Consider the following 57,671-nt stretch of genomic DNA (forward strand, 5'->3'; position numbering starts at 1 on the left):
TCACTATTATCAACATTTTTAGTCAAAAAAAGAACTTAGTCTGAGACTAAATTCTGTTGATGTTATGCAGTTTTCTCAAAGTAACTTCTGGAAGGACGGGAACTAGAACTTACTTTGAGAATTTACCAAATAATGCTTAATGAATAATCCACCTAAAAATATAACTGCAAAAAAAATGAGAACGACAACATCGCCTCTTGTAAGAGGTCGTTTGGATTCTTCGTACAAGTATTCCCAACCATTCATTTTTCCTCGTTGTTCCACCACAATTTCCTTCTCAGGTTCTTTTCCTAAAACCAGATAATCCAGACTGACACCAAAGATTTCTGCCAGCTGAACCAGTTTGTCAATATCTGGCGTTGCTTCGCCATTTTCCCACTTGGAAACAGCCTGACGGGAAATATAGAGCTTCTCTGCTAAGTCATCCTGAGACAAATTTTGACCAGTACGTAACTTTTTGATTTGTTGGGCCAACTGATTCATGATCATTTCCTCCTCTTTTTTCTAAGTCTATTATAGCTTAGAAAGGAACAGTTGACTAGCAATTTTTAGGAAAAAATCGCAACTAGCAGTTGCAAACTGTCAACTAGGCTTCACTTGGTAGAACTTGTTTCATTTTTCGTTCAAAATCATATCGGCTCATCATAACAACATGGTCACAGTTAGTACAGCGGATTTTAATATCCGCTCCTAGACGGATAACCTCCCACTTATTTGCCTTCTTGCCGGTCGATTTGATAACACAGGCGTGGGGCTTTTTCATTTCGACAAAGGTTCCTAATTGGTACATAGATACTCCTTTAGTTCTATTTCTTTCAGTATAACACAAAAACGGCCAAGCTAGCCGTTTATGTTGGAATTAGTTGGTCCGAACTGGGGTTACTAATTGAATTAAATCTTCCTCTTCGTTATTTGGTACTAGTGTAAATGGACGAACAGAGGAGATAAAGCTTATTTTAACCTGCTCACTATTGGTTGCCTTCAAAGCTTCAATCAAGTAAGTTGGGTTAAAACTAATCACCAAATCTTCACCAGTCACTTCTAATGTGTCCAATTCTTCGTTTACACGTCCAACTTCTGGTGAGTTTACATGAGCTGTGACAACATTATTTGCAATCTCAAGTTTTACTGTACCATTCTGAGTTGCATTTGACAGAAGACGAGCCCGTTCCATCGAATGGCGGAGTTTGTCAGTATCAAATACAGCAACTGTTTTAAATTCTGTTGGAATCAAGCGATCCGTATCTGGATAGGTTCCTTCAAGCAAACGTGTATAGAAACTAATATGTTCACTTCTGAAAAGGATTTGATTGTTGGAGAAGAACACTTCTACAGTTTCGATATCATCCGTAAAAACGACTGTAAATTCGCGAAGAGAACGACTTGGAATCACCACATTAAAATCATCGCCTGCTTTTTCAAGGACCAGTTTACGTTGACTCATCCGATGTGAGTCTGTGGCAACTGTTTTAAGATTTTTATGATCTGTTAAAACAAAATGAACACCTGTTAGTATTGGGCGACTTTCTTGCAAGGAAGCTGCAAAGGCTGTTTCATTGATAGTTTGTTTTAGTACTTTTGTTTCCAATACCAAAGGTTTTGACGTTGGAACTTCTTGTAATCGTGGATATTGCTCAGGCTCTTTTCCTTTTAAGGTAATTTCTGATTTACCACTTGTCAAAACAACTTGTTTTTGTTCGATTTCATTAAAATCAAGGACAATATCTGGCATACTTGAAACGACGTTTATAAAGAATCCTGCTTCCAATAAAATAGCTCCTGGTGAAGAAATCAAAAGACCAGCATTCTCATCTTGAATGGAAATAAAATATTCAATGGAAATCTGTCCATTTGAACCTGTTAAAGTAATTCCGTCACTCGTAACAGTAATTTTTAAAGTAGAGAGTATTGGAATAGCATTTTTAGTACTAATTGCTCGTTTAGTAGTATTGAGTGCTTGGAGGAACACATTTTTATTAATCGAAAATTGGATCATTGAGTCTCCTTTATTTATTGTCTATAAGGTTAATAGTAATAGTAGTTATTGTGTATTCTGTGGAAAAGTCACTAAAACTCGATAAAGCTAGGAAATAGACTTGTTCACAATATGTGGAAAACTATGGCTTTCTTTTGAAAGTTATACACAGGTTAGCGTAATTTATTTTTTATACTGGTTATTTCAATCTCTAAATTGTCATCATCCAGCAGTAAGCTCTTTATTTTGTTATAGGCATGCATGACCGTAGTATGATCACGATTTCCAAATTCCCTGCCGATTTTTGGTAAGGAATTATCTGTCATTTCACGAGCTAGGAACATAGCAACTTGACGTGCATGAACAATATGTTGAACACGTTTTGAACCCTTTAGTTCTTTTAAACTGACCCCATAAAATGTACTGACTTCTTCCTGTATTCGCTCAATAGGAATAATCATATTTTTGGGGTTGGTTTGTTTTCTAGAACGAATTGCCTCAGCAGCTACTTCAACAGTAATTTCTGAAAGATTTCGCATAGTAGCAATTAGGTTAATATCTTTCAAAGCTCCCTCTAAATCACGGACATTCGAATCAAATTGTCCAGCTAAGTAAGACAAGGTTTCGTTAGTAAATTTATAAGGAAAAGTCTCGCATTTATTGCGTAAAATAGCTATACGTGTCTCAAAATCAGGTGGTGTAATTTCAGTTGTTAGCCCCCATTTAAATCGTGTTACTAATCGATCTTCAATATTGTCTAAATAATCTTGGTTACGGTCACTTGTTAAGACAATCTGCTTATTATTGTCATATAGTGCATTGAAAGTATTAAAAAGTTCCTCTTGAGTAGACTTTTTATTTTTTAGAGATTGAATATCGTCAATGAGGAGCAAATCTAAATTGCGATATATTTTTTTGAACTTCTCCATTTTATTTAAACGTAGGTGTTCTAAAAATTCATTAATGAAGGTTTCTGCGGAAACATATCGTACCCTTGCTTGAGAATTATCGGCCAATACCTTGTTACCAATTGCATTTAGAATATGAGTTTTACCTAATCCAGGACCTCCGAAGATGAATAAGGGATTGTAGTAGCCTCCTAAATTATTTGAAACAGCAATAGCTGCGTTATTCGCCCACTGGTTATTATCACCTTGAACAAAGTTTTCAAATGTATATTGGGGTTTTATATCAGAGTGGACAGTTTCCACTACTTCAAGAGTTTCGCTATTTTCAACAACAGGCTGGACCTCAAATGTAGTGTAACTTTGTCTCGTTGGACTGGTCTCAGTTGTATCATCAGTGAATTGGTAATGAATACTGATAGGCTCTCCGAACAGTTCAAAACTAGCAGTAATTAATAATTCTTCAAAATTTGATTCCCAAAAACTTTTTTTATAGGAGCCATTTAAAAAAATTTTTGCTTCTTGATGTTCAATACGAATTAATTTTGCATCTGCGACAAAAAAGTTATATATATAGGGCTTGAATCCAGACTGTACTAACTCAACAAATCGTTGCCAAAAAATTTCTTCTTTTTCCATAAAATTCCTCCTTTCATAGACTATTTTATTCGCCAAACTAGTGTACCATAAAAAGCAAAAGTTTTCCACAGATAATTTTCGGAGTTTATATTGTCCACATTGTATATAAAAGTTTTCCACAGGTTGTGAATAAAAGCTAGAACCTGTGTAGATTCTAGCTTTGTAGTATTATTTTATTGTGGAAAAGGTTGTATATGAGTAAATTGAATTAACAAGCTTATTTTAAGTTGTTGATAATTCGTTCGAATTCTTCGAGGCTATTAAAGTTGATTCGAATTTCTCCCTTGCCATTTTTTTTCTGAAGAATTTTGGTTGAGGTACCGAGTAGTTTGGTTAAAAGTTCTTCTTGTTCTTTTAGAAATTGATTTTTTGGTTGTGTCTTTATTTTTTTCTTCTTGGATAGAATTTTTTCAAGAGCCCGCACACTTAGATCTTTTTCGATGATTTCCTGAATCCAGGCAGCTTGTTTTTCTTCTGAAAATGCAACTAACTGACGCGCGTGGCCTTGCGAAATTGTTCCTTCTTTTATTGCTTGTTGTGTTTCTTTAGATAGATTTAATAAACGAAGAAGATTGCTGATATAGGGTCTAGATTTTCCCATGATTTGTGCAATTTCATCGTGTGTTAATCCCTTATTAATTAGCTTTTGATAAGAAGAAGCTTCTTCGATAGGATTTAAATCTGAACGTTGTAGATTTTCAATGATTGACTGATAGAGCAAATCATCATCACTCAATTCTTTTACGATAGCGGGAATCGTTGTTAGTCCAGCTAATTGACTAGCTCTCCACCTTCTTTCACCTGCTAACAGTTCATAACCAACAATAGATGACCTTCTTACAATAATTGGTTGGATCAATCCATTTTCTTTTATAGATTGAGCCAATTCTTCTAGCTTATTTTGGTCAAAATGAATTCTAGGTTGATATGGATTTGGTTGGATATCTGAAATTTTTATAGTTCGTAATTCTTCCATATTGTTCATTTTAGCAAAAAAAAACAGACTTTACAATCATGTAAAGCCTAGTTTAAGTTGATTATTGAAGTTGGTCAGTAGAATGTGTCAATTTAATGTCAACTGTTTGTTTTTTATTATTTCTATAGTAGGTAATGATAATTGTATCGCCTACTTGATGCTTGTAAAGTGCACTTTGTAAATCACTCTTGTTTTCAATGGTTTCTCCGTCAATCTCTGTAATGACATCGTAAGTTTCGAATTTTCCATCTGCTGGAAGTCCGGCTTGTGTAGAAACAACGATAACACCAGATGTTAATTCAGTATTAGCTAGACCAGCTTTTTCAAGTTGACTGGTTGACAAATCTGTCAAGTTAACCATGTGAACTCCGAGGGCAGGTCGGCTAACTTTACCATCTGTTTCAAGTTGATTGATAATGGACACGGCATCGTTTGAAGGGATTGCAAATCCCATTCCTTCTACTGCAACTCCATAACTAGTCAAAGAACTTGAAGTAATTTTACTAGAAGTAATTCCGATAACTTGACCTTGGATATTAATGAGTGGTCCACCAGAGTTACCAGGGTTAATGGCTGTATCTGTTTGAATGGCATTTGTAGAGATTGTTTGACCATCTTCTGATTGAGAGGTAACAGTACGACTTAAGCTGGAGATAATCCCCTGTGTAACAGTATTAGCGTAAACACTTCCTAGTGGACTACCAATTGCGATAGCAGTTTCCCCAACTTTAATAGTGTCTGAGTCTGCAAATTCAGCTACTGCTGTCACCTTGTCTGCATCAATTTTGATAACAGCGATATCAGAGTAGGTATCAGAACCCACTAATTCTCCTGCTACTTTCTCTCCGGAAGCTAGAAGGATATCAATTTTTTCCGCATTATTGATTACATGGGTATTGGTTACAATATAGGCAGTATTTCCATCTTTTTTGTAGATTACTCCTGAACCTTCCCCAGCAACTGCTAGTTCATCAGATGATTCAATATTTCCAAAAATGGCGCTCAGGCTATTGCTTGCTGCAGATTGGTAGTTGATAACGGAAACAACAGCATCTTGGATTTTTTCTACTGCCTGAGTTGTTGAAGTCTCATTATCATATTGAACATTGCTAATACTTGTAATAGCAGAGTTTGCTTGCTGGACTTGTGGTTGAAAGATAGACGCAGTCAGTGCACCGGCTAAGCCACCAATAAAGCCAATAAAAAATAAAATAAGGAATTTCAAATATTTTTTCATATAGAGAACCCTTTCTTTTTCTTATAATTTTCTTAAGATTACTCCTACTTTCTTAATTATAGCTTAAAGTTTTCAAAAATCAATCCACAACCTGTGGATAACTATGTGAATAATGTGAACAAACTCGTAGATTTTGATGTTTTTTTGAAATAATAACTACTAGATGCCTGTGGATATGTTACAATATTTTTATGAAAATAAAATTGATAACCGTTGGAAAATTGAAAGAAAAATACCTTAAAGATGGTATTGCCGAATATAGTAAACGTTTAGGTCGTTTTACAAAGTTGGATCTGATTGAACTAGCTGACGAGAAGACGCCAGATAAGGCTAGTCTGGCAGAAAATGAGCAGATATTGAAAAAAGAAGCTGAGCGAATTATGGCTAAAATTGGTGAACGAGATTATGTCATCGCTCTAGCCATTGAAGGAAAACAATTTCCCTCTGAAGAATTTAGCAAGAAACTAGCTGACATTACAGTGAGTGGCTATTCTGATATTACTTTTATTATCGGTGGCAGTCTTGGTTTGGATCATCAAGTGAAAAAAAGAGCCAATTTACTGATGAGTTTTGGACAATTGACCCTCCCTCACCAACTAATGAAATTGGTGCTTATCGAGCAAATTTATCGCGCCTTTATGATCCAACAAGGCAGTCCCTATCATAAATAGTTTCACGTGAAACAAGGAGTTAGAATGCAGCAGAAAGATTATCGTGTTTTTGAAGGCTTGCGTGTAGCTTGTTGCTTGACCTTTATTAGTGGCTATCTCAATGCATTTACCTATGTGACCCAAGGTGGACGTTTTGCAGGAGTACAATCCGGAAATGTAATTTCTCTTGCCTTCTATATGGCAAAAGGAGAGTTTGACCAGGTAGTTAACTTTTGTATTCCCATTCTATTTTTTGTATTCGGTCAATTTTTTACTTACTTAGCTAGGAGGTATTTTGAAAAACAATCTTGGTCCTGGCACTTTGGTAGTAGCTTGATCATGCTGATTTGCATCCTTTTGACAATTTTTTTGTCTCCCATGATGCCTGCTTCTTTCACAATCGCTAGTTTGGCTTTTGTAGCCTCTATTCAGGTGGAAACCTTTAGAAGGTTGAGAGGTGCTCCATATGCCAATGTCATGATGACTGGAAATGTGAAGAATGCGGCTTATCTTTGGTTTAAAGGTATGATTGAACGGGATACAGAGCTGAAAAAGACAGGAAGAAATATTTTACTTACGATTATTGGATTTATGTTAGGTGTTGTTATTGCGACGCAACTGTCTTTTCAATTTAAAGAATATGCTTTAATTGGCATTCTCTTACCAGTCCTCTATATTAATTATAAATTATGGCAAGAAAAAAGGCCTATCTCACGATAGACCAAGATGATTCCAGCAGGATTCGAACCTGCGACCGTTCGCTTAGAAGGCGAATGCTCTATCCAGCTGAGCTATGGAACCCTAACTATTTAATTGTACATTAAACGGCTAACTCTGTCAATAGTGCAAAATTTTTTTAAAAAAACTATTGACAAAAAATTGGTGGTGTATTATACTAGTTATTGTTCTGAAAAATGGTCCGTTGGTCAAGGGGTTAAGACACCGCCTTTTCACGGCGGTAACACGGGTTCGAATCCCGTACGGACTATTCTTTCCGCCATAGCTCAGTTGGTAGAGCGCATGACTGTTAATCATGATGTCACAGGTTCGAGCCCTGTTGGCGGAGTATATAAACACTAAGAAACCTTGAGAAATCAAGGTTTTATTTTTTAAAAATTTATAGAAAATAAAAACTTCTCAGCAATCTATTTATACTGAGAGGTTTTTGTTATACTTATTTCGAAATATTTGGTAGCTGATAAAGAGGCCAAGGGCGGCGAATGAGATTATTAAACCTAAGTAAAAACCTTGAGGAATAAAGGTAAGAATTACTTGTGATTGCCCAGGACTGACATCGATTTTCATAAAGCCATTTTGAGCTCTCTGGATTTTTACTGGTTTACCCTCAATGGTAGCTTTCCAGCCTTTATCGTACGGTAGAGTCAACAGTAGTGAAGCTTCATTCTCGGTTTCAAAGTCGATAGTTAACTTGTTTCCGTTAGTTTTTGTAACAATATTTTTTTCTTTTAGTATAGTTACGGCATTTTGGAATGCAATTAGATCTAGACGGTAGAATTGCGGTTTATCAAAGGAAACTTGTGCATTTTCAGGGAAGTGAATATCAACTTGAACGACTTGTTCTTCTAAAAAATCTCCAACATTGAAGAATGAAAATGCATTATCAAGTGTAAATTCAGTTGACTGGTTGTTGACAGTTATGACAACCTTCTTATGATTCTCATTTGAGAATGTGATTTTTGGGAGATTTAGATATACTTGACTATTTGCTGGTACTGTAAAGGTATAGCTAACTTTAGCACTTGTTTCCTCAGCTACTTTATTTACAGTGATACGATTTCCTAATTCAGTCGCATATTGAGATGAAGTGATCGGAATACTATAGTAATATTTATGGTTTACACCAGCTAGCTGATTGAGGAAATTTGTTTGATTATCAAGTGTGAGGTTTGTAAACTTTACATCCTTGTAAACTTGGTTGGTGAGAATAGCAAGACCTTGATTAAAACTATTTTCATACAAGTTAATGGTTTCACTATTTTGATAGAGTGAAAAACCAAATTTATTAGGGTCAGTAGTTGCTAGATTGTATTTTATGCCAAATAGACTATCAGAAATGATGGTATTATTTTGATAACGGAGATTTAGATTGGTTCCATCTGAACGGAAACCTAGTTTGTCGAGGACTGAGCTAGAAGCTCTATTACGGATAGAAGAGAATTGAGAAATACCGTTGTAGTTGTACTTCATACTATCATTTCCTGTTTGTGGTAACAATCGTTCAGTCCGAAAGAAAGCAGTATTATCAGACTTGGCTGACTTGACAAGGTTGTCAATGTTTGTCAATTTTTCTTCATAGTTTGAACGACTAGGGAAATGCCATTCATTTGATAGTCCCTGTACCTGATACTGAGTATGAATCCCGATTTCAAATAAGCCAAAGAATAGGAAAACAGTGGCAATCCAGTTAGCATATAGTTTACGATGAAAGAGGAGCCAAAATAGAACAATGTAAAGAATTAGAAATTCAACTGTCAATAAAAAGTTTACATCTTGTAAAAATTCATAGTGTTGCTTAAATAGATAGGTCATTAGAAAACCTAGTAATATAACCGAAATGCTTACATAAAAGCTTCTAAGCGAAACTTGCTTCAATCGTATAATTGTTTCTGCAGATAAGTAGATAAGAATGGTAGATAGGACCCATGCATAGCGGTATAGAAACATATTCGGAGCATGCATTCCCTGCCAGAATAGGTTGAGGGGTTGGAGGTAGAAACTAGCAATGACAAAACTGATTAGTAGACCGTATGAACATTTTACTGTCCACCTTACCTCTTTTATGGTAAAGAATAGTATTGTGAAAATGAGTGGCAGCAATCCTACATAAATCATAGGAATAGAACCAAATTTTGTTGTGTCAAAACTACCGACTAAATTCTTTGCAAAGAAATCCAAATACCAGGAGTCTTCCGTTTTTAGATTGACAATCTTTGTAAAGGTTTCACCGTGCGTTTTCAAATCTAAATATGTTGGTAGGAGCATAAACATACTAGTTAGTGCTGATAGAATTGACACAACTGTAAAGTTTATGAATATTTTTATCCTGTTTTTTTCTAACCAAGATAAATGAACAAGTGCCCACAGTGCTAGAAAAATGGCAGCCATATAGCCAAAGTAGTAGTTTTGAACAAACAAGCAAGTTAAGGCTATATAGTAAATAGCTTGATTTTTTCCTTCTATCAATCGTTGTAAACCTAAAAGTATGATTGGAATAAGAATAAAGACATCTAGCCAGCTATTGATTTCTAATTGACTGGTAGAAAAACTCATCAATGAGTAGGAAGTGGAAAGAAGAATAGTCCAGGAAGGTTCAAGTTTTTTATGTATCCCTTTCAAGCTAATATAGGTTGACAATCCTATCAATCCAAACTTGACAACACTGACAAGATAGAGGGCATCTGGCATGGATTGTAAATCAAAGAAGAATACAAGTGGAGATAGGAAGGATCCTAGATAGTAGGAAGAAAGAGCGTAGAAGTTTAGACCTAGACCACTTGTAAAGGTGTAAAAAAGAGAGCCATCTCCGTGTAAAGCATTTCGTAAAGTTTGATTAAAGATGACATACTGATGAAATCCATCACTTGCTAATATAGTTGTGTCACTTCCCCACCAGATTCCTTGAAATGCTAAGACGATAGAAATAATAGTCAGAGGAATAAGGAAAGATAAGAGATAATAAATGGATGTTTTTGTAAATATTTTTTTCATAGATTTAAAAGAAAAGGCGAATAAATCGCCTTTTTATTATGCTTTCCAAAGTTCTTGTACTTTTGCTTGTACTTCAGCATTTTCCAAGAATTCATCATAAGTTTCGTCGATTCGGTCGATAACACCGTTTTTAGAAATGACGATGATATGGTTAGCCAGTGTTTGAATAAACTCGTGGTCATGGCTAGCAAAGATGATAGATTCTTTAAAGGCTTTGAGACCATCGTTCAGACTGGAAATTGACTCCAAGTCCAAGTGGTTGGTTGGATCATCTAAGACCAAGACATTTGATTTGAGAAGCATAAGTTTTGATAGCATCACGCGCACCTTTTCGCCACCTGACAAGACGTTGACAGGTTTGTTTACTTCATCGCCTGAGAAGAGCATACGACCCAAGAAACCACGCAAGAAGGTATTGTCATCTTCTTCCTTGCTAGCAAAGTTACGAAGCCAATCAAGTATGGATTCGTTGGTATCAAAATCACGAGTATTGTCTTTTGGTAGGTAAGATTGACTGGTAGTTACACCCCACTTGACAGTACCTTCGTATTCGATGTCTCCCATGAGTGCACGAATCAGAGCAGTTGTTTGGATGTCATTTTGACCAATGAGGGCTGTCTTATCTCCTGGACGTAAGATAAAGCTGATATTATCTAAAATTGTTTCACCATCGATAACAACTTTTAAGTTCTCAACAGTCAAGAGGTCGTTACCGATTTCACGTTCAGATTTGAAGTTGATAAATGGGTATTTACGGCTAGAAGGGATAATTTCTTCCAATTCGATTTTATCCAGCATCTTTTTACGTGAAGTAGCTTGCTTAGACTTAGAAGCATTAGCAGAGAAACGGGCAACGAATTCTTGCAATTCTTTGATTTTTTCTTCTGCTTTTGCGTTACGGTCTGCTTGCAGACGGGCAGCCAATTCACTGGATTGTTTCCAGAAGTCGTAGTTACCAACGAAAATCTTGATTTTTCCAAAGTCAAGGTCAGCCATGTGGGTACATACTTTATTGAGGAAGTGGCGGTCGTGGGATACGACGATAACCGTATTTTCAAAGTCAATCAGGAAATCTTCCAACCAGTTGATTGACTGAATGTCCAAACCGTTGGTTGGCTCGTCCAAAAGAAGAACATCTGGTTTACCAAAGAGGGCCTTAGCCAAGAGAACCTTAACCTTCTCACCGTTGGTCAATTCGCTCATATTTTGATAGTGAAGGTCTTCTGAAATGTTGAGGTTTTGAAGCAATTGAGAAGCTTCACTTTCTGCTTCCCAACCACCAAGTTCAGCAAACTCACCTTCTAACTCAGCAGCACGGACACCATCTTCATCAGAAAAATCTTCTTTCATGTAAATGGCATCTTTCTCTTTCATAATGCTGTAAAGTTGTTCATTCCCCATGATAACAACGTCAATCACGCGCTCATCTTCGTAGTCGAAATGGTTCTGACGTAGCACAGAAAGGCGTTCGTCTGGTCCAAGTGAAATATGACCTGTTGATGGCTCAATGTCACCTGCAAGAATTTTCAAGAAAGTTGATTTACCAGCACCATTGGCACCAATCAATCCGTAGGTATTTCCTGCTGTAAACTTGATGTTGACATCATCGAATAATTTGCGGTCGCTAAAGCGAAGCGACACATCTGATACTGTAAGCATATTTTCTCCTCTATATTCTGTCTATTAGTCTTATTGTACTAGAAAGAAATTGAATTTTCAATGAATTACATTGGAATTAAAATATCTTCGTCGTATTGTTGATGGTCTTTTTGTAAGCTAAAGCCACGACCACGAACTTGGCTGGCAGGCATGACCACCATAAAGGCGGTTGGATCAATGTTCAAAACTGCCGTTTCAATCTTTTGGTATTCATGGATGGAAATTGTAGTCATCAGCATGCGTTTTTCCTTGCCTGTAAACCCACCGACAACAGGGAGTTCGGTCACCCCACGATCTGCTGTTTCGGTAATGTATTTTTTAATTTTAGGAAATTTTTCTGAAATAATCATGACATTTCGAGAGGATTCTGTACCTGACATCATACGGTTGATAACATAGGTAATGGTCATCAGTGCCATAATCGAGTACATGACGGTGTCTGGATCAAAGGCAATAAAACCAAGTCCGACAACAATTCCATCGCTGATTGACATGGCGAGACTGAGCGGAAGAGGTGTGTATTTATGGAGTAATTGGATGACAATCCCTGTTCCTCCTGTGGAAGAATTCCCAAGGAAGACCAAACCGAGTCCAAATCCGATAATGATGCCTCCGAAAATAGCTGCGAGAAAGATATTGTCAGTCAAGGTTGGTAAACCAGCTGTCAACTTGATACAAAATGGATAAATCAAGGAACCGTAAACGGTTTTGATGAAAACAGATTTTCCTAAAAAGACCCAACAAAGTATTAGGAGGGGAATGTTGCAGTAAAGGACAAAATCAGAAGGATTCCAGCCCAAGAGTTTGTTGAGGGCAATAGCCAAACCTCCAACACCACCAGATACGATATTATTTCCTAAAAATAGACTATTGAACCCAATAGCCATGACAATGGAACCAGCTGTCACAAGTGCAAAGTCTTTTAGTTTTTGTTGCATAGGTCGCAATACCTCACCTTTTTTTCTTATAATCTCAATCTCTATTATCGCTGATTCAGACAGTCTCGTCAAGGCTTGGAAGTATTGACTTTCTAATTTTTAAGCGGTATAATGGTATTTAATCAGAAGAGTAGGTAATCCTCCATTTTTAGAGAGCTTGTGGTCGCTGCAAACAGGCAATGGTGATTGGTGAATGGACTGATTTTGTAATGAATTCGAACCAATAAGGATTCGGCTAGCAGGCCTTATGTGCAAAAAGATGTAAGCTTATTTAATGCTTATAAGTGAGGTGGCACCGTGTCCTTGACGCCCTCGCACAGTTTTCTGTGCGTGGGCTTTTATTATGTAAAAGGAGAACATTTTATGAGTAAACCGATTATCCTAACAGGAGACCGTCCAACAGGCAAATTACATATTGGACATTATGTTGGTTCGTTGAAAAATCGTGTTTTATTACAGGATGCAGGTCAACATGAACTTTTTGTCTTTTTAGCAGACCAACAAGCGTTGACAGATCATGCAAAGGAACCGCAAAAGATTGTTGAATCCGTTGGAAACGTAGCACTAGATTATCTAGCGGCAGGACTTGATCCAGCTAAGACAACGATTTTCATCCAGAGTCAAATTCCTGAATTGGCAGAGTTGACCATGTACTACATGAACTTGGTATCTGTTGCACGTCTAGAACGCAATCCGACTGTAAAAACCGAGATTGCTCAGAAGGGATTTGGCGAAGGAATTCCAGCTGGTTTCTTAGTCTATCCTGTGTCACAAGCGGCAGATATTACAGCCTTCAAGGCAAACTTTGTTCCAGTAGGAAATGACCAGAAACCTATGATTGAGCAGACTCGTGAAGTCGTTCGTAGCTTTAACCATGCTTACCAGACTGATATTTTGGTAGAGCCTGAGGGCATTTATCCTGAAAATGAGGCAGCTGGTCGCTTGCCAGGTTTGGACGGTAATGCCAAGATGTCTAAGTCACTTGGAAATGGAATTTACTTGGCAGATGACATGGATACACTTAAAAAGAAAGTCATGTCCATGTACACAGATCCAAACCACATCCGTGTTGAAGACCCAGGTAAGATTGAAGGAAACATGGTTTTCCACTATCTTGACGTTTTTGGGCGCGATGAAGATAAGGCTGAGATTGAGGCTATGAAGGAGCATTACCAGCGTGGTGGCTTGGGGGATGTGAAAACCAAACGTTATTTGCTGGACATTTTAGAGAGAGAATTAGGACCAATCCGTGAACGCCGTCTGGAGTTTGCACAGGATATGGGCCAGGTTTATGCTATGCTGGAAGAAGGAAGTCGCAAGGCTCGTCAGGTTGCCGCCACTACCCTTGATCAAGTAAAGGATGCCATGGGAATCAACTACTTTAAATAAGGTTAACAATGAAAGAGCAATGTCTTAAAAACGTTGCTTTTTTAATTTAATTTATTATTCAGTAAAAAACAAACGTTCGATTTTCTAAAAGAAAGTGGTAAAGAATTTTCTGAATTTTTATTATTACTTATTTTAAGGCGAATAATATTTGACAAATGATTTCAAAATGTTATCATAAATAAAATAATTATAGCGATAGCTAGTAACAAAAAAGAAAAGAGGAAGAAAATGTCAAACTGGGACACTAAATTTTTGAAAAAAGGCTTTACCTTTGATGATGTATTACTTATTCCGGCTGAAAGTCATGTATTGCCACATGATATTGATTTAAAAACACAATTAGCACCTAACTTGACTTTAAACCTTCCGATTATTTCTGCGGCTATGGATACAGTAACGGATAGCAAAATGGCCATTGCTATGGCACGTGCTGGTGGTTTGGGCGTTATCCATAAAAATATGTCCATCGCGGAGCAAGCAGATGAGGTGCGTAAAGTAAAACGTTCTGAAAATGGAGTCATTATCGATCCATTCTTCTTAACACCAGAACACACCATTGCAGAAGCAGAGAAACTCATGGCAACATACCGAATTTCAGGTGTACCAATTGTAGAAAATATGGAAAATCGCAAGTTGGTTGGTATCATTACTAACCGTGATATGCGTTTTGTTTCGGACTACTCGCAGCCAATTTCTACTAACATGACTAGCGATGAATTGGTAACAGCGCCAGTTGGAACAGATCTTGCGACTGCTGAGGCTATTCTTCACAAGCATCGTATTGAAAAATTGCCATTGGTTGATGAAAATGGTCGCTTGTCTGGCTTGATTACTATCAAAGATATTGAGAAAGTGATTGAGTTCCCAAATGCAGCAAAAGATGAATTTGGTCGTCTTTTGGTTGCAGGTGCTGTGGGTGTTACATCTGATACTTTTGAACGCGCAGAAGCCCTTTTTGAAGCTGGTGCAGACGCGATTGTCATCGATACAGCTCACGGTCACTCAGCAGGTGTTCTTCGTAAGATCAAAGAAATCCGCGAACACTTCCCAACTCGTACCTTGATTGCTGGTAACATTGCGACTGCAGAAGGTGCACGTGCCCTTTATGAAGCTGGTGTTGATGTTGTCAAGGTCGGAATTGGGCCAGGTTCAATCTGTACGACTCGTGTCATTGCGGGTGTAGGTGTTCCTCAAGTGACAGCTATTTATGATGCAGCAGGTGTTGCGCGTGAATATGGTAAAACCATCATTGCTGATGGTGGTATCAAGTATTCAGGTGACATTGTCAAGGCTCTTGCAGCTGGTGGTCATGCTGTTATGCTTGGCTCTATGTTCGCTGGAACGGATGAGGCACCCGGTGAAACAGAAATCTTCCAAGGTCGTAAGTTCAAGACCTATCGTGGAATGGGCTCTATCGCTGCCATGAAACAAGGTTCTAAGGATCGTTATTTCCAAGCCTCTGTCAACGAGGCCAACAAGCTTGTTCCAGAAGGAATTGAAGGTCGTGTAGCCTATAAAGGTTCAGTTGCAGATATGATTTTCCAAATGGTTGGTGGACTTCGATCAGGTATGGGCTATGTAGGTGCAGGTAATTTGACTGAATTGCATGAAAATGCTCAATTCATCGAAATGTCGGGTGCTGGTTTGAAAGAAAGCCATCCACACGATGTCCAAATCACAAATGAAGCTCCAAACTATTCAGTACAATAAGAATAAGACCCTGATTGACAGGGTCTTTACTGTTTTGTAAATTTTATTGACAACGTTGTAAATAATCTCATTCTGACTCAGTAACCTTGCCAGACTCAATATGGAAGATTTTTAAACTATCAGGTAGCTTATGTAAATGGTCCAAAGATGTTGTTGTAATAAATGTTTGAATCGTATCTGTAATAGTTTCTAGTAGCTTGATTTGACGATTATTGTCTAGCTCACTCATAACATCGTCTAAAAGTAGAATTGGGTATTCTCGTGTTACTTCCTTCATCAGCTCAATTTCAGCTAGTTTGAGTGACAGAACGAGACTACGATGTTGTCCCTGGCTACCATAATGGGCATTCATACCATTTATAAAGAAAGCTACATCATCTCGGTGTGGGCCAACACCAGTATTTTTTTTAAAGAGGTCACGTTTACGAGATTTTTCTAGTTCTGTCAAGAATATGTCAACCAAGTTGTCAGTGTTTGTAAAGTTTATAGAGGATTGATATTCGATGGTTAATTCTTCTTTTTGATTGGAGATTTCCTGTACTTTTTTGTTTCCAAATCCCTCTAGTTTTTTTAGGAAATCAAGCCTATGCTGAATAACTCGACTGCCATATTCAGCAAGCTGGTGATCAAGTACTGATAGAAAGGTTTCATCAACCTTATCAGAGGATTTTAGGTAGGCATTTCGTTGCTTGAGCGTATGGTTGTAGTTGGTCAAGTCAGACAGATAGATGGGTTTGATTTGGCCAAGTTCCACATCCATAAATTTTCTTCGTAGAGCTGGCGCTCCTTTAATCAGCTGTAAATCTTCAGGGGCGAAGAGAACAACATTCATGTGGCCGATATAGTTGGAAAGCTTGGCTTGTTTGAGATGGTTGACCTTGGTTATCCTTCCCTTTTCTGTCAACTGTATGTCAAGTGGAACTTTACCATTTGTCCGATGGAGTAAACCAGATATGGACAATTCCTTTTCTTGAAATTGTAGTAAATCCTTGTCTGTACGGGTACGGTGGCTGCGTGTCAAGGCTAAAAAATAGATTGATTCCAAAATATTGGTTTTACCTTGGGCGTTCTCACCCAAAAAGACATTGAGACCCTTGTTGAACTCAATATCTTGTTGCCTGTAATTGCGAAAGTGTCGCAATGCTAATGTTTCAAGCCACATTCTTACATACCAGGGAAACGAACAGGTTTTCTTTCAGTATTTTTAGTTGCTTTTTTAGGAGTTTTTACCTGTTTCTTATTCTTTTTATTTTCTTGATTTAACTTTTTAACGATTGCAGCTACACGTTCTTTTTCAGCTTGTTCTTCTTGGTGTTGCTGTATTTCTTCTGTACTAGGTGCAATGATTATGATACTAATGTTGTGGTCAGGCAGTGTAACAAGATCACCGATACGGATTTTTTTACCCCGTCTTTTTTCGTCTTCTCCGTTAAAAAGGATAGTATTTTCTTCTAAGAAAGCTTTAATGGCCCCACCTGAGTGGAGAATACCAGTTGTTTTCAATAATGCTTGTAATGTAATGTAGTCATCAAATAATTTAAATTCCATATGTCACCTCGTTATAGAATATTATATCACAGAAAAATGATATAATGGAGGGTACAATGTTTGAAAGAGGAAGAAGATGAAATTACAAGAAGGAATTGATTTGCATTTTATTGAAACAGATCAGTTTACTACAAACAGAATAAAAGTGCGTTTTGCAGCTGAGATGAGTGAGGCAACTGTAGCAGGTCGTGTGTTGGTCGCTAATATTATGGAAATGGGCAACCAGGATTATCCAACGGCTCAAGCAATGCGCAAACGTATGGCAGAGCTATACGGAGCACATTTCTCAACGTCTGTTGCTAAACGTGGTCGTGTACATTTTGTCGATTTGACCATTTCTTACGTCAATCCATGTTATTTGCCTAATAATGAAGATATTACCTTAGCAATTCTTGATTTTTTATATGCCTGCCTATTTCGTCCTCTCAAACAAGGTCAAGGGTTTGATCAGAAAATATTTGATGTAGAGAAAAAGAATCTAATCAATTTTCTTGAGTCTGAGGTAGAAGATAATTTCTACCATGCTGATGTCGAATTAAATAAGCTATTTTATCAAGATAAGGCCTTACAAATTCCGCGCGTTGGTCGTCTAGACTTAGTTGAACAAGAAACAGCAGAATCGGTATTTAAAATCTATCGGAATATGTTGCGGGTAGATAAGATTGACATCTTTGTCATTGGAACTGTCAATCAAGACTTGGTTCGAGATAAATTGGAAACCTTCAAATTTACCTATCGGAATCCTAAGTTGGAACTAGAGTATCAGCAGGAGTATTCAAAGGTTACTCGCGAGAAGGTCGAACGCAAACAGGCAAGACAATCCATTTTAGAATTGGCTTATCATTTACAGGTTATTTACAACGATGTAAATTACCCTGCCTTAGTTGTTTTTAATGGTTTACTAGGTGCTTTTTCACATTCTAAACTGTTTGTAAATATTCGTGAAAAGGAGAGTCTAGCTTATACAATTGGAAGTCAGGTGTCTATTTTTTCTGGAATGATGAAGGTTTACGCAGGCATCAATCGTGGGGATCGATTGAAAGTGATGAAGTTAATTAGTAAACAGTTGCTTGATGTGAAACGTGGAAAGTTTACAGAGGATGAATTAGAGTTGACAAAGAATATGCTTATTCACTCAGCAACTCTAGCCCAAGATAGACAGAATAACTTGATAGAACAGACTTATAACCAGATTAGTATGGGTGAACGTAATTTAACATGGTTAGAATGGATAGAAGCTGTAAAGTCGGTGTCAATTGAGGATGTTGTTCGAGTGGGCAAGATGATCAATTTACAGGCTGTTTACTTTATGGAGGGAACAGAGGAATGAAACTAATCGAGAAAAAGTATCCTTATATGAAAGAACCTGTCTATCAGGCACAACTTGACAACGGGTTGACAATCATTCTTTTGCCTAAGACCGATTTCCACGAAACATATGGAGTGATAACGACAAATTTTGGAGCTTTACACACCCATATTCTTTTTGAAGATGGTAAGTCTAGTAGCTATCCTGCTGGTATCGCGCATTTTTTAGAGCATAAGTTGTTTGAAACGGAAGATGAAGAAGATGTCATGAATGAGTTTGCGAAATTTGGTGCCAGTGCGAATGCCTATACCAGTTTTAGACAGACCAGTTATCTATTTTCTACTACTCAAGAGGTTTTACCAGCACTATCTTTGTTACAATCATTTGTTCGTCAACCTTATTTTACAGATGAAAACGTGGCACGAGAACAAGGAATCATTGAGCAAGAAATCGAAATGTATCAAGATGATGTCGATTATCGATTGTTTACAGGAATTTTAGGATCACTATACCCTCAAACTCCATTGGCTCATGATATAGCAGGGACAGTTGAATCTATAAGGCAGATTACAGCAGATGATTTGTATGAGAATTTTGATTTGTTTTATCACCCGTCGAACATGAATTTGTTCGTCATTGGTAACTTTGATTTGGATCAGGTATGGCAGCAGATTTCAAACTATCAAGCAGCGCAACTTGATGAAAAACCACCTCATTTTGATATGAAGGAAATCGAAAAACTGCCCATTCTTCAGCATCGTACAGAAGAGTTTGAAGTGACAACTCCTAAATTAGCAGTTGGTCTAAGGGGAAATGATGAATTTGAACCTACTGAAATGCAGCAGTATCGCCTGTGCTTACAGCTTTTGTTTGCCATGTTGTTCGGTTGGACTTCTAAACGCTATCAGAACCTGTATGAACAGGGGAAAATTGATTCGTCATTTCAGTTTCAGTTAGAAGTTACCCCAGACTATCATTATTTGGTTATTTCTGGCGATACGCAGGAACCTATTACCTTGTCTAGTATGTTGATGAGGGCTGTTCGCAATTTTGAGCGAGATGAGGATATCAATGATGAGCATTTGCAACTGCTGAAGAATGAAATGTATGGCGATTTTATTCGTAGCTTGAATTCATTGGAATTTACTGCTAGTCATTTTGTGGCACAGTATTCAGATGTTGAGAATGTATTTGATTTACCTCAATTAGTGGAGGCGATTGATTTAGAGGATATTAAGGAGGCAGGCCGTCGTTTTATTAGTCAGTGTGACATGACAGATTTTACGATTTTTCCAAAATAAACAAATGCAATTCTTCGAAATTTCTTGGATTTTTGTTAAAATAGTATATTGTATATGAAGATGACAGAGAGGTTGTTATGAGAAAAAAGAGTGTTGGTGAAATATTGAGAACAGCTCGGGAATACAGGGGATTAACCCTTGTTGAAGTTCAAAGAATAACAAGGATTCATGCTAGGTATTTACAGGCTCTGGAATATAATGATTTTGATTCTTGGGGAAATCCGGATGCTGTTCGAGAATATCTGTCCATCTATGCTGATGCTTTGGAATTGGATGCGGATGTGTTAGTGGCTGCCTATGATACAAATAGCTTAGTGGAATATTATGAGGAGGGAGAAGAGGAAGTTCTCGCTGCTCAACTGAAAAGAAATTACAAGGTGCCTCAGAAAAAGAAATCTTCCTACCTACCCTTATTTTATTTGCTATTGATTGCTAGTCTTATTTTTATTTTTATAACCTATGTTGTACATAGTCGCTTACAGAATCAAGCAAGGCTAGTTCCTACGGATAGTTCTTATAGTTCGGTTAGCCAAGTAACTTCAGAAGCAAGTAGTGCCTCTACTACAGAAGTATCCTCTTCTACTGCATCATCTTCATCGACTGATGCTTTAGCTACAGAAAATATAACAGTAACTGGTTCAGGAGATGCACTTGTTGTGACAGTTCGACAAACTACTTATCCTGTGGCGGTGACGTTGACAGCGGAAAACACAACTAGCTGGATTAGTTTGTCCAATACAGAACTAGCTGGTGGGGTGACCTTGGGTCCAGAATATCCAACTATTTCAACAACAATTGTTGAAGGGGTTACTTCGGTGAATTTGGTACTAGGCGTTGTGAAAGGAGTATCTGTTACAGTTGGTGGACAACAGGTAGACACTTCAGCTATTACAAGTGAAACAGGTACAGTCACCATTAATTTTGAACAATAAAGGTTTAATATGAAAAAAGAAAATATTCCTAATGCCTTGACGGTAGGACGGATTTTAGTGATTCCTATTTTTATTCTCCTACTGACAGTTTGGGATTCCACTGTCAGTCATGTGCTTGCAGCACTTATCTTTGCCCTTGCAAGTATCACGGACTATCTAGATGGTTATTTAGCTCGTAAGTGGCAGGTGGTGACGAACTTTGGTAAGTTTGCAGATCCGATGGCTGATAAGATCTTGGTTATGTCTGCTTTCATCATGTTGGTGGAACTTGGTTTTGCTCCGGCTTGGATAGTGGCGATTATAATCTGTCGTGAATTGGCAGTGACTGGTCTTCGCTTGTTACTTGTTGAAACAGGTGGGACAGTTTTAGCAGCAGCTATGCCTGGTAAAATTAAGACTTTTTCACAGATGTTTGCGGTGATCTTCCTGCTTCTGCATTGGAATTTATTGGGGCAGATTACGCTTTATATTGCACTTTTCTTCACCCTATACTCAGGCTATGATTATTTCAAGGGTGCATCCTTCTTGTTTAAAGATACATTTAAATGATGAATATTATTGAAGTAAAAAATTTAAAATATAAATACAACCAAGAGGATGAGCAATATACTCTAAATGATGTTTCGTTTCACGTGAAACAGGGAGAGTGGCTGTCTATTATTGGTCATAATGGTTCAGGGAAATCGACAACTGTTCGTTTGATTGATGGACTACTGGAAGCTGAATCTGGAGATATTTATATCGATGGTGATGCTTTAACCGTTGATAATGTCTGGGATAAACGGCGCTTGATTGGCATGGTTTTTCAAAATCCAGACAATCAATTTGTGGGTGCTACAGCTGAAGATGATGTTGCATTTGGTTTAGAGAACCAAGGTATCCTTTTGGAAGAGATGCGAAGTCGAGTAAACGAGGCCTTGGAATTGGTTGGAATGGCTGATTTTAAAACTCGTGAGCCAGCTCGACTATCTGGTGGTCAGAAGCAACGGGTAGCGATTGCTGGAGTGGTTGCCTTACGTCCAAAAATTATTATTTTGGATGAGGCTACGTCTATGTTGGATCCAGAAGGTCGTCTCGACTTGATTAAGATTGTCCGTGAAATTAAGGATCGGCATGGTATGACGGTCATTTCGATTACGCATGACTTAGATGAGGTTGCATTGAGTGATCGAGTGATCGTGATGAAAAATGGACAGGTTGAATCAATTAGCACTCCAAAAGAACTATTTATGCGAGAAGATTTGGCGGATTTAGATTTGGATAGACCTTTTACGACAGAATTGGCTTCATCCTTGCGCCAGACTGGACTTGATTTACCGCTCCGCTATTTTACAGAGGAAGAATTAGAGGAAACTTTATGGGAATTGATCTCCAAGCAGTAAGTTTTACCTATCAAGCTGGCACTCCTTTTGAGGGACGTGCGCTTTTTGGTGTGGATTTGGAGATTGTTGATGGCTCTTATACGGCCCTTATTGGGCATACAGGTTCGGGCAAATCAACGATTTTACAACTCTTGAATGGATTAAATGTACCAACAGAAGGAAGAGTAATCATTGATGATGTTGTGATTACAGCGACGTCTGAAAATAAGGATATTAAGCAAGTAAGGAAGAAAGTTGGGCTGGTGTTTCAATTTCCTGAAAGTCAAGTGTTCGATGAGACAGTTTTGAAAGATGTTGCTTTTGGTCCACAAAATTTCGGTGTTTCTCAGGAAGAGGCTGAAACGATTGCGCGTGAAAAGTTGGCCTTGGTTGGAATTGATGAGAGTTTGTTTGAGCGCAGCCCCTTTGAACTATCTGGTGGTCAAATGCGTCGGGTAGCGATTGCTGGGATTCTAGCAATGGAGCCAAGTATCTTGGTTTTGGATGAACCAACGGCTGGATTGGATCCTGCGGGTCGTCAGGAATTGATGGATATTTTCAAAAAGCTTCATGAATCAGGCATGACAATCGTTTTGGTAACTCATTTGATGGACGATGTTGCTAATTATGCTGATTTTGTTTACATTATGGAAAAAGGGAAGTTGGTCCGTTCTGGAAAACCAGTCGATATTTTTCAAGAGGTAGATTTTTTGGAGAGTATTCAATTGGGAGTGCCTAAGATTACTAAGTTTGCAGCTAATCTGGAGAGAAGAGGATTTGTATTTGAGCGTCTTCCTGTCACAATTGAAGAATTTACGGGGATGGTGATGCATGGATAAATTGATTTTAGGTCGCTATATTCCGGGAAATTCTATACTACATCGCTTGGATCCGAGAAGTAAGCTCTTGGCTATGTTTGGATTTCTCTTAATGATTTTTTGGGCTAATAACCTGATAACCAATGTCTTGTTGATAGCATTTGTATTAGGAATGGTTGTTTTATCTCGTATTCGCTTATCATTTTTTATCAATGGACTAAAACCTATGATAGGGATTATTCTCTTTACAACCTTCTTTCAAGTGTTCTTTACACCCGGTGCGACTATTTTATGGGAGTTTTGGATCTTTAAATTGTCTGTAGAGGGTTTACAACAGGCAGGAATTATTTTTGTTCGATTTGTATTGATTATTTTCTTTTCAACTCTACTGACCTTGACGACAACACCGCTCAGTTTGGCTGATGGTATTGAGTCAGGGCTTGCACCTTTGAAGCGATTTAGGGTTCCAGTACATGAAATTGGTTTGATGTTGTCCATGAGCTTGCGTTTTGTACCGACCTTGATGGATGATACCACTCGGATTATGAATGCTCAGAGAGCTCGTGGAGTGGACTTTAATGAGGGAAATCTTATTCAGAAGGTAAAATCAGTTATTCCTATTTTGATTCCTTTATTCGCTTCCAGTTTTAAGAGGGCAGATGCTCTTGCAACGGCAATGGAGGCGCGTGGGTATCAAGGCGGAGATGGGAGAACTAAGTACCGGATTTTGGAATGGAAGTTGGCGGATAGTCTAGCCATTCTGGTTATGGTTGTCTTGGCAGGAACACTATATTTATTTAAAAAGTCTTAAATTAGAAAGCGTTTTACCAAATTGTAATATTTTTTTAAATAAAAAGTAATACAATGGTAGTAAGATAAGGATAGTTATAATAAAATCTATAGGACTATTCTATTTGATGAAAATGCGTTTTTTTAGTAGGCTTATAAAAGGGATTCTAGGTCTCATAATTATACCTACTATAGTTTTAGGTGGCCTGATTATTACAGGAACTTATTCTCACCTACAACTTGTAGAGGCGGTATCAGATATACCACAAACTGTAGTGAGGGCTGTAAATAAGATTAGTGGAGTTTTTCCACAGGCAAATGTTGCTGAAAGTCCAAGTTTTGAATTGGGATATGATAAAATATTACCATTAGAAACCAGCAATCAACCCTTGAAGATTGAAGTACCGACTATTATTTTTGAAGAACCACAAATTATTGAAGTTTCGAATAACGACGACTTGATTACAGAAGAAAAAGTTTTAGAAGTGAAGCATTTGGACACAGGATCAATTGGAGAGCCATATCACGGTAGTTATATATCAGAGTCTACTAGTCACGCTTCTACTGATATAGCAACTCAACCAGTCCACTTAGTTACCGTTTCAACTGGTGCAGTGCTTGACGATGCAACTGCCAAAGAATGGATTGCCCAAAAGGAATCGGGCGGTAGTTACACAGTCACGAATGGAATCTACATTGGACGTTATCAATTGAGTAACGCCTATTTAAATGGTGATCACTCACCAGAAAACCAGGAGCGTGTAGCAGATGAATATGTGTTGCAACGATATGGTTCATGGTCAGCAGCCTATCAATTTTGGTTAGCAAATGGCTGGTATTGAAATGAACTTGATGTTTGGGATTATCCTAGGTATTCATTGGCTTTCTCATTTCCGTTCTCATGATAAAAAAGGTCCACTGTGACCTTTTTATTTTTTACAGCTACTGTCAATAAGATAGGGATTTCTGTAAAGTATGCTGTAAATGATGTTGATAAAAAGGGTCACAAAATCTCGAAAATAGGGCTTTTATAGTGTAAACTCAATGTTATTGTAATACTTGTAACAGATTTACAAAGTCTAAGTAATAGTTAGAGGGTATACTAGACACACAAAAGAAAGGAATGTGATGACATTTAACTTTCAATTACTTGATTAGTAGATTGAATTTTTACATCACAGGTATTATGAATATGACATTTAATAAAAAAATGAAAACAGCTCTTACAGGATTGGTAGCAGGGGCAACCTTGTTGACGGCTGGTGTAGTTAGTGCGGAAACCTATACTGTACAATCTGGCGATACCTTATCAGCAATCGCATTAAAATACAATACAAGTGTGGAGAAATTGGCAGAACAAAACAAGATTTCCAATCCAAATCTTATCCATGTTGGACAAGCTATTGAAGTGGGAGAAACTGCTACAGAAGAAAAGTCAGCAGAACAAGCTCCTACTATAACGACTACAGAACAAGAAATAGCAACCGCTACTACTGGTGCCTATACTTCAAACTTGAGTGCAGAAGACGCAGCAGCTAAAGAATGGATTGCCATGAAGGAATCAAGCGGTAGCTACGATGCACAAAATGGTATCTATATCGGTCGTTATCAGTTGACTAATACATACTTGAACGGTGATTACTCACCAGAAAACCAAGAGCGTGTGGCTGATGCCTATGTAGCAGAACGCTATGGCTCATGGTCAGCTGCTAAAGCCTTCTGGTTGGCAAATGGTTGGTATTAAGAACGTAATAAAAAAGTCTAGTTTTACTAGGCTTTTTTGGTTGATGGTTTTCCATGCTTTACAAATGCAACGATTTTGCTTATAATGTGGAAAAATTGACTAGAAGAGAAGAATAATGAATTTACAGAAACGAATATTTCGCTTGAATATGATGATGCTGGTCCTGTCATTGATAGCCATGTTAGGAGTTAGTGTCTATGTGGTGAACAGCATTTATCGTAACCAAGGAACTTGGCAGTCCACCAGTCAGAAGACAGCAGCAAGTCAACAAAGTCTAGAGAAGTTTACTGGTACAGATTTTGCAAGTTTAGCTGATACTTTGTCTTTGAATGGGGCCCAACTGTATGTAGAAAGTAATGGGGAGATTTTATTTTCAAACCTTACTGATGATGCTGATGAGCTTTCAGAAGTGACGGTTTCATCTACGACCCATACCTCCTATGTTGATGGTGAAGTTGTCATTAGTCGAAAGATTGCAGCAAACGGTCAAATATATTATTTGTATGCCATGTTAGAAGATTTGGAGGAGCAACAGGAAAGTCAAGATTTTCAAGCCTTCCTTCTGCAACTTTTCTTGGTTGGTGGGGCAGGTATTGTCATCATAGTGGTGCTCAATTTCTTCTTCACTCGTCGTCTTCTAGGTGTGGTCATGCGTCCTTTGGATGAATTGCACAGCGGTGTAGACCGTATCCAACAGGGAGATTATACAGTGCCTTTGACCTATCAGGGTGATAAGGAATTTGAAGAATTGACCCAAGGGTTCAATCAGATGCAGACTTCTTTGTTAGATGCCCGTGAGAAAAATCGACTGTATGAGCAAAATCGAACCCAGATGGTTGCGGATATTTCACATGATTTGCGGACACCCTTGACTTCAATCAAAGGCTATGCCAAGGGAATTTTGGATGGCATTGCTAATACGGAGGAAAAACGCAATCAGTATTTGACTGTAATCTATCAAAAATCTCAGGTGATGGAGAAATTACTGGAAAAATTATTTGCCTTTTCACAATTACAAACAGATAAAATGCCTTTTGATAGTGTGCAACTTGATTTGGCAACCTTTTTGCAGACCTATGTCAGAGAGAAATCGGCCGAATTGGCAGATGAGGCTATTCTGTTCCAGTTGGATGTAGCTGAAAACTTGCCGGTTGAGATTGACCTTACCCAATTCAGCCGTATTTTGGATAATCTGGTTGATAATGCTCGAAAATACGCAGATGTTAGTCCATTGAAACTAGCTATTGCAGGTTATGTCCAAGAGCAAGAAATTATCTGGACCTTTACAGATAATGGAAAAGGGACTGCAACGGATAAGCTGAACTTGATTTTTGAAGAATTTTACAGGGAAGGTGATACTCGCCAGCAGGTAGAAGGGCATGGTTTAGGTTTAGCTATTGTAAAAAATATTATTGAGAGACTTGGAGGAAGTGTATCTGTTGAGGCAACTCCAGGGCTTCGATTTATCTTCAGATTACCTAGAAAGGATATGAAATGACACGGATTTTAATTGCGGAAGATGATGTAGAAATCGCTTATTTGGAAAGAGATTATCTGGAAATGCAGGGCTACCAAGTAGATTTGGTTCATGATGGAGGGCTTGTAGAAGAGCAACTCAAAAAAGAGGACTATGCTCTCCTCATCTTAGATGTTATGCTTCCAAATAAAACAGGTTACGACCTTTGCCGTGATTTACGAGATAAGGTGGACTTCCCTATTTTGATGGTTACATCCAAGCAAGAAACCATGGACGTGGTCAGAGGATTGGGCTTGGGAGCAGACGACTATATCAGCAAGCCCTTTGATCCTATGGAATTGGTAGCGCGTGTTAAAGCACATTTGGCTCGTTATCAACGGTTGACAAAGGATGATAGCAGCAATGAACTGACTGTCGGCAATGTGACCATATTCTTGGACAATTGGAAGGTAACCTTGAATGGTCAGGAAATAAAACTACCCAATCGTGAATTTGAACTGCTTGTTTACCTAGCCAAACACCCCAATCGTGTTTTCTCGAAAGACCATCTGTTTGAAACCATTTGGGGTTATGATTATGTGGGAGATAGTGCGACAGTGGCCGTCCACATCAATCGCCTGCGAGATAAGCTGGGAGCCGATTTAATTGAAACGGTATGGGGAGCAGGTTATCGTCTTAATGCTTAATTTAAAAGTGTTTAAGATTTGTTTATAAAGTTTCCCTAAAGTGTTCAAGATTGTTCTCTATAATAGACTTATCAGCAGGAGCTGAGAAATAGATTTAATCAGAGGAATACAAAATGGAAAACAAACATCAACAACAAGAAATTATTGAAGTGACAGAAAATAAGAAAACAGGTGCATGGGAATCTGTGAAAAATAAGGTTGCAGGCATGAGCAAGAAATCGATTATCTTATTATCAGTTGGTGCCTTGGCACTTACTACGATTGGCTTTGTCGCTGCAGAGGTGTATGAAAACAAACTTGAGGTGTATGAAAACAAACTTGAGGTTTTGGAAAACCAAATTGAGCAACAGGTTGGAATCGTTGATTATGATGACTATAATCAGCAAGTAGTAGCAACTGCAAGCTCATCATCTACAGTAAGTTCATCAACAGCTACAACAAACGCTGCGACAGCTGTAACAAATGCAGCTTCAGCTAGTCAACTTGCGTCAAGTTACGGTGTAAAGTTGGTTGACACTTCTGAATTAGATGGCACTTATACAGCAACATCTGGCAACGATACCTATACATTGACTGTAAAAGGAAATCAAGCTACATTGACAGAATTTGACAATGATGGGGACCAGGATATTGAACAAGTGATTTTTGACTTAGATAAAAAACTGGCCTATATTGACGGGGAAGCAGATACATATGCTCTAAATGGTACTACTCTAACCTTGACAGAAATTGATGCCAATGATACAACTCTAGATAAACTCATTTTCACCAAACAATAAGAAAAGGACCAGACGGTCCTTTTCGTTTACAACCTTGTCAACTTTCTCCGAAGATTTCTTGTGCCAATCGGCGACCAGTTGGTGTTGCAGCAAGGCCTCCTTCGGCAGTTTCACGGAAGGCGGTTGGTAGGGCAGAGCCCACTTGGTACATGGCATTGATAACCTCATCTACAGGAATTTTTGATTCAATTCCTGCCAGTGCCATATCAGCAGCCACCATAGCGTAGCTAGCTCCCATGGCGTTTCGTTTGACACATGGGACTTCTACCAGTCCTGCAACGGGATCACAGATGAGGCCTAACATATTTTTGATGACAAAGCAGATGGCTTGACTAGCCTGGTAGGGACTTCCTCCAGCAGCAAGGGTTAATGCCGCTGCGGACATAGCAGAGGCAGAGCCAACTTCTGCCTGACAGCCTCCTTCTGCTCCAGAGATGGAGGCATTGTTGGCAATGACTAGACCAAAGGCCCCTGCTGTAAAGAGGAAGTCAAGTTGTTGCTCTTCTGTCAAGTTTAACTTGTCAATAGCAACACCAAGAACGGCAGGCAAGCAGCCAGCAGAGCCAGCAGTTGGGGTAGCACAGACCAAGCCCATTTTGGCGTTCAACTCGTTGACAGCCATAGCATTTCTTGCTGCGGATAGGATAGAGGAATCAGACAGTGTCTTGCCCTTTTTCATATAAGCATCTAACTTGGCAGCATCACCACCTGTCAAACCGGATACTGATTTACTTTCTGTCAATCCATCAACAATTGACGCTTTCATGACTGTCAAGTTTCTTGACATGATTGTCAATATTTCTTCTCGGCTACGCCCTGTCAATTCAATTTCAGTCGCAATCATGAGTTCGGCAACATTTCCGGAAAACTGCTCTGCCTGTTGGACCAAATCTTTTACGGTATAAAACATATTCGCCTCTTTCTAATTGAAGAAGGTAACATTGTGCAAGTGGGGAATTTTTTCAATCTCTGCGATGGAATTTTCACATTGGCGGGCATCGATTTCAATAATCATAATGGCTTTTTCGCCAGCTTGTTCACGTGTCACATTCATTTGGGCAATGTTGATATTGTATTTTGATAAGATGTCAGTTACCTTGGCAATCATTCCTGGAACATCCTGATGAACGATGATAATTGTCGGAGTATTCATATTGAGGTTGACAGAGAAACCATTAAGCTCGGTTACTTGGATATTACCCCCACCAATCGAAACGCCCGTTGCTGAGATGGACTTTTTGTCATTTTTAATGATGATTCGAGTAGTATTGGGATGGGGGGTATTGCTGTCCTTATTGACACGCCAGTAAACCTTAATGCCTCGTTCTCTTGCAATATCAAGAGAGTCAGGAATACGGGGATCATCCGTATCCATGCCCAGAATACCTGCTACCAAGGCTACATCCGTACCGTGACCACGATAGGTCTTGGCAAAGGAATTGTAGAGTTGAAATTCCACCTCTGTCGGCTCATCGCCGAAGATGGAAGATACAATTTTCCCAATGCGAACCGCACCAGCCGTATGGCTGGAAGATGGTCCAATCATAACAGGTCCGATAATATCAAAGACTGACTGAAATTTTAAATTTGTCATAGCTATCCTCACGTTTTTCTTAATACTATTATATCAAATTTTTGATTTGGATAGAATGCCTAGATGAATGGGGTTTCAATACCAAATTTCTGTTTCTTCTTCCGTTTGTGTGGTATAATACAAGTTGTTCAAAATCGACCTTCAAATCGTTTTTTGAAAAAAATTTGGAATACGACCTTCAAATCGTGATTTCAACGAAAAGATGGGAGAAGATGATGTCAATAGACAATTCGAAAACCCGTGTTGTTGTCGGTATGAGTGGCGGTGTGGATTCATCGGTTACGGCTCTCTTGCTCAAGGAGCAGGGCTACGATGTGATCGGCATTTTCATGAAAAATTGGGATGACACGGATGAAAATGGCTTCTGTACAGCAACAGAAGATTACAAGGATGTGGCTGCAGTGGCAGACCAGATCGGCATTCCTTACTACTCTGTCAACTTTGAAAAAGAGTACTGGGATCGCGTATTTGAGTACTTCCTAGCAGAGTATCGGGCAGGCCGCACACCCAATCCAGATGTCATGTGTAACAAGGAAATCAAGTTCAAGGCTTTCTTGGATTACGCTATGAACTTGGGTGCAGACTATGTGGCGACGGGGCATTATGCTCAGGTGTCACGCGACGAGAACGGCACCGTCCACATGCTGCGTGGGGCAGATAATGGCAAGGACCAAACCTACTTCCTCAGCCAACTTTCACAGGAACAGCTGCAGAAAACCATGTTTCCGCTCGGCCATTTACAAAAGCCTCAGGTTAGGGAAATAGCAGAGCGAGCAGGCTTAGCGACCGCTAAAAAGAAAGATTCGACAGGCATTTGCTTTATCGGTGAAAAGAACTTCAAAGAATTTTTAGGGCAGTATTTGCCAGCCCAGCCCGGTCGGATGATGACGGTTGACGGTCGTGATATGGGAGAGCATACCGGCCTTATGTACTATACCATTGGCCAGCGGGGCGGGCTTGGTATCGGAGGACAAATCGGTGGGGACAATGAGCCCTGGTTTGTTGTCGGAAAAGACCTGTCCCAAAATATCCTCTATGTCGGACAAGGCTTCTATCATGAGTCCCTAATGTCAACTTCTTTACAGGCTAGTCAAGTACACTTTACACGGGATATGCCTGAAGAATTCACACTTGAGTGTACAGCTAAGTTCCGCTACCGTCAACCAGACAGTCAAGTAACTGTCAAGGTAAAAGGGGACAAGGCAGAAGTCATCTTTGCAGAGCTACAGCGGGCCATCACACCAGGACAAGCTGTAGTTTTCTACGACGGACAAGAATGCTTGGGCGGTGGCATGATTGACATGGCCTATAAAGACGGAGAGGCTTGTCAGTATATTTAATCAAAAATAAAAGCTTAGCACCCTCGTGCTGAGCTTTTTATCTTATCCCCAGAAAGTATCTTCGGCTTTTTGGTCGGCTGAGAAGAGCCAAACTTCCTTGATTTTACCATCTTCCATACGGAAAAGATCGATACCATTCATGTTTAGTTCTTCACCATCTGTTCGAGTACCGAGGAATGTTACGTTAGCGGCAACAAGAGTATCATTATCGGATACCCAGTTTGTCACTACTTTGAATGTTCCATTTGTTTTTTCGGCGAAAGTTGCTAGATGTGCTCCGAGTACTTCCTTACCAATTTTAGCACCAGATGTTGAATGATTTCCGGGTTGATGCCAGATAATGTCGTCGGCCATTGTTTCAAAAAGAGCCGCAAAATCACCAGCGATGAGAGCATTGTTATAGGCATTAAAAATTTCCAAGTTTGTTGACATTTGATGTCCTCCAATTTTTTTGATATAGTACATTATAGTCCAATTCAATCAATTATGCAAGTAGGTACTTTTGTATTGGTTGGTATCAAAAGTGATACTATTGTGATAAATAAAGGAGAATTTTTTTGAAAAAAGTTAGTGAATATGGTATTTGCCCTTTTGCAACAACGCAAAAAGTCTTGACTGGTAAGTGGGGATTGGTGATTATCTACCAACTCAGTACAGGAACGAAACGCTTCAATGAATTACAGCGACTAATTCCAGGTATTACTCAAACCATGTTAACAAGGCACCTTAGACAATTGGAGGAGGATCGCATTATTAGTCGTACGGTCTATGCAGAAGTACCCCCTCGTGTAGAGTACAGTTTGACTGAAATGGGTGAAAAATTTCGGGCGGTGCTGGATGCTGTTGAGGCTTGGGGCTTAGAGTATATTGAAACGTTAACGTAACACCAGATTTGAAATTCTACAAATCTTTTGCTAAAATAAGAGTAACAATTATCATGATGGTCAAAGCTCATGGGAATTGTAGGCTTTTTTGTCCTGCAATTTTCGAGAGTTTTGGCTATTTTTTGCGATTGGGGAGAGAAGATGGATTTCAGAACGAGACACGACAATCAAATCTTCGGTGTTCGTGCAACGGGCTTGGTGGTACAAGATGAGAAGTTATATCTTGTTAAGTCGCCTGAGGGGAAATATTGCACCTTAGGTGGAGCTATTCAGCTTGGTGAAACGACGGAAGAGGCTGTCCTGCGGGAAATGCAAGAAGAAATCGGAATTGATGTGGAGGTTGGACCACTAGCATTTATTGTTGAAAATCAGTTCACCTTACAGGAGAAATCCTATCATCAGATTGAATTTCTCTATATAGTTACCCCACTGTCTAATCCTGCTCCCAATCTGGAAGAAGGAAATTCTATTCGCCAGTGTGAATGGGTTGCTTTTGCGGACTTAGAGAAACTGGATCTCAATCCAGCCTTTCTTAAGACCGAGTTAGCCAACTGGGACGGACAACTAAAGCATTTTATGAACAAAGATAACTAAAGTAGCGGAGGAACCATGCCTGTTAAATTGATTGCCCATGTTTTACTGACTGTTGCAGACAGTCACTTGATTATTCAGCGTTCGCAGATTAAGCGTTGCAAGCCCAATGTTTTTCCTCGATATTGGGACATTCCAGGCGGTCGTGTCGAGGAGAATGAATTGCCCCGTGATGCCGCAGTGAGAGAGTGTTTTGAAGAAACAGGTATTTTGATAGAAAAGGAAAATCTGACCATTATCCATGAAGATAGTCAGTTTGATGAAGAGAAGCAGACTGTATTTACGAGGCTGGTCTATGAAGTGAAGCTTCTTGAGCAGCCCAAAACAATCCTTCTTGACCCAGAAGAGCATACTGACTTTCTATGGTTAACCTATAACAATGAAAACAAGAGCAACTTAGTTCCATATCTAGAAGAGATTTTAGAAAAGAAAAGGAAGAATGGATTTTAGGACCAGAATTGACAATCAGATTTTTGGTATTCGGGCGACTGCATTGATTATAAAAGATGGGAAAATATTTCTCACGAAGGACTCTAAGGGGCGTTATTATACCATTGGCGGTGCGGTTGAGGTCAATGAGGTAGCAACAGATGCGGCTATTCGAGAAGTCAAAGAAGAATTAGGGATTGACAGTCGTGTCAACCAACTAGCTTTTGTCGTTGAAAATCAGTTCACACACGAAGACAGAGATTTTCACAATATCGAGTTTCATTTTATCGTGGAGCCTATTGGAGAAATGCCTAAGGAGATGATTGAAGGGAAGTTGAAGCAAGCTTGTGAATGGATTGCACTTGACAAGCTTGTCAACCTAGATGTCGTACCAGCTTTTCTGGCAGAGGAATTGCCAAACTGGAGTGGACAAGTTAAACACATTATGAACATGAAGGAGAAAACAACATGACACACACATTTGCAGAAAACTATGATGTCATCGTGATTGGAGCGGGGCATGCTGGTGTAGAAGCGGGCTTGGCAGCCAGTCGGATGGGCTGTAAGACCTTGCTTGCAACTATTAACTTGGATATGGTGGCTTTTATGCCCTGTAATCCCTCCATTGGTGGCTCTGCCAAGGGGATTGTGGTAAGGGAAATCGATGCCTTGGGTGGCGAAATGGGCCGCAACATTGACAAGACCTACATTCAGATGAAAATGCTTAATATGGGTAAGGGGCCAGCTGTTCGTGCCTTGCGGGCTCAGGCGGATAAGGCAGAGTATGCAGCAGAGATGAAGCGGACGGTGGAGCGTCAGGAAAATCTGACCCTGCGTCAAACCATGATTGATGAGATTTTGGTGGAAGAGGGTAAGGTAATCGGTGTCCGCACGGCTACCAATCAGAAATTCTCAGCCAAGGCAGTTGTGGTGACGACGGGTACAGCCTTGCGTGGTGAGATTATCATCGGGGACCTCAAATATTCGTCAGGACCTAACAATAGCTTGGCTTCTATCACGTTGGCGGATAACCTGAAAGAACTTGGACTTGAAATTGGTCGTTTCAAGACAGGGACACCACCGCGTGTCAATGCTCGTACCATTAACTACGAAGAAACCGAGATTCAACCAGGCGATGATAAGCCAAACCATTTTTCATTCTTGTCCAAGGACGAGGATTATTTGCAGGATCAAATTCCTTGCTGGTTGACCTATACTAATGCGACCAGCCATGAGATTATCAATAGCAATCTTCACCGAGCACCCATGTTTTCAGGAATTGTTAAGGGGATTGGTCCCCGTTATTGTCCCTCCATTGAGGATAAGATTGTTCGTTTTGCGGATAAGGAACGCCACCAGCTTTTCTTAGAGCCAGAAGGTTGCAATACCGATGAAATCTATGTTCAAGGGCTGTCAACCAGTCTGCCAGAAGATGTACAGCAGGACTTGATTCACTCTATTAAAGGTTTAGAAAATGCCCAGATGATGCGGACAGGGTACGCCATTGAGTACGATATGGTTATGCCTCATCAGTTGCGGGCGACGCTTGAAACCAAGAAGATTTCAGGGCTCTTTACAGCAGGTCAGACCAACGGAACATCAGGTTATGAAGAAGCAGCAGGTCAGGGAATTATCGCTGGGATCAATGCCGCCCTCAAGGTACAGGGCAAGCCTGAGTTGATTTTGAAACGAAGCGACGGCTACATTGGTGTCATGATTGATGACCTGGTAACCAAGGGAACGGTGGAGCCTTACCGCCTCTTGACCAGTCGGGCAGAATACCGCTTGATTCTGCGTCATGACAATGCCGATATGCGACTGACGGAGATTGGTCGTCAGGTTGGCTTGGTAGATGATGAACGCTGGCAGGTCTTCCAGATTCACAAAAACCAATTTGACAACGAAATGAAACGTTTGGAGTCTATCAAACTCAAGCCAATCAAGGAAACCAACGAAAAGGTTGTTGCCATGGGCTTCAAGCCTCTGACGGATGCCCTTACCGCCAAGGAATTCATGCGTCGTCCAGATGTGACTTACGCAGATGCGGTAGCCTTTATCGGCCCTGCGGCAGAGGACTTGGATGCCAAGACCATTGAATTGATTGAAACAGAAGTCAAGTACGAGGGCTACATTGCCAAGGCCTTGGATCAGGTGGAGAAGATGAAACGTATGGAAGAAAAACGAATTCCAGCTGACATTGACTGGGATGATATTGACTCCATTGCGACCGAGGCTCGTCAGAAATTCAAGCTGATTTCACCAGAAACCATTGGCCAGGCTAGTCGGATTTCCGGTGTCAATCCAGCCGACATCTCCATTCTCATGGTCTACTTGGAAGGACGCAGTCGTTCCATTTCTAAAAACAAATCAAAGGACAGTCAGTAAGGCTGTTCTTTTCTTGTGCGTGCTAGCGAAAACTAGCAATTTCTTGTGATTTGTGGTAAAATGGCAGGCAGAGGTTAGTGATGAAAAAATTTCGGTTTTCGACAATTCATTTTGTCATGATAGGCGTTATCTTGTTTGGAATGGTGGCATTGTTCCATCAATTATCTCCAACAAGTGCCTTTACTATTTTGGCTCTACTAGTGAGCTTAAGTGTATTGGTTGCCTTATTTATCTATCAAAAACATTCTTACGAATTTAGTGAGTTAGAACAAATAGAATATCTCAATCATCAGGCCAATTCGGGCTTGATGATGCTTCTGGATAAGATGCCGGTCGGAGTGATTAAGGTTCGGCCGGATAGCAATCAAGTGGAGTGGTTTAATCCCTTTGCAGAGCTGATTTTTGCTCAGGAAAATGGGGGATTTGACCAGAAGAAACTGCGTGAAATTATTGATGTGGGTCTGGATGAGGATCGTGTCTATGCTAATTTTTCTGGGAAAAGATACCTGGTTAACGTTGATTTCGACCATGGTTTGTTTTACTTCTTTGATGCTTCATCAGAGTATTCAGCGACAAATAGTCTAATTGGTAGTCGACCGGTTATCGGAATTATTTCTGTTGATAATTATGATGAGCTTGAAGATACGGTGACGGATTCACAGATTAGTCAGGTCAATTCATTTTTGGCTCAGTTTGTTTCTGATTTCTGCCACGATTACGGTATCTATTACCGTCGTGGAACCATGGATCGTTTTTACTTCTTTACGGATTACTCTGTTTTAGAAATGTTGATTGAAAATAAGTTCTCTGTTATTGATAAATTCCGTGAAGAAGCCAAAAAATTGGAGCTAGGCTTAACGCTTAGTATGGGTTTGGCCTATGGTGATGGCAACCATTATCAGATTGGACAGATAGCTCTTCAAAATCTTAACATGGCTGAAGTTCGTGGAGGAGATCAGGTTGTGGTCAAGGAAAATGACGAGAGTAAGCAACCGCTTTTCTTTGGCGGAGGTTCAGCTTCATCAGTAAAACGAACTCGTACTCGAACGCGTGCCATGATGACAGCCGTATCTGATAAGCTCAAATCGGTGGATGCTGTCTTTGTTGTCGGACACCGTAATTTGGATATGGATGCTCTGGGTTCAGCAGTTGGGATGCAATATTTTGCCCAAAATATCATGAACAATGCCTATACGGTTTATAATCCTGACGAGATGGCACCAGATATTGCACGGGCCATTAAAAAGTTGAGTGATGAAAATTGTTCTAATCTGATTACTGTTGAGGAAGCCAAGAAAATGGTTACTTTCCAATCCTTGTTAATCATGGTTGACCATTCCAAGATTGGTTTGACCTTGGACAAGGAACTCTATGAGCAATTCAGTCAGGTTGTGATTGTGGATCATCATCGTAGGGATACAGATTTTCCAAGCAATGCTGTATTGACATATATCGAAAGTGGAGCTAGCTCAGCCAGCGAATTAGTGACGGAGTTGGTGCAATTCCAAAACGATAAACGCCATAAGCTCAATCGTTTGCAATCCAGTCTGTTGATGGCTGGAATTATGCTGGATACCAAGAATTTCACTTCTCGGGTAACCAGTCGGACCTTTGATGTGGCTAGCTATTTGCGTACACGTGGTAGCGATAGTCTTGAAATTCAGCAGATTTCAGCGACAGATTTCGATGCCTATCGTCAAATCAATGAATTGATTTTGCGTGGGGAGAAGTTGGAGCCACATATTGTGATTGCTTGTGGTGAGGAAAGCTTGGAGTATGACACGATCGTTCCAAGTAAGGCAGCTAATACCATATTGGATATGGCTGGCATTGAGGCAGTCTTTGTTGTTACCAAAAATACCAAAGGGTATGTCGCCATTTCCGCAAGAAGTCATAGCAAGGTCAATGTTCAGCGGATTATGGAAGAAATGGGGGGCGGAGGTCATTTCAATTTGGCTGCAGCCCAGGTCTATGACCAAACCCTTGAACAAGTTAAGAATAACCTCATCAGTAAAATTTATGAGGAAATAAAAGAAAGTTAGGTGAAGCAGATGAAAGTTATCTTTTTGGCAGATGTAAAAGGTCAGGGAAAAAAAGGCGAAATCAAGGAAGTTCCAACAGGTTATGCCCAAAACTTCTTGATTAAGAAAAATTTAGCTAAAGAAGCTACAACCCAAGCAATCAGCGCCCTACGTGGTCAAGAAAAATCGAAAGCTAAGGCTCATGCAGAAATGATTGCTGAAGCAGAGGCTATCAAGGCTAAGTTGGCAGAAGAAGCTACGTTAGTGAAATTTGTCGAAAAAGTTGGTCCAGATGGTCGTACATTTGGTTCTATCACTAGCAAGAAGATTGCTGAAGAATTGGAAAAACAATTTGGTATTAAGATTGACAAACGTCATATCCAATTGGACCACCCAATTCGTGCCCTTGGTTTGATTGATGTTCCTGTCAAAATCTATCAAGATGTGACAGGTGTTATCAATTTGAGTATTAAAGAAGCTTAGAAGAGTTATCATTGTCAGTGAGGAGGTGAGATCTTGGCAGAGTTGGATGAATTGCGGGTGCAACCGCAGGATATTCTAGCTGAACAATCGGTATTAGGAGCTATTTTCCTTGATGAAGGCAAGTTGGTCTTTGTTCGTGAATATATCGAGGCAGAGGATTTTTTCAAGCATGCCCATAAGCTGATTTTCAAGGCCATGATTGCTCTTTCTGATAGAAATGAGGCAATTGATGCGACTACCATGCGTAACTATTTAGTGAACCATGGTGATTTGGAAAATATCGGTGGTTTGGCATACTTGGCTGAAATTATCAGTTCGGTACCGACGGCAGCCAATGCGGAATTCTATGCCAAGATTGTCGCTGAAAAATCAAATCTCCGTAAGCTGATTGCTCGTTTGACGGATGCAGTTAATCAGGCTTATGAGGGTGCGGATGGTTCAGATGACATTATTGCCAATGCTGAGAAGGCTCTGATTGATGTAAGCGAAGGTGCTAGTCGAAGTGGTTTCAAGCGGATTGATGATGTCTTAAATATCAACTTTGATAACCTTGAGACACGTGCAAAGCAGACATCGGATATTACAGGGATTGCAACTGGCTATCCCGCTCTTGATGCCATGACAACGGGTCTGCATGAGGAGGAGTTGATTATTCTTGCGGCTCGTCCTGCAGTTGGTAAGACGGCCTTTGCTCTCAATATTGCTCAGAATATTGGTACAAAATTAGGTTTGACCGTCGCCATCTTTTCTTTGGAGATGGGTGCGGAGAGCTTGGTGGACCGTATGTTGGCTTCTGAGGGAGTTATCAATTCGCGTTCCATTCGTACGGGTCATTTGACGCAGGAAGAGTGGAATAAGTATATGGTGGCTCAAGCTAACCTGGCTCGGGCTAGTATCTATATTGATGATACACCAGGTATCAAGATTACAGAGATTCGTTCGCGTTCACGTAAGTTGGCTCAGGAAACGGGCAATCTAGGCTTGATCTTGATTGACTATCTTCAGTTGATTACAGGAACTGGTCGGGAAAACCGGCAACAAGAGGTTTCAGAGATTTCCCGTCAGTTGAAGATTTTGGCCAAGGAATTGAAAGTTCCAGTTATTGCCCTCAGTCAGTTGTCGCGTGGAGTTGAACAGCGGCAGGACAAGCGACCTGTTTTGTCAGATATTCGTGAATCGGGATCTATTGAGCAGGATGCGGATATCGTAGCCTTCTTGTATCGTGATGATTATTATGAACGAGGTGAGCAGGAAGACGGCGGCATTCCAAATAACACGGTTGAGGTGATTATCGAGAAAAACCGTTCCGGTGCGCGTGGTACCGTGGAACTGATGTTCCAAAAAGAGTACAATAAATTTGCAAGTATTTCCAAGAGAGAGGATGGATAGAGAATGAGTGATGCATTTACAGATGTTGCTAAGATGAAGCAAATCAAGCAGGATATTAAAGACCATGAGGGACAGATTGTGGAATTGACCCTTGAAAATGGTCGTAAGCGTGAGAAGAATAAGCAAGGACGAATTATTGAGGTCTATCAATCCCTCTTTATCGTAGAGTTTGAAGATCCAAACAATACTTTTGTAGAATCCTATACTTACTCAGATATTTTGACTGAAAAGATTTTGATTCATTATTTGGATTAATCGATGAAAAAGGCTTTACAGAGCCTTTTTTTTGTGCTATACTAACCTTTGTGCGAAATAACAGCAGAGCAAAATGAAGCTCGTCAACAGAAGGTCAGCAAGAAGAGTAATCGTTGCTGTTTCGATGAAGGCCTCCTGCACGAATCAGGTTTGCTTAAAACGTTATTTCCTACAATAATTATTTTTTATTTTAGGAGGACATAACTATGTCACGTTATACAGGACCATCTTGGAAACAAGCTCGTCGTCTTGGCTTGTCATTGACAGGTACAGGTAAAGAATTGGCACGTCGTAACTACGTACCAGGTCAACACGGACCAAACAACCGTTCTAAATTGTCAGAATACGGTTTGCAATTGGCTGAGAAACAAAAATTGCGTTTCTCTTACGGTTTGGGTGAAAAACAATTCCGTAACTTGTTCGTACAAGCTACTAAAATCAAACAAGGTACTCTTGGTTTCAACTTTATGCTTCTTTTGGAGCGTCGTTTGGACAACGTCGTTTACCGTCTTGGTTTGGCAACTACTCGTCGTCAAGCACGTCAATTCGTAAACCACGGTCACATCCTTGTTGACGGCAAACGCGTTGACATCCCTTCATACCGCGTTGAAGTTGGTCAAGTGATCTCAGTTCGTGAGAAGTCAATCAAAGTTCCAGCTATCCTTGAAGCTGTTGAAGCAACTCTTGGCCGTCCAGCTTTCGTATCATTCGATGCTGAAAAGCTTGAAGGTTCATTGACTCGCTTGCCAGAGCGCGACGAAATCAACCCAGAAATCAACGAAGCACTTGTCGTAGAATTCTACAACAAAATGCTCTAAGATTTGTATCGATATTTTAAAAGCCCTATTTATAAGGGCTTTTTGTCTGTATTTGAGGAGGGATTATGTGGCGTAAGTATTTTTTGCTAGCGGTATTAACTATTTTGGTCGTAGGTGGGGCATTCTTTTTGTCTCAATCAGCGACTGCGCCAAATGAATCAGACTATGTGAAGGCTGTAAAGAGTTATCAGGCTATTTCTATAGATGAAGTGGAGCAAAAGGTCCAAGACGAGGAAGAATTTATTTTATACATAGGTCGGGAGACATGCCCTTATTGTCGTGATTTTGTTCCGAAATTAACAGAGGCAGTAGAGCAATCCCGTGCGACGATCTACTATTTAGATAGCGAGTCGGATCCGAATGGTAAAATACAACAATTTCGGCAGAGTCAAGGTCTTGCTACGGTTCCTAGCTTAACTTATTATAAATCTGGTAAATTATCTGGAATACTTCGTAAAGGGAGTCAAGCAACGATAACCGAAATAGAGAATTTTTTAGCTCTTCAAGGGCAGTAAATAGTTTAAGAATGTATGAAGTGAATTTCATACATTTTTTATGTTTGTGAAAAATATTTCAAAATAAATTGAAAAACATTTCACAATCTTGTATAATACTCATATCAGATAAAAATTGGAGGTTTATCATGAAAAAGAAAGCTTGGTTAGGCTTATTATTGAGTCTACTTGCTGTTGTGTTTTTAGTAGCATGTGGAGGTAAGTCTGAAAAGACAGCTACATCATCCTCTTCTTCAACTTCGTCTTCTTCAGAAGAAGCTGTTTCAGGTGCATCTGAGAAAGTTTATACAGATCCATCTGAGTTGAAAGATAGCTACGATGTTATCGTTGTTGGTTCAGGTGGTGCAGGTATGTCAGCAGCTATCTCAGCTAAAGATGCTGGTGCTAGTGTTGTTTTGTTGGAGAAAATGCCTGTAATTGGTGGGAATACAGCTAAATCATCAGCTGGTATGAATGCTTCACAAACCAAATTCCAAGAAGCGGAAGGCATTGCTGATTCAAACGATAAATTCTATGAAGAAACACTTAAAGGTGGTAAAGGAACAAATGATCCTGAATTACTTCGTTACCTTGTAGATAACTCAGCTGGTGCAATTGACTGGTTGGATGGTATGGGTATTACCCTCAGCAACATCACTACCACTGGAGGTATGAGTGAAAAACGTACCCACCGTCCAGCAGATGGTTCAGCTGTTGGTGGCTACTTGGTAAATGGTCTTTACCACAATCTTGTTGAACGTGAAGTACCAATTTTTGTTAATGCAGATGTTACAAAACTCCAAGACAAGGATGGAGCTGTGACAGGTGTTGAAGTGAAGATTGCTGGTGAAACTAAGAAAATCTCAGCTAAAGCAGTTGTATTGGCGACAGGTGGTTTCGGTGCAGATTTGGAAATGGTTGCTAAATTAAACCCAGCATTGAAAGGTTATGTTACAACTAACCAAGAAGGTTCAACAGGTGACGGTATTGCACTTGCTGAATCAGAAGGTGCAGCAACTGTTGATATGGAACAAATCCAAATTCACCCAAGTGTTGAGCAAGAAACTTCTTACTTGATTACAGAAGCAGTTCGTGGCGAAGGTGCTATCCTTGTCAACTCAAAAGGTGAGCGTTTTGTTAACGAATTGGAAACTCGTGATAAAGTTTCTGCAGCTATCAATAGTTTGGAACCAAACTACGCTTATGTTATCTTTGATGATGCCTTGAAAGATCGTGTGAAGGCTATTGCTCAATACGAAGAAAAAGGTCTTGTAAAAACGGGTGCTACTCTTGCAGATTTGGCTAAAGAAATTGGTGTACCTGCGGATTCTCTTCAAACAACACTTGATACTTGGAACAAGGCTGTGGCAGATAAAAATGATGCAGCATTTGGTCGCACATCAGGTATGGACCATGCTTTGAATACTGGTTCTTACCATGCCATTAAAGTTGCACCTGGTATTCACCATACAATGGGTGGTGTGAAAATCAATACCAATACTGAAGTATTGAAAACAGACGGTTCAGCAATCTCAGGTCTTTATGCTGCTGGTGAAGTAACTGGTGGTGTTCATGGTCAAAACCGTATTGGTGGTAATGCAGTAGCAGATATCATCGTATTTGGTCGTCAGGCTGGTGAACAAGCAGCTGGATTTGCTAAGAAATAAATTGTAGACATAAGAGGCTCGGCAGAAAGAAGGTCGAGCTTCTTTTTCTTGTCCCTCTATTTTTAAGATGATATACTTTTAAGGTATGAAGAAGAAAATAGTATTATTGTTAGGAGTAATTGCAGTCATTGTTTTTATTTTGTCTGCTATTGCCGGCCAGCGTCAGCAATCCTATGCCGAGGCTGAATTAAGAGACCAGGATAAAATCTGGATTATTACTGATTTGCATTATTTGTCACAGGATTTATTTGATGATGGAGAGGCATTTTCTTATATCGAAAAGACAGCTGCTGGCAAGGATTTACGTTATGGAAAAGAGCGGATGGAGGCTCTGGTTGAGCAGGTTGAGCGTGAACATCCTTCCTTGTTACTTGTCAGTGGAGATTTGACTCTAAACGGTGAAAAGCAGAGCATGGTTGAATTAGCTCAGTATTTTACAGAGATTGAGGAACAAGGAACGGAGGTTTTGGTGATTCCTGGCAACCATGATATTGCCAGTGGATGGGCTAGGGCCTTTAAGGGAGACCAGCAGATAGTGACGGATCAGGTCGCCGCTCAGCAATTTGCAGAGCTATTTGTCAATCACGGTTATCAACAAGCTAGCAGTCGTGACAAAGCCTCATTGAGTTACCTGGGCAAACCATTTTCAAATGCTTGGTTTCTGATGATAGACAGCAACATCTACTCTGACGGCTACGGAAAAGGAGCTCCTCCAACCAATGGACGTATCAAAAAAGAGACCTTGGATTGGATAGAACTACAACTTAAGTCAGCTAAGGAAGCTGGAGTGAACCTGATACCTGTTGTCCATCACAATGTTTTGCAACAGCATGCCATGCTCTCAAAAGGCTATACTTTGGATAATGCTGCCGATTTGAAGGCTTTGTTTAATCAGTATGGGGTTCATTTTGGTTTTTCGGGGCACACTCATTCTCAGAATATTGTTAAGGAAGACTTGGGACAAGTTAACTATACTGAAGTGGTCAATGGAGCATTTTCTATTTATCCAGCAGTTATCGGTCAATTGAGCCTTGATGATACAAGCATTCACTATCAAAAAACTCAACTTGATATGGCTTCGTGGACAGAAAAGCACCAACCTAGTGATCCAAATTTGCAGGATCACGTTATCTACTTACAAACTGTCTTTGATCATACCAGTGACATCATGGTCCACAATATGTTAAACGATGAAGGTTGGTATGATGGTGAGACAGCAGATGCTATTTCACAATTTATCATGCCGGCCAACCGTGCTTATTTTTCAGGAGAAAAACTAGATCAGATTTGGCTAGATGAGAAGGTATTTCCAAGCCAGGCTTATCAGACCTTGCAAGCAGCATCACCGAGAAGTTTCTTGGCTGATTATCTTGATGTGATTATTGAACGTAGTCAAAATAGGGATGTGGAAAAACTAGAAATTACCACCAAAAACTGATAATAGTTATCCACAGAAACACAAAGAAATCCACAACTTATCCACAACTTGTGAATAAGTTTGTTTTTTAAAATATTTGTGCTCTGCAACTTTCCTGAAAATATGATAAAATAGTAACAAATTGTGTCAAATGGAGAGAAAGATGACCTTACTAAGCATTGCCATACCGAGTTATAATTCGGAGGCCTACCTTCATTACTGTGTTCATTCCCTTGTAATGGGTGGGGACAAGGTTGAAATTCTGATTATTAACGATGGTTCAACAGACCGAACTCAGGAAATCGCAGAGGAACTTGCCAATCAATTTTCAAATGTGCGAGCTATCTATCAGGACAATAAGGGACATGGCGGAGCTGTTAATACAGGGATACGTGAGGCCAAGGGTAAGTACTTTAAAGTCGTGGATTCAGATGACTGGGTCGATACTAGGGCCTATTTGAAGATCCTGGAGAGTTTACAGGCTTTGGAAGATGCAAATTCGCCAGTTGATGCCTTTATCTCCAACTTTGTTTATGAAAAAGAGGGACAATCTCGTAAAAAATCTATGTCTTATCAATCCACTCTACCTGAGAACCGTATCTTCGGTTGGGAAGATGTAGGTGCCTTTTCCAAGGGTCAATACATGATGATGCATTCCTTGATTTACAGGACAGATTTATTGCGTGAGGTTGGTCTTGTTCTACCAGATCATACTTTCTATGTGGATAATATTTTCGTATTTACTCCTTTGCAGGCTGTGAAAACCATGTTCTATCTGCCAGTAGATTTTTATCGTTACTTTATTGGGCGAAATGACCAGTCTGTCAATGAGTCTGTCATGATTAAACGAATTGACCAGCAGTTGAAAGTCAATCGAATCTTGGTAGACAATTTAGACTTGGAGGCGATTGACAATCCTGATTTACGGAGTTATTTGCTCAATCATGTGGAAATTACCACCATTATCTCCTGTGCCCTTCTCAATCGTGCTGGAACAGCTGAACATATGATGAAAAAGCAGGAACTCTGGCACTATATTCGGGATAACAATCCATCTCTATTTAAGATTGTTCGAAAAGGGTTACTCGGTCAATTAACCAACCTTTACGGTTACCCAGGCCGAAAAATTTCCAATGCTGTCTATAAAATTGCTAAAAGAATTTATGGTTTCAACTAGGAGGTTGACTGCCACTTCTCAAAGCTAGTGTCAACATCTCAGCACAGTGGTTGATTGGCTCTAACAATCTGGGAGATTGTTAGAGGTTGGAGATAAGATTTGCACAGCACATCTCAGCAATTCGTGTTGCACACTTCAAATCTGACCTCTACGACTGATGCGAACAGAGTGCGCTTCATTTCCAACCTCCAACAGTCACTACTCTGACTGTTGGAGCTGTGCGGGGGTGGGAGTGAAACAGTCTGGGGATAGACTGTTTCAGCTCAACAACTTAAAACGAAAAATTGTTGACGAACTCTTTTTATTTTCGAGTTCTGTCCCGCTCCCTTTTCTGTTATAATGAAAGAGAAGAAAAACGTTTACAAGGAGAAGATAAATGCAAAGATTAGGACAAACAGGTCTAGAAGTTTCACGAATTGGTCTAGGTTGTATGCGAATGGCTCGTCTGACAGAGCAGGAAACTGCTAAAGTGTTAGATACAGTCGTTGGACAGGGAATCAACTTTTTTGATCATGCGGATATTTATGATGGTGGTGAATCAGAAATCCGTTTTGCTCAGGGGGCAAAATTGGCGAGATTGAAACGTGAGGACCTGCTTCTCCAATCAAAATGTGGCATTCGTAAAGGTTATTTTGATTTCTCAAAAGAGTATATTTTGGAATCTGTGGATGGGATTTTGAAGCGCTTGGATACAGAATATCTTGATGTTTTAGCCCTCCACCGTCCGGATGCTCTAATGGAGGCAGAGGAAGTGGCAGAAGCCTTTTATCTCTTGAAAAAAGCAGGGAAGGTTCATCATTTTGGCGTCAGCAACCAAAACATTTACCAAATGGAGTTATTACAATCCTATCTCGATCAACCGCTTGCAGTTAATCAATTGCAGCTATCTCCTGCTCACACGCCTTTGATTGATGCTGGATTACATGTCAATATGAAAGATGCTGCTGCGACTATGCGTGATGGTGGGCTGATTGATTATTGCCAGCTTAAAAAAATCACTATCCAAGCCTGGTCTCCTTTCTTGATTGATTTGCAACGAGGTATTTTTGCCAACCATCCAGACTATGCTCTTTTAAATCAAACGATTGGGGAAATAGCAGAGCGATACAATGTTTCACATGAAACAATTGTCGTGGCTTGGATTTTGCGTCATCCAGCAAAAATTCAAACCATAGTTGGGTCCATGAATCCAGAACGTCTGACCAAGATTGCACAAGCTAGTCAGATTACCTTGGCTAGACCAGAATGGTACGAGATTTACAGAAGTGCAGGCAACATTCTGCCCTAGGAGGAATGTATGAAGTGGGACATAAAAGCATTTGACCAACTAAGTTTACAGGAACTTTACAATAGGTTGACACTTCGGACCGATGTATCAGTCATTTAGTTTTTCTTTTATTACTTCGTTAACTCGCTTTACCGTACTTTAGTACAGCTTGCAGCTCGTTGCCTCGTACTAAAAGTAAACTAAAAGACTTAATCTGTGCTTGAACAGGCCTGTCCCTATCCTGAAGTTGACGGAAAGGATCCAAACTGTCTTCATCTTTTGGGAACTGATGAAGGAGAGTTAGTAGCTTACTTGAGAATATTGCCAGCTGGTCTAAGTTATGATGAAGTTTCCATCGGACGTGTGGTCATCAAGCCCAGTCGTCGTGGCAAAGGATTAGGTCGTCCAATGATGGAGCAAGCTATCGCTTACATTACAAATGAATGGAAAGAAAGTCAGATTAAAATCGGGGCCCAAGCCTATTTGGAAAAATTCTATCAATCGCTTGGCTTTAATCCGGTTTCTGAAGTATATTTGGAGGATGATATTCCGCATTTGGATATGTTATACCGTAAACCAGTCAACTAGGGCTGGTTTTTCGATTTTTCTCGGCAATTTCTCCCAAAAATCAGCTATTTTATGGTAGAATGAATAGGTATAAAATCAGTAAAAGAGGAAGAATATGAGACGTTCTATGTATGCTGGACGTGTTCGTAAGGAACATGTCGGACAGGAAATTACTTTGAAAGGTTGGGTTGGCCGTCGTCGTGACTTGGGTGGCCTGATTTTCATCGACTTGCGTGACCGTGAAGGCATTATGCAATTGGTGATTAACCCTGAGTCTGTTGAAGCTGAAGTGATGGAAAAAGCGGAAAGTCTTCGTTCTGAATTCGTTATCGAAGTAACAGGAACGGTTGTGGAACGTGAGCAAGCTAATGACAATATCCCAACAGGAGCTGTTGAACTGCAGGTAACCAACTTGACAGTGTTGAACACGGCTAAGACAACTCCATTTGAAATCAAGGATGGCATTGAAGCCAGCGATGACACCCGTCTTCGTTACCGTTATTTGGATCTTCGTCGTCCAGAAATGCTCAACAACTTCAAGTTGCGTGCAGCTGTAACCCACAGCATTCGCAACTACCTAGACGAGCTTGAATTTATCGATGTGGAAACACCAATGTTGACCAAGTCAACGCCAGAAGGTGCGCGTGACTACTTGGTGCCATCTCGTGTATCAAAAGGTCATTTCTATGCCCTTCCGCAAAGTCCGCAGATTACTAAGCAGCTCTTGATGAATGCAGGTTTTGACCGCTACTACCAAATCGTTAAGTGTTTCCGTGATGAAGACTTGCGTGGGGACCGTCAACCTGAGTTTACACAGGTGGACTTGGAAACCTCATTCTTAAATGAAGTTGAAATCCAAGACATCGTAGAAGGCTTGATTGCCAAGGTCTTGAAAGATACCAGAGGGATCGAGTTGACCTTGCCATTCCCTCGTATGACCTATGACCATGCTATGAACTTCTATGGTTCAGACAAACCAGATACTCGTTTTGAAATGCTTTTACAAGACTTGACAGAGGTTGTCAAGGAAGTTGACTTCAAGGTCTTCTCAGAAGCACCAGTTGTCAAGGCCATTGTTGTCAAGGGTGCGGCGGACAGCTACTCACGTAAAGACATTGATAAATTAACAGAATACGCCAAACAATTTGGTGCCAAGGGACTTGCTTGGGTGAAAGTTGATCAGGGAGAATTAGCGGGCCCAGTTGCTAAGTTCTTGACAGACATTACAGCAAACTTGACAGCAAGTTTACAGTTGGAAGACAAGGACCTAGTGCTCTTTGTGGCAGATGAATTGGAAGTAGCCAACAATACCCTGGGAGCTTTGCGAAACCGCTTGGCTAAGGAACAAGGCTTGATTGACGAAAGCAAGTTCAACTTCCTCTGGATTGTAGACTGGCCAATGTTTGAGTGGTCTGAAGAAGAAGGTCGCTACATGAGTGCCCACCACCCATTCACTTTGCCGACGGAAGAAACAGCTCATCATTTGGATGGTGATTTGGCGGAGGTTCGTGCGGTTGCCTACGATATTGTTTTGAATGGTTATGAATTGGGTGGCGGTAGCCTTCGTATCAACCAAAAAGAGATGCAAGAACGGATGTTCAAGGCTCTTGGTTTCTCAGCTGAAGATGCGCATGAGCAGTTTGGTTTCTTGCTAGAAGCTATGGACTACGGCTTCCCACCACACGGTGGATTGGCTATCGGTTTGGACCGCTTTGTCATGTTATTGGCTGGTGAGGATAACATTCGTGAAGTTATCGCCTTTCCGAAGAATAACAAGGCATCTGATCCAATGACACAAGCTCCAAGTACAGTTGCACCAGCACAATTAGAGGAATTAGCTTTAGATATCACCCTTGAAAATGAATAAATTTTTCAGAAAACAGCGTGTCCGCTTTTTAAGAAAGGCCAGAAAGAATAAGTTTTGGTCGGTCATTTTGGGAATTTCTCAGGAAAAATATGCTGAACGGATATCGGGGTCCATTATTTATGGACTCCTATCTAGTATTGCAGTTAATTTTTTCTATAGACCAGGGAATGTCTATTCATCGGGAGTGACTGGTCTTGCACAGATTGTTTCTGCTCTGGCAGCTTCTTACGCTGGTTGGAATGTACCGATTGCGGTGGTCTATTACGGTCTGAACATCCCCTTGCTTATCTTAGCTTGGTATAAAATTGGTTATAAATTTACTATCTTTACCTTTATTACGGTATCCTTCAGTTCTTTCTTTATCCAATTTATGCCGCCAGTTACCCTGACGACGGATCCGTTAGTAAATGCTATTTTTGGTGGTCTTATGCTGGGAACTGGAATTGGATTTGCGCTTAGGAACAATGTATCCAGTGGTGGTACTGATATTGTCTCTATTATTATTCGCAAGAAGACGGGAAGACAAGTTGGCTCCATTTCCTTGATTGTCAACATTATGATTATGTTGGTTGCAGGGATGACCTTTGGCTGGCAATATGCCCTGTATTCAATGATTGCGCTGTTTATCTCCAGTCGGATGACTGATGCGATTTTCGTGAAACAAAAACGGATGCAGGCCATGATTATTACCAATCATCCTGAACGAGTTATCAAAAAGATACATAAAAAGCTTAATCGCGGTGTGACCATCATCAATGGTGCGGAGGGTGCCTACAATCATGAGCAAAAAACGGTGTTGATTACTATTATCACACGTGCGGAGTTTAGTGAATTTAAGCAAATTATGAAAAAAGCAGATCCTCAAGCCTTTGTATCGGTAGCGGATAATGTCAATATTATTGGTCGGTTTGTGGAGAGTGATTGACAAACACTACATGTAGGAGTGAAATAGTTTTTACAGTCTACATATAGTGTTTTTTATTATTAAGAGGAAATGTATGAAGAAAAAAATCTATCTGGTATATATCAGTTTGAGTGGCAATACGGAAAGTTTTGTAAAACGTTTGAAGTCCTTTTTTCAATTTCAAACTGATTGGGACCTTGAATTGGTTCATGTCAAAGATTTGGTCAAGCAGGATATTCCCTTTTATCAACTCGATGCGCCATTTGTCGCCTTTTTACCAACCTACTTAGAAGGTGGAAATGGAGTGGACAATGGAGATGTGGAGATTTTGACCAATCCTTTAGGTGATTTTATTGCTTTTGAGAACAATGCAGAGCTCTGTCTGGGTGTTGTTGGTTCAGGCAATCGAAATTTCAATAACCAGTATTGTCTGACTGCCAAGCAGTATTCTGAGCGCTTTGAATTCCCTGTTATTGATACCTTTGAACTTCGTGGTATGCAGAATGATGTTGAGAGAATTGGTCGGAAAATCATAGAATTGATGTGAAGAGTTTCAACTCAGCTTCGTGCTGGGTTGTTTTTTATCATGCAAAAAACTCACCAGCATGACTGGTGAGTTCTAAGGAGATTTATGAAAAATATTTAGGATTGATAATAGTATACTCTAGATTTAGGTTACTTTCATCGGTCTAAAGTCCTATTTATTTTCCAAAATACAAATACTTTGTCCAGCAAGGGTGATTTGCTGGGCTTTTTTGTCGTCAACTGGTGGGAAACTGAAATGAATGGTTTGTTGACCTTCATTTTCAAAAACAAAATCGCTGTCCGCAAAGTTGATAATAAACTGGATAGTCTTGTCTCCATTTGTGACTTGATAGCGGAGGACATGTTCAGTCAACCAGTAGAAGTCACAGGTTTCTTGGATGGTTTCATAGCTGTTCTGGCTGAGAATTGGATTGTTCTTGCGGAAGGCAATCAGTTCTTGGATAAATTCAATATGTTCTTTATAGTGAACAGCCCGTGTCCAGTCCAGGCGATTGATTCTATCAGGAGTATTGTAAGTATTATCAATCTCATCTTTGGTACGGAAGAATTCTTGTCCGCTATGAATAAAGGTCATACCTTGAGAAATGAGGACCAATTGTAGCCCAAAGCTTGCAGCTCGTTTTTGTTGCTGAGGTGTCCAGTTGGGATTTTCAATATGGAAGTAATCAAAGGCCGTTGCATTATCATGACACTCGATGTAGTTCAGTGACTGTTGCGGTGTGATGAAGTGGCTGTAGTGGCTTCCAGCCAGGAGATGTTGCACTTTTTCGTGTAGTTGTTTGTCAACTAGACGGGTAGGGTTGAGCAAGAGTTTCTTGAAGGTATCACGATAGTCATCGTTGAAGAAACTCACTTCTGGGAGCTGGTCTGCATTGTATTGGTGGGCCAGTTTTTCATATTCTAGACCAGTTGCCATCTTCCAACCTTCGCCATAGAGATAGATATTTGGATGAATGGCGGACAATTCCTCTTGGATTTGGTTGATGGTTTGGCTGTCCAAAATACCCATCAAGTCGAAACGGAAGCCATCAAAACCATAGATACTAGTCCATTGGCGGAGGGATTGCTTGATGTAGTTTCGGACCATGCTGCGTTCGCTGGCGACATCGTTACCACAGAAGGTGCCATCCGTCCGCATACCATGCTCGTTGTAACGGTAGAAATAACCAGGGACAATCAGCTCAAATGCGTATTTCTCGGCATGATAAACATGGTTGTAAACAACGTCCATATTGACTGAAATATCGGCATCGTGATAGGCTTGAATGGCCTCTTGGAGTTCTAGAATGCGGGCATAGGGGTCATTTGGTAGGCTGGAGAAGGAGCCTTCTGGCAGGTTGTACTGCATAGGGTCGTAACCCCAGTTATAAACAGCTTGGGGTTTATTTTCATCTACACTTCCAAAATCATAAACAGGAAGAAGTTGAATATGGGTAACGCCCAGATTTTTGATATAGTCCATTCCCAGTTTCATACCATCCAAGACAGGTGATTCGGTCAGACCGAGGAATTGACTACGGTGTTTGAAGCCAGCTTCTGTCTGCCAAGAGAAGTCGCGGACACTCATTTCATAGACAATAGCTTGAGAAATCGGTCGTTGGGTCTTGGCGCGACGCACCTTGTGGAGTTTATTTGGGTTGATGACATAGCTATCACCAGAGTTTGCCTTGGATGAAAGGGCGTAGGGGTCATGAACAGAAATCCACTCGCCATTGACTTTGTGGAGATAGTGGTAGCTTTGACTGTCCAAATCACCCTCTACTGTGACCTGCCAGACACCTTTTGAACCCTTTTTCATGGCATATGGTGTCCCTTCAAGGACTAAAAATACCTGCTTGGAGATAGGTGCCCAGAGTTTGAAGCTTGTGGACTGAGGGCTATAAGTTGCCCCCAAATCACTGCCATCATAGGTATAGTTTTGATCGAAAATAGCAGAGCGGACAATATGACCATAGCCTAGCTCTGTTTTATTGCGGTCTTGATCGTAAATGGCATAGTCCTTGTCCAAATTTAAGGCGTGTAGGCTGGTCAGATAGTAGAGAACCAGGTTTTCTACCTCTAGACAGGAATGAATGAAAAGTTGAGATGTGGCATCGTCGGACTCGAGGGAAAAACTCATGTGCTCGGTATCAAATCGTTTTTCCATAACCAAGCGAATAGTAGCTACATCATCTAGAAATGCTTGAAATTGTCGTAATGCCATGAGCCGAACGGCTCCTTTCTAAGTTAAAGTTCAGTAATGGTATGTGGAATGACGCGGCGGTAGCAGACCTGCTTGTCTTCCTTGTTGTCGCTGATGATTTGGTGGAGGGTGTTGAAGGCCACGCGTCCCAGTTTGATAGCATGGACATCGACATAGGCTTCAATATCTAATTTTGGTTTGACAGAGTCAAAGGAGATGATTGGAAGTTTTGTACCGACTTCGTTGAGGTACTTGACCATTCCTTCTGCCACCATGGTGTCGGTTGTGACGATAGCATCAATCTCTTGTTTGAGTAATTTTTTGGAAATCTTGTAGGAACTGTCTTCCAATAGGAAGCCTGAAACAAACTTGACCTTGTTTTCGTCAAGAGGGATATTATGAGATTTGAGGGCGTTTTTATAGCCTGAATAACGGTCTTGGGAAACGACCAGTTCCTTGTTACCAGCGACAAAGGCAATATTCTTGTAGCCCTTATTGATAAAGTAATTGGTCGCTTCAAATCCAGCCTGGATATTGTCATTATCGACTAAGGAGATAAATGGAGAATCTGCCTTACCGAGAATGAGGAAGGGAAACTTATGCTGAATGGCTAGCTGGACCAGTGGGTCATCTGGCTTGGAATAAAGGAAAATTAAACCATCAACCCGTTTTCCATAGACCATCTGAGAAATAGCTTCCAATCGCTGCTCTTCATTTTTTCCCGTAGAAATTTGGATCGCATAATTGTGGTCAGCAGCAACCTGTGAAATACCACGCAGGGCTGTCGGGAAGAAAGGGTTTTGATAGAAGACATCAGAATCTTCAGGAAGTACCAAGCCAATCACCTGTGTGTAGCTAGAAACCAGACTACGAGCATTGAGATTGGGATGATAGTTGAGGTCCGCCATAGCCTTTCTAACTAGGTCTTTGGTTTTTTGACTAATAGCAGAGCTATTCTGAATGACGCGGGTAACGGTAGAAGGTGAAACACCTGCTAACTTAGCGACGTCTTTAATGGTAGCACGCATAGGAACCTCCTAAATCTCATCTCTGAATTTGGTTTTGAAAAATACCCAAATCAATACTATCACAAAGAGGATATTTTGAACAGTCAAAACAGTTGTAACAGGTTGCCCCATAATCCCAATCAAGCAGGCTAAAATGGTTGGTAGTCCCAAGCAATGCAGGGAGAAATTGAAACATTCTTTAAAGGTATGAAAATGGAAGAAACGGGATTTTTTAGTCAGGTAGAGAAAGCCACTTGCACCCAGTAGAATAAAGAGGAGATTGGTGGCCAAAATCATGGTCGATACCAAGGTAATGCTCAGACCAACTATTGCCCGATTGGCTTGGTACCAATTCTTTGAAAGGGCGGTTGTCAATCTTTCCTTACTTGAAAAATCAGCATTTGTCAGTCCATCGTAGCTGAGCTGGGTTAGGATATCCTGTCCTTTTCGAATGGTCAGACTTTGTTGGCCAAATTGGTAGGAGAAATCAGAGCTTGTAGGCACTGTTTCACCAAAGGTAACCTGCTCCCAGCTACTATTTCCTGTATAGGTGAATTGTCCATTTTCAATAGCTACATGTTGGCTAAGGTCATTCATGACATCCTCATTGAGCGGTTGATACACTCCTTCTACAAAGTTTTCCAGCGGATAGGTTTCCAAGCTGACAGTTTGAAGAGAGCTGGGAATGACAAGGAGGGACACTAAAAAGAGCGTAGTAAATAGACCTTGCCAGACTTTCATCCATCTGCGGTTGGCAAACATTTTTCTAGGAGAAAAAATACTGGAAAAATAAGAGAATGGGTAGGGAATCATGTGTTGTACCTTTCATAAAAATTTTGGCTCTGTCTAAAAAGGGAAAAGGTGGGACAGGGTTACCCCTTGTCACCACCACTTGTTAAACCAGATACAAAGTTCTTTTGTAGGAAGAAGAATAGGATACTGATTGGGAGGGCGATGAGGATAGCACCTGCCGCGAAGTAGGCAATCTTCAAGTTTTTCACATCAGAGATGAAGGTTTGAAGACCGACTGCTACAGTATAAAATTCTTTTTCACGAAGCAAGAATTTGGATAGGATGTAATCTCCAAAAGGTCCCATGAAGGCCCAGAGTGCCTGTACAGCAATCATTGGACGAACAAGTGGAAGAACGATTTGCCAGAAACGTCTGAAGTGACCAGCACCGTCTAGTTTTGCAGATTCATCGAGAGAAATTGGCACTGTATCGAAATAACCTTTCATGAGCCATGCATTCATTGGGATACCACCACCAACATAAAGGAAGATGAGGAACCAACTTTGATTGAGGGCATTGAGCATGAGAGCCATAACGAAGAAGGCTGTAAGGGCAGCCATTGTTGGCACCATTTGAATAATCAAGAAGAAAACCAAACTCTGTTTACGAGCGATGAAGTTATAACGGCTATAAGCATAACCAGCTAATACCACTATACTGGTTTGGATAAGCATTGTCAAGATTGCGATAATGAGCGTGTTGAGGTACCAGGTACCGTAGAGAGTTTCGCTAAATAGTCCTTTGAAATTGTCCAAAGTAAACTGGATTGGTTCCAGCTTGAAAGCTACCACGTTGCCTGATTTAAAGGCTGTCATGATGGTAATCAATAGAGGGTAGATAATGATGATAGACAGTACAATCAGATAGAGATAGGTAAAGGTCTGATTCAGTCTGCGTCTAGTTTTTACAGATACTTTCATCTTATACATCCTCCATTTCAAAAGCATTTAATTTTTTGAAGGCAATCATAGAGATACTGATGACAATCATAGAGATGATCAAGGTAACTGCAGCTGCCATTGAATACTGAGGAGCAGTACCAGTTGTCAATTTGTAGATCCATGAAATCAAGATATCAGTTGAACCAGCACCCCCACCGACGCTACCAGGTCCACCGTTATTGAAGAGGTAGATGATAGAGAAGTTGTTGAAGTTGAAGGTGTACTGACTGATCAGGGTTGGAGCAGCTACTGCCAAGATCATTGGCAAGGTAATGCTACGGAATTTTTGAATGGCACTTGCTCCATCAATGTAGGCAGCCTCGTACAAATCGTTCGGAATAGATTGCAAAATACCCAAGGTCAAGACATAGATATAAGGGAAACCAAGCCAAGCCTGCATCATGATAAGGGCAACTTTAGTCCAGAATGGATCTGTTTTCCATGGAATGAGGAAGTTGTCGATAAATGGCAAGAACTTGCTCAAGAATGGCAATACTTGTGTGTTAATAGCACCGACACTATCGTTGAACATGTTACTGAAGGTCAAGATAGTCACGAAGGCTGGAACAGCCCATGGGAGCAAGAAGATAACACCGAAGATGCGTTTGCCCTTGATAAATGGCTGGTTAGCAATGATGGCTGTCAGGATACCGATAACAATCTGTGCAGTTGAGGCAGCCAAGGCCCAGATGATTGTCCAACCTAATACAGAACCAAAGGCTGAACGGAAGGTGCTGAGTTTCCAGATATTTGTAAAGTTAGTAAAGCCAATCCAATCAAGAAGAGCACCAGGAGGTAGGTGTTGGAAATCATAGTTGGTAAAGGCGATAAAGAGTGTCACCACAACCGGGAAAATGATGGCAAAGGTCATGGCAATATATGAAGGAATTATCAAGAGATAAGGGAAGCCATTTTCATAGATTCCTTTTATCATGTCTTGCAATGTGACTGCAACAGGAATACCATTATTGATTCGTTTGGCAGTGTCGTGGGCATCCTTTAGGTTTAAGGCGTAGAAAGCAAGATAGACAACTGTAATGATGAGGTGGAAGGAACCACGGATCAACATGAAGAGGGAGTTGTCACGGCCACGTTGGCTACCAAGGGTAATTAAGTTTCCAATTTCTCCACCTGCTATTGCAATGAAGTAGACTAGGAAAGCTAGTGTTACCCCAAGGAAGATATAGCCTTTTGCTTTTTGCTTGTTGTAAATTTGCCCCAATCCTGGAAGAAGGGACAAGAGGAGTGCCTTACTTGGATTTTGTTTCATAGTGTAATCTCCTTTAGGTCAGTCCTAAATATCAATATATATTTTGGGTTGTATTAACAAAGCAGACTGGGAGGAAATCCCAGTCTGACTTAAAAATGACTAGTTGCTGTATTTTTGAGCAATTGTGTCTTCAATCAATTTCACAGCGTCAGTAGCAGCAGTCTTAGGATCTTTTTTACCACTTACAGCTTCGAAGAGCATGTTAGCAGCTGGTTCCCAAACTGTGCTCATTTCTGAGATGTTTGGCATTGGTTGAGCAGAAGCAAACTGGTTGATAACTGCAGTTGTCAATTCATCGTTCTTACTTACTGCATATTCACGTGCTTCTGTGTTAGCTGGAACTTCGTTTGTAGCATCGTAGAATGCTTTTTGTTGTTCAGTTGAAGTCAAGTGGTCAACAAATTTTTGTGCCAAGTCTGGGTTCTTAGAACCTGCAGGGATAACCCAAGCCTTACCACCACCGAATGCTGAGTATGCTTTGCCGTCAGCAAGTGTAGGAATAGTAGCCACGCCGTAGTTGACACCTGCATCTTTCAAAGCAGAAGCTTTCCATGGACCATCGATGATAACAGCTGTTTTACCTTCAGTAAACTGAGTTTGAATCAAGTTACCAGCAGCAGATGCATCTTGAAGACCTTGAGGCCATTTTTCATACCAAGTTTTAGCGTATTCGATAGCCTTGATAGCACCGTCGTTAGCAAGACCGATGTCTTTTGGATCTGTACCATTTTCACCGAACACATAACCACCGTAACCAGAAAGAAGTCCATATGCGTAGTAGAAGTTTGTCCAGTCAGCTAGGAAGGCTGAAGTTTTACCTTCTTCACCAGCAA

At 40.2% G+C, this 57,671-nt stretch carries 54 protein-coding genes, 3 tRNA genes, 2 pseudogenes and 1 other annotated feature (1 of these 60 running past the window's edge); of the genes and pseudogenes, 38 read left to right on the forward strand and 21 right to left on the reverse strand.

Features of this window, described 5'->3' with window-relative positions:
* Positions 1–102 precede the first annotated feature (102 nt).
* The 6 genes from NF418_RS01955 to NF418_RS01980 form a co-directional block, all read right to left on the reverse strand.
* The gene (locus NF418_RS01955) at positions 103–483 is read right to left on the reverse strand and encodes a helix-turn-helix domain-containing protein (RefSeq protein ID WP_256778217.1); all 381 of its coding nucleotides are present in this window, start codon (positions 481–483) and stop codon (positions 103–105) included.
* Positions 484–586: 103 nt separating this feature from the next.
* The gene (locus NF418_RS01960; RefSeq protein ID WP_256778218.1) at positions 587–790 is read right to left on the reverse strand and encodes a DUF951 domain-containing protein; all 204 of its coding nucleotides are present in this window, start codon (positions 788–790) and stop codon (positions 587–589) included.
* 69 nt (positions 791–859) lie between these two features.
* Positions 860–1,996, reverse strand: a complete 1,137-nt coding sequence (gene dnaN, locus NF418_RS01965) for a DNA polymerase III subunit beta (protein WP_172000182.1) — start codon at positions 1,994–1,996, stop codon at positions 860–862.
* Between the two features lie 152 nt (positions 1,997–2,148).
* Entirely contained in the window at positions 2,149–3,519 is a 1,371-nt protein-coding gene (dnaA, locus tag NF418_RS01970) for a chromosomal replication initiator protein DnaA (protein ID WP_256778219.1), read from the reverse strand.
* A 217-nt stretch (positions 3,520–3,736) separates the two neighbouring features.
* A complete protein-coding gene (locus NF418_RS01975) occupies positions 3,737–4,495 on the reverse strand; it encodes a ParB/RepB/Spo0J family partition protein (protein WP_256778220.1) in 759 nt (252 codons plus the stop codon).
* A gap of 61 nt (positions 4,496–4,556) precedes the next feature.
* Positions 4,557–5,732, reverse strand: coding sequence for a S1C family serine protease (locus tag NF418_RS01980; protein ID WP_256778221.1), 1,176 nt, complete (start codon positions 5,730–5,732; stop codon positions 4,557–4,559).
* Positions 5,733–5,923: 191 nt separating this feature from the next.
* Here NF418_RS01980 and rlmH point away from each other — a divergent pair, with 191 nt between their 5' ends.
* The gene (rlmH, locus tag NF418_RS01985) at positions 5,924–6,403 is read left to right on the forward strand and encodes a 23S rRNA (pseudouridine(1915)-N(3))-methyltransferase RlmH (protein WP_256778222.1); all 480 of its coding nucleotides are present in this window, start codon (positions 5,924–5,926) and stop codon (positions 6,401–6,403) included.
* A gap of 24 nt (positions 6,404–6,427) precedes the next feature.
* Positions 6,428–7,102, forward strand: coding sequence for a YoaK family protein (locus tag NF418_RS01990; protein ID WP_256778223.1), 675 nt, complete (start codon positions 6,428–6,430; stop codon positions 7,100–7,102).
* Positions 7,103–7,109: 7 nt separating this feature from the next.
* On the opposite strand, the gene NF418_RS01995 is transcribed toward NF418_RS01990, so the two are convergent.
* A tRNA-Arg gene (locus NF418_RS01995) sits at positions 7,110–7,183 on the reverse strand.
* Between the two features lie 115 nt (positions 7,184–7,298).
* Here NF418_RS01995 and NF418_RS02000 point away from each other — a divergent pair.
* Positions 7,299–7,370: transfer RNA gene (locus NF418_RS02000), tRNA-Glu, on the forward strand.
* A 5-nt stretch (positions 7,371–7,375) separates the two neighbouring features.
* Positions 7,376–7,448: transfer RNA gene (locus NF418_RS02005), tRNA-Asn, on the forward strand.
* Between the two features lie 83 nt (positions 7,449–7,531).
* Here NF418_RS02005 and NF418_RS02010 read toward each other — a convergent pair.
* The 3 genes from NF418_RS02010 to NF418_RS02020 form a co-directional block, all read right to left on the reverse strand.
* Positions 7,532–10,111: a YfhO family protein gene (locus tag NF418_RS02010; RefSeq protein ID WP_256778224.1), complete on the reverse strand. Its 2,580-nt coding sequence runs from the start codon at positions 10,109–10,111 to the stop codon at positions 7,532–7,534.
* A 36-nt stretch (positions 10,112–10,147) separates the two neighbouring features.
* Positions 10,148–11,770 carry an ABC-F family ATP-binding cassette domain-containing protein gene (locus NF418_RS02015; RefSeq protein ID WP_172000189.1) on the reverse strand — a complete coding sequence of 541 codons (1,623 nt, stop codon included), beginning with the start codon at positions 11,768–11,770 and terminating at the stop codon, positions 10,148–10,150.
* 65 nt (positions 11,771–11,835) lie between these two features.
* Positions 11,836–12,708: a YitT family protein gene (locus NF418_RS02020; RefSeq protein ID WP_172083305.1), complete on the reverse strand. Its 873-nt coding sequence runs from the start codon at positions 12,706–12,708 to the stop codon at positions 11,836–11,838.
* A gap of 108 nt (positions 12,709–12,816) precedes the next feature.
* Positions 12,817–13,025 (forward strand) — a binding site (T-box leader).
* A 46-nt stretch (positions 13,026–13,071) separates the two neighbouring features.
* Here NF418_RS02020 and trpS point away from each other — a divergent pair.
* Both trpS and guaB read left to right on the forward strand, forming a co-directional pair.
* Positions 13,072–14,097, forward strand: coding sequence for a tryptophan--tRNA ligase (gene trpS, locus NF418_RS02025; RefSeq protein WP_256778225.1), 1,026 nt, complete (start codon positions 13,072–13,074; stop codon positions 14,095–14,097).
* A 228-nt stretch (positions 14,098–14,325) separates the two neighbouring features.
* Positions 14,326–15,807: an IMP dehydrogenase gene (gene guaB / locus NF418_RS02030; RefSeq protein WP_256778226.1), complete on the forward strand. Its 1,482-nt coding sequence runs from the start codon at positions 14,326–14,328 to the stop codon at positions 15,805–15,807.
* A gap of 67 nt (positions 15,808–15,874) precedes the next feature.
* Here the strand turns inward: guaB and recF are convergent, their stop codons facing one another.
* Together recF and yaaA are read right to left on the reverse strand one after the other, a co-directional pair.
* On the reverse strand, positions 15,875–16,969 hold the full coding sequence (gene recF / locus NF418_RS02035; protein ID WP_256778227.1) for a DNA replication/repair protein RecF: 1,095 nt from the start codon (positions 16,967–16,969) through the stop codon (positions 15,875–15,877).
* A gap of 2 nt (positions 16,970–16,971) precedes the next feature.
* On the reverse strand, positions 16,972–17,355 hold the full coding sequence (gene yaaA, locus NF418_RS02040) for a S4 domain-containing protein YaaA (protein ID WP_256778228.1): 384 nt from the start codon (positions 17,353–17,355) through the stop codon (positions 16,972–16,974).
* Positions 17,356–17,431: 76 nt separating this feature from the next.
* Here yaaA and yfmF point away from each other — a divergent pair, with 76 nt between their 5' ends.
* The 12 genes and pseudogenes from yfmF (at position 17,432) to NF418_RS02100 (ending at position 28,551) form a co-directional block, all read left to right on the forward strand.
* Positions 17,432–18,685 carry an EF-P 5-aminopentanol modification-associated protein YfmF gene (gene yfmF, locus NF418_RS02045; protein ID WP_256778229.1) on the forward strand — a complete coding sequence of 418 codons (1,254 nt, stop codon included), beginning with the start codon at positions 17,432–17,434 and terminating at the stop codon, positions 18,683–18,685.
* Positions 18,682–19,965, forward strand: coding sequence for an EF-P 5-aminopentanol modification-associated protein YfmH (yfmH, locus tag NF418_RS02050; RefSeq protein ID WP_256778230.1), 1,284 nt, complete (start codon positions 18,682–18,684; stop codon positions 19,963–19,965). The genes yfmF and yfmH overlap by 4 nt, the downstream gene beginning before the upstream one ends.
* Before the next feature lie 77 nt (positions 19,966–20,042).
* On the forward strand, positions 20,043–20,897 hold the full coding sequence (locus tag NF418_RS02055) for a helix-turn-helix domain-containing protein (protein ID WP_256778231.1): 855 nt from the start codon (positions 20,043–20,045) through the stop codon (positions 20,895–20,897).
* Positions 20,898–20,906: 9 nt separating this feature from the next.
* The gene (gene pgsA, locus NF418_RS02060; protein ID WP_256778232.1) at positions 20,907–21,446 is read left to right on the forward strand and encodes a CDP-diacylglycerol--glycerol-3-phosphate 3-phosphatidyltransferase; all 540 of its coding nucleotides are present in this window, start codon (positions 20,907–20,909) and stop codon (positions 21,444–21,446) included.
* Entirely contained in the window at positions 21,443–22,279 is an 837-nt protein-coding gene (locus tag NF418_RS02065; RefSeq protein ID WP_256778233.1) for an energy-coupling factor ABC transporter ATP-binding protein, read from the forward strand. The genes pgsA and NF418_RS02065 overlap by 4 nt, the downstream gene beginning before the upstream one ends.
* Entirely contained in the window at positions 22,255–23,097 is an 843-nt protein-coding gene (locus NF418_RS02070) for an energy-coupling factor transporter ATPase (protein ID WP_256778234.1), read from the forward strand. Before NF418_RS02065 ends, NF418_RS02070 begins: the two co-directional genes overlap by 25 nt.
* The gene (locus NF418_RS02075) at positions 23,090–23,887 is read left to right on the forward strand and encodes an energy-coupling factor transporter transmembrane component T family protein (RefSeq protein ID WP_256778235.1); all 798 of its coding nucleotides are present in this window, start codon (positions 23,090–23,092) and stop codon (positions 23,885–23,887) included. Before NF418_RS02070 ends, NF418_RS02075 begins: the two co-directional genes overlap by 8 nt.
* Positions 23,888–24,491: 604 nt before the next feature.
* Positions 24,492–24,707 (forward strand): annotated as a pseudogene (locus NF418_RS02080) (peptidoglycan-binding protein LysM); the annotation flags it as partial.
* A gap of 344 nt (positions 24,708–25,051) precedes the next feature.
* Positions 25,052–25,609, forward strand: a complete 558-nt coding sequence (locus NF418_RS02085) for a LysM peptidoglycan-binding domain-containing protein (protein WP_256778236.1) — start codon at positions 25,052–25,054, stop codon at positions 25,607–25,609.
* Positions 25,610–25,724: 115 nt separating this feature from the next.
* Positions 25,725–27,107 carry a HAMP domain-containing sensor histidine kinase gene (locus NF418_RS02090; RefSeq protein ID WP_256778237.1) on the forward strand — a complete coding sequence of 461 codons (1,383 nt, stop codon included), beginning with the start codon at positions 25,725–25,727 and terminating at the stop codon, positions 27,105–27,107.
* Positions 27,104–27,772, forward strand: a complete 669-nt coding sequence (locus tag NF418_RS02095) for a response regulator transcription factor (RefSeq protein WP_256778238.1) — start codon at positions 27,104–27,106, stop codon at positions 27,770–27,772. The genes NF418_RS02090 and NF418_RS02095 overlap by 4 nt, the downstream gene beginning before the upstream one ends.
* Before the next feature lie 113 nt (positions 27,773–27,885).
* Complete coding sequence (locus NF418_RS02100; protein ID WP_256778239.1) at positions 27,886–28,551, forward strand: hypothetical protein; 666 nt, start codon at positions 27,886–27,888, stop codon at positions 28,549–28,551.
* A gap of 37 nt (positions 28,552–28,588) precedes the next feature.
* On the opposite strand, the gene sdaAA is transcribed toward NF418_RS02100, so the two are convergent.
* Together sdaAA and sdaAB are read right to left on the reverse strand one after the other, a co-directional pair.
* Entirely contained in the window at positions 28,589–29,461 is an 873-nt protein-coding gene (gene sdaAA / locus NF418_RS02105; protein WP_256778240.1) for an L-serine ammonia-lyase, iron-sulfur-dependent, subunit alpha, read from the reverse strand.
* Positions 29,462–29,473: 12 nt separating this feature from the next.
* Entirely contained in the window at positions 29,474–30,145 is a 672-nt protein-coding gene (gene sdaAB / locus NF418_RS02110) for an L-serine ammonia-lyase, iron-sulfur-dependent subunit beta (RefSeq protein ID WP_172014346.1), read from the reverse strand.
* A 215-nt stretch (positions 30,146–30,360) separates the two neighbouring features.
* Between sdaAB and mnmA the strand changes: the two genes are divergently transcribed.
* Positions 30,361–31,485 carry a tRNA 2-thiouridine(34) synthase MnmA gene (gene mnmA, locus NF418_RS02115; protein WP_256778241.1) on the forward strand — a complete coding sequence of 375 codons (1,125 nt, stop codon included), beginning with the start codon at positions 30,361–30,363 and terminating at the stop codon, positions 31,483–31,485.
* 42 nt (positions 31,486–31,527) lie between these two features.
* On the opposite strand, the gene NF418_RS02120 is transcribed toward mnmA, so the two are convergent.
* Positions 31,528–31,917 carry a nuclear transport factor 2 family protein gene (locus tag NF418_RS02120; protein WP_256778242.1) on the reverse strand — a complete coding sequence of 130 codons (390 nt, stop codon included), beginning with the start codon at positions 31,915–31,917 and terminating at the stop codon, positions 31,528–31,530.
* Between the two features lie 125 nt (positions 31,918–32,042).
* Between NF418_RS02120 and NF418_RS02125 the strand changes: the two genes are divergently transcribed.
* The 19 genes and pseudogenes from NF418_RS02125 to nrdI all read left to right on the forward strand — a co-directional run bounded on the left by NF418_RS02125 (position 32,043) and on the right by nrdI (position 50,647).
* Entirely contained in the window at positions 32,043–32,369 is a 327-nt protein-coding gene (locus tag NF418_RS02125) for a winged helix-turn-helix transcriptional regulator (protein ID WP_256778243.1), read from the forward strand.
* A gap of 141 nt (positions 32,370–32,510) precedes the next feature.
* The gene (locus NF418_RS02130) at positions 32,511–32,963 is read left to right on the forward strand and encodes an NUDIX hydrolase (RefSeq protein WP_256778244.1); all 453 of its coding nucleotides are present in this window, start codon (positions 32,511–32,513) and stop codon (positions 32,961–32,963) included.
* Positions 32,964–32,978: 15 nt separating this feature from the next.
* Entirely contained in the window at positions 32,979–33,410 is a 432-nt protein-coding gene (locus NF418_RS02135) for an NUDIX hydrolase (protein ID WP_105125005.1), read from the forward strand.
* Entirely contained in the window at positions 33,400–33,861 is a 462-nt protein-coding gene (locus NF418_RS02140) for an NUDIX hydrolase (protein WP_256778245.1), read from the forward strand. The genes NF418_RS02135 and NF418_RS02140 overlap by 11 nt, the downstream gene beginning before the upstream one ends.
* Positions 33,858–35,774, forward strand: coding sequence for a tRNA uridine-5-carboxymethylaminomethyl(34) synthesis enzyme MnmG (mnmG, locus tag NF418_RS02145; RefSeq protein ID WP_256778246.1), 1,917 nt, complete (start codon positions 33,858–33,860; stop codon positions 35,772–35,774). Before NF418_RS02140 ends, mnmG begins: the two co-directional genes overlap by 4 nt.
* An 80-nt stretch (positions 35,775–35,854) precedes the next feature.
* Positions 35,855–37,816 carry a DHH family phosphoesterase gene (locus NF418_RS02150; protein WP_256778247.1) on the forward strand — a complete coding sequence of 654 codons (1,962 nt, stop codon included), beginning with the start codon at positions 35,855–35,857 and terminating at the stop codon, positions 37,814–37,816.
* Between the two features lie 9 nt (positions 37,817–37,825).
* Positions 37,826–38,278: a 50S ribosomal protein L9 gene (gene rplI, locus NF418_RS02155; RefSeq protein ID WP_105125009.1), complete on the forward strand. Its 453-nt coding sequence runs from the start codon at positions 37,826–37,828 to the stop codon at positions 38,276–38,278.
* A gap of 33 nt (positions 38,279–38,311) precedes the next feature.
* On the forward strand, positions 38,312–39,667 hold the full coding sequence (gene dnaB / locus NF418_RS02160) for a replicative DNA helicase (RefSeq protein WP_029179684.1): 1,356 nt from the start codon (positions 38,312–38,314) through the stop codon (positions 39,665–39,667).
* A 3-nt stretch (positions 39,668–39,670) separates the two neighbouring features.
* On the forward strand, positions 39,671–39,922 hold the full coding sequence (locus NF418_RS02165; protein WP_044689963.1) for a Veg family protein: 252 nt from the start codon (positions 39,671–39,673) through the stop codon (positions 39,920–39,922).
* A gap of 206 nt (positions 39,923–40,128) precedes the next feature.
* On the forward strand, positions 40,129–40,740 hold the full coding sequence (gene rpsD, locus NF418_RS02170; RefSeq protein WP_002938227.1) for a 30S ribosomal protein S4: 612 nt from the start codon (positions 40,129–40,131) through the stop codon (positions 40,738–40,740).
* Positions 40,741–40,805: 65 nt separating this feature from the next.
* Positions 40,806–41,255, forward strand: a complete 450-nt coding sequence (locus NF418_RS02175; RefSeq protein ID WP_256778248.1) for a DUF6568 family protein — start codon at positions 40,806–40,808, stop codon at positions 41,253–41,255.
* A gap of 128 nt (positions 41,256–41,383) precedes the next feature.
* Complete coding sequence (locus NF418_RS02180; RefSeq protein WP_256778249.1) at positions 41,384–42,901, forward strand: flavocytochrome c; 1,518 nt, start codon at positions 41,384–41,386, stop codon at positions 42,899–42,901.
* Positions 42,902–42,986: 85 nt separating this feature from the next.
* The gene (locus NF418_RS02185; RefSeq protein WP_256778250.1) at positions 42,987–44,339 is read left to right on the forward strand and encodes a metallophosphoesterase; all 1,353 of its coding nucleotides are present in this window, start codon (positions 42,987–42,989) and stop codon (positions 44,337–44,339) included.
* A 142-nt stretch (positions 44,340–44,481) separates the two neighbouring features.
* A complete protein-coding gene (locus tag NF418_RS02190) occupies positions 44,482–45,495 on the forward strand; it encodes a glycosyltransferase family 2 protein (RefSeq protein WP_256778251.1) in 1,014 nt (337 codons plus the stop codon).
* A gap of 376 nt (positions 45,496–45,871) precedes the next feature.
* A complete protein-coding gene (locus tag NF418_RS02195) occupies positions 45,872–46,783 on the forward strand; it encodes an aldo/keto reductase (protein WP_256778252.1) in 912 nt (303 codons plus the stop codon).
* Positions 46,784–46,978: 195 nt separating this feature from the next.
* Positions 46,979–47,350 (forward strand): annotated as a pseudogene (locus NF418_RS02200) (GNAT family N-acetyltransferase); the annotation flags it as partial.
* Between the two features lie 94 nt (positions 47,351–47,444).
* Positions 47,445–49,196 carry an aspartate--tRNA ligase gene (gene aspS, locus NF418_RS02205; RefSeq protein ID WP_256778254.1) on the forward strand — a complete coding sequence of 584 codons (1,752 nt, stop codon included), beginning with the start codon at positions 47,445–47,447 and terminating at the stop codon, positions 49,194–49,196.
* A complete protein-coding gene (locus NF418_RS02210) occupies positions 49,183–50,121 on the forward strand; it encodes a YitT family protein (RefSeq protein WP_373325942.1) in 939 nt (312 codons plus the stop codon). The genes aspS and NF418_RS02210 overlap by 14 nt, the downstream gene beginning before the upstream one ends.
* A gap of 73 nt (positions 50,122–50,194) precedes the next feature.
* Positions 50,195–50,647 carry a class Ib ribonucleoside-diphosphate reductase assembly flavoprotein NrdI gene (nrdI, locus tag NF418_RS02215; RefSeq protein ID WP_256778255.1) on the forward strand — a complete coding sequence of 151 codons (453 nt, stop codon included), beginning with the start codon at positions 50,195–50,197 and terminating at the stop codon, positions 50,645–50,647.
* Positions 50,648–50,797: 150 nt separating this feature from the next.
* On the opposite strand, the gene pulA is transcribed toward nrdI, so the two are convergent.
* The 6 genes from pulA to NF418_RS02245 all read right to left on the reverse strand — a co-directional run.
* Positions 50,798–52,849 carry a type I pullulanase gene (gene pulA, locus NF418_RS02220; RefSeq protein ID WP_256778256.1) on the reverse strand — a complete coding sequence of 684 codons (2,052 nt, stop codon included), beginning with the start codon at positions 52,847–52,849 and terminating at the stop codon, positions 50,798–50,800.
* A gap of 23 nt (positions 52,850–52,872) precedes the next feature.
* Positions 52,873–53,856, reverse strand: a complete 984-nt coding sequence (locus NF418_RS02225; RefSeq protein WP_172083342.1) for a LacI family DNA-binding transcriptional regulator — start codon at positions 53,854–53,856, stop codon at positions 52,873–52,875.
* A 9-nt stretch (positions 53,857–53,865) separates the two neighbouring features.
* Entirely contained in the window at positions 53,866–54,648 is a 783-nt protein-coding gene (locus NF418_RS02230; protein WP_256778257.1) for a DUF1189 family protein, read from the reverse strand.
* Between the two features lie 59 nt (positions 54,649–54,707).
* Positions 54,708–55,547, reverse strand: coding sequence for a sugar ABC transporter permease (locus tag NF418_RS02235; RefSeq protein WP_256778258.1), 840 nt, complete (start codon positions 55,545–55,547; stop codon positions 54,708–54,710).
* 1 nt (position 55,548) lies between these two features.
* Positions 55,549–56,838 (reverse strand): carbohydrate ABC transporter permease, encoded by a 1,290-nt coding sequence (locus tag NF418_RS02240; protein WP_172050592.1) that lies wholly within the window; start codon positions 56,836–56,838, stop codon positions 55,549–55,551.
* Positions 56,839–56,937: 99 nt separating this feature from the next.
* Positions 56,938–57,671, reverse strand: partial view of an extracellular solute-binding protein gene (locus NF418_RS02245; RefSeq protein WP_256778259.1) — the 3' portion only. 523 nt of this gene lie beyond the right edge of the window; only the last 734 of its 1,257 coding nucleotides appear in the window; its start codon lies beyond the right edge, outside the window; its stop codon occupies positions 56,938–56,940.

This window comes from Streptococcus suis (assembly GCF_024509555.1).
GTDB classification, from domain to species: Bacteria; Bacillota; Bacilli; order Lactobacillales; family Streptococcaceae; genus Streptococcus; species Streptococcus suis_AD.

What these genes read in the sequence shown, in the direction of transcription:
- pulA (WP_256778256.1), bottom strand. Translation starts at nt 52,849, where the DNA reads ATGGCATTACGACAATTTCAAGCATTTCTAGATGATGTAGCTACTATT.
- yfmF (WP_256778229.1), top strand. Translation starts at nt 17,432, where the DNA reads ATGAAATTACAAGAAGGAATTGATTTGCATTTTATTGAAACAGATCAG.
- NF418_RS02070 (WP_256778234.1), top strand. Translation starts at nt 22,255, where the DNA reads ATGGGAATTGATCTCCAAGCAGTAAGTTTTACCTATCAAGCTGGCACT.
- dnaA (WP_256778219.1), bottom strand. Translation starts at nt 3,519, where the DNA reads ATGGAAAAAGAAGAAATTTTTTGGCAACGATTTGTTGAGTTAGTACAG.
- NF418_RS02010 (WP_256778224.1), bottom strand. Translation starts at nt 10,111, where the DNA reads ATGAAAAAAATATTTACAAAAACATCCATTTATTATCTCTTATCTTTC.
- NF418_RS02165 (WP_044689963.1), top strand. Translation starts at nt 39,671, where the DNA reads ATGAGTGATGCATTTACAGATGTTGCTAAGATGAAGCAAATCAAGCAG.
- NF418_RS02190 (WP_256778251.1), top strand. Translation starts at nt 44,482, where the DNA reads ATGACCTTACTAAGCATTGCCATACCGAGTTATAATTCGGAGGCCTAC.
- yfmH (WP_256778230.1), top strand. Translation starts at nt 18,682, where the DNA reads ATGAAACTAATCGAGAAAAAGTATCCTTATATGAAAGAACCTGTCTAT.
- nrdI (WP_256778255.1), top strand. Translation starts at nt 50,195, where the DNA reads ATGAAGAAAAAAATCTATCTGGTATATATCAGTTTGAGTGGCAATACG.
- NF418_RS02135 (WP_105125005.1), top strand. Translation starts at nt 32,979, where the DNA reads ATGCCTGTTAAATTGATTGCCCATGTTTTACTGACTGTTGCAGACAGT.
- NF418_RS02150 (WP_256778247.1), top strand. Translation starts at nt 35,855, where the DNA reads ATGAAAAAATTTCGGTTTTCGACAATTCATTTTGTCATGATAGGCGTT.
- guaB (WP_256778226.1), top strand. Translation starts at nt 14,326, where the DNA reads ATGTCAAACTGGGACACTAAATTTTTGAAAAAAGGCTTTACCTTTGAT.
- NF418_RS02120 (WP_256778242.1), bottom strand. Translation starts at nt 31,917, where the DNA reads ATGTCAACAAACTTGGAAATTTTTAATGCCTATAACAATGCTCTCATC.
- NF418_RS02240 (WP_172050592.1), bottom strand. Translation starts at nt 56,838, where the DNA reads ATGAAACAAAATCCAAGTAAGGCACTCCTCTTGTCCCTTCTTCCAGGA.
- NF418_RS02075 (WP_256778235.1), top strand. Translation starts at nt 23,090, where the DNA reads ATGGATAAATTGATTTTAGGTCGCTATATTCCGGGAAATTCTATACTA.
- aspS (WP_256778254.1), top strand. Translation starts at nt 47,445, where the DNA reads ATGAGACGTTCTATGTATGCTGGACGTGTTCGTAAGGAACATGTCGGA.
- NF418_RS02225 (WP_172083342.1), bottom strand. Translation starts at nt 53,856, where the DNA reads ATGCGTGCTACCATTAAAGACGTCGCTAAGTTAGCAGGTGTTTCACCT.
- NF418_RS01975 (WP_256778220.1), bottom strand. Translation starts at nt 4,495, where the DNA reads ATGGAAGAATTACGAACTATAAAAATTTCAGATATCCAACCAAATCCA.
- trpS (WP_256778225.1), top strand. Translation starts at nt 13,072, where the DNA reads ATGAGTAAACCGATTATCCTAACAGGAGACCGTCCAACAGGCAAATTA.
- NF418_RS01990 (WP_256778223.1), top strand. Translation starts at nt 6,428, where the DNA reads ATGCAGCAGAAAGATTATCGTGTTTTTGAAGGCTTGCGTGTAGCTTGT.
- NF418_RS02095 (WP_256778238.1), top strand. Translation starts at nt 27,104, where the DNA reads ATGACACGGATTTTAATTGCGGAAGATGATGTAGAAATCGCTTATTTG.
- rpsD (WP_002938227.1), top strand. Translation starts at nt 40,129, where the DNA reads ATGTCACGTTATACAGGACCATCTTGGAAACAAGCTCGTCGTCTTGGC.
- NF418_RS02230 (WP_256778257.1), bottom strand. Translation starts at nt 54,648, where the DNA reads ATGATTCCCTACCCATTCTCTTATTTTTCCAGTATTTTTTCTCCTAGA.
- NF418_RS02185 (WP_256778250.1), top strand. Translation starts at nt 42,987, where the DNA reads ATGAAGAAGAAAATAGTATTATTGTTAGGAGTAATTGCAGTCATTGTT.
- NF418_RS01960 (WP_256778218.1), bottom strand. Translation starts at nt 790, where the DNA reads ATGTACCAATTAGGAACCTTTGTCGAAATGAAAAAGCCCCACGCCTGT.
- mnmG (WP_256778246.1), top strand. Translation starts at nt 33,858, where the DNA reads ATGACACACACATTTGCAGAAAACTATGATGTCATCGTGATTGGAGCG.
- sdaAB (WP_172014346.1), bottom strand. Translation starts at nt 30,145, where the DNA reads ATGACAAATTTAAAATTTCAGTCAGTCTTTGATATTATCGGACCTGTT.
- NF418_RS02065 (WP_256778233.1), top strand. Translation starts at nt 21,443, where the DNA reads ATGATGAATATTATTGAAGTAAAAAATTTAAAATATAAATACAACCAA.
- NF418_RS02180 (WP_256778249.1), top strand. Translation starts at nt 41,384, where the DNA reads ATGAAAAAGAAAGCTTGGTTAGGCTTATTATTGAGTCTACTTGCTGTT.
- dnaN (WP_172000182.1), bottom strand. Translation starts at nt 1,996, where the DNA reads ATGATCCAATTTTCGATTAATAAAAATGTGTTCCTCCAAGCACTCAAT.
- NF418_RS02140 (WP_256778245.1), top strand. Translation starts at nt 33,400, where the DNA reads ATGGATTTTAGGACCAGAATTGACAATCAGATTTTTGGTATTCGGGCG.
- NF418_RS02020 (WP_172083305.1), bottom strand. Translation starts at nt 12,708, where the DNA reads ATGCAACAAAAACTAAAAGACTTTGCACTTGTGACAGCTGGTTCCATT.
- NF418_RS02195 (WP_256778252.1), top strand. Translation starts at nt 45,872, where the DNA reads ATGCAAAGATTAGGACAAACAGGTCTAGAAGTTTCACGAATTGGTCTA.
- NF418_RS02085 (WP_256778236.1), top strand. Translation starts at nt 25,052, where the DNA reads ATGAATATGACATTTAATAAAAAAATGAAAACAGCTCTTACAGGATTG.
- recF (WP_256778227.1), bottom strand. Translation starts at nt 16,969, where the DNA reads ATGTGGCTTGAAACATTAGCATTGCGACACTTTCGCAATTACAGGCAA.
- pgsA (WP_256778232.1), top strand. Translation starts at nt 20,907, where the DNA reads ATGAAAAAAGAAAATATTCCTAATGCCTTGACGGTAGGACGGATTTTA.
- sdaAA (WP_256778240.1), bottom strand. Translation starts at nt 29,461, where the DNA reads ATGTTTTATACCGTAAAAGATTTGGTCCAACAGGCAGAGCAGTTTTCC.
- rlmH (WP_256778222.1), top strand. Translation starts at nt 5,924, where the DNA reads ATGAAAATAAAATTGATAACCGTTGGAAAATTGAAAGAAAAATACCTT.
- mnmA (WP_256778241.1), top strand. Translation starts at nt 30,361, where the DNA reads ATGTCAATAGACAATTCGAAAACCCGTGTTGTTGTCGGTATGAGTGGC.
- NF418_RS02130 (WP_256778244.1), top strand. Translation starts at nt 32,511, where the DNA reads ATGGATTTCAGAACGAGACACGACAATCAAATCTTCGGTGTTCGTGCA.
- NF418_RS02055 (WP_256778231.1), top strand. Translation starts at nt 20,043, where the DNA reads ATGAGAAAAAAGAGTGTTGGTGAAATATTGAGAACAGCTCGGGAATAC.
- NF418_RS01980 (WP_256778221.1), bottom strand. Translation starts at nt 5,732, where the DNA reads ATGAAAAAATATTTGAAATTCCTTATTTTATTTTTTATTGGCTTTATT.
- yaaA (WP_256778228.1), bottom strand. Translation starts at nt 17,355, where the DNA reads ATGGAATTTAAATTATTTGATGACTACATTACATTACAAGCATTATTG.
- NF418_RS02090 (WP_256778237.1), top strand. Translation starts at nt 25,725, where the DNA reads ATGAATTTACAGAAACGAATATTTCGCTTGAATATGATGATGCTGGTC.
- NF418_RS01955 (WP_256778217.1), bottom strand. Translation starts at nt 483, where the DNA reads ATGAATCAGTTGGCCCAACAAATCAAAAAGTTACGTACTGGTCAAAAT.
- NF418_RS02015 (WP_172000189.1), bottom strand. Translation starts at nt 11,770, where the DNA reads ATGCTTACAGTATCAGATGTGTCGCTTCGCTTTAGCGACCGCAAATTA.
- NF418_RS02100 (WP_256778239.1), top strand. Translation starts at nt 27,886, where the DNA reads ATGGAAAACAAACATCAACAACAAGAAATTATTGAAGTGACAGAAAAT.
- rplI (WP_105125009.1), top strand. Translation starts at nt 37,826, where the DNA reads ATGAAAGTTATCTTTTTGGCAGATGTAAAAGGTCAGGGAAAAAAAGGC.
- NF418_RS02235 (WP_256778258.1), bottom strand. Translation starts at nt 55,547, where the DNA reads ATGAAAGTATCTGTAAAAACTAGACGCAGACTGAATCAGACCTTTACC.
- NF418_RS02175 (WP_256778248.1), top strand. Translation starts at nt 40,806, where the DNA reads ATGTGGCGTAAGTATTTTTTGCTAGCGGTATTAACTATTTTGGTCGTA.